General features: G+C 59.9%; 52 protein-coding genes and 1 pseudogene (1 of these 53 only partly in view). 21 read left to right on the forward strand and 32 right to left on the reverse strand.

Annotation, left to right across the window (positions count from 1 at the left end; all coding sequences use genetic code 11):
* A pseudogene (locus VNS12_RS11030) lies at positions 1 to 712 on the forward strand (hypothetical protein); the annotation flags it as partial.
* 72 nt (positions 713 to 784) lie between these two features.
* Here VNS12_RS11030 and VNS12_RS11035 read toward each other — a convergent pair.
* Entirely contained in the window at positions 785 to 1,927 is a 1,143-nt protein-coding gene (locus tag VNS12_RS11035; protein ID WP_325487888.1) for a pyridoxal phosphate-dependent aminotransferase, read from the reverse strand.
* Positions 1,928 to 2,130: 203 nt separating this feature from the next.
* Here VNS12_RS11035 and VNS12_RS11040 point away from each other — a divergent pair, with 203 nt between their 5' ends.
* From VNS12_RS11040 to aat, 5 genes are all read left to right on the forward strand, one after another.
* Positions 2,131 to 2,988: a DsbA family protein gene (locus VNS12_RS11040; protein ID WP_325487889.1), complete on the forward strand. Its 858-nt coding sequence runs from the start codon at positions 2,131 to 2,133 to the stop codon at positions 2,986 to 2,988.
* 175 nt (positions 2,989 to 3,163) lie between these two features.
* The gene (gene aroQ, locus VNS12_RS11045; protein ID WP_325487890.1) at positions 3,164 to 3,601 is read left to right on the forward strand and encodes a type II 3-dehydroquinate dehydratase; all 438 of its coding nucleotides are present in this window, start codon (positions 3,164 to 3,166) and stop codon (positions 3,599 to 3,601) included.
* Between the two features lie 38 nt (positions 3,602 to 3,639).
* Positions 3,640 to 4,128, forward strand: coding sequence for an acetyl-CoA carboxylase biotin carboxyl carrier protein (accB, locus tag VNS12_RS11050; protein ID WP_325487891.1), 489 nt, complete (start codon positions 3,640 to 3,642; stop codon positions 4,126 to 4,128).
* Positions 4,129 to 4,137: 9 nt separating this feature from the next.
* On the forward strand, positions 4,138 to 5,484 hold the full coding sequence (gene accC / locus VNS12_RS11055) for an acetyl-CoA carboxylase biotin carboxylase subunit (RefSeq protein WP_325487892.1): 1,347 nt from the start codon (positions 4,138 to 4,140) through the stop codon (positions 5,482 to 5,484).
* 39 nt (positions 5,485 to 5,523) lie between these two features.
* The gene (gene aat, locus VNS12_RS11060) at positions 5,524 to 6,156 is read left to right on the forward strand and encodes a leucyl/phenylalanyl-tRNA--protein transferase (protein WP_325487893.1); all 633 of its coding nucleotides are present in this window, start codon (positions 5,524 to 5,526) and stop codon (positions 6,154 to 6,156) included.
* Between the two features lie 21 nt (positions 6,157 to 6,177).
* Here aat and VNS12_RS11065 read toward each other — a convergent pair whose 3' ends face one another.
* Positions 6,178 to 6,597 (reverse strand): DUF2155 domain-containing protein, encoded by a 420-nt coding sequence (locus tag VNS12_RS11065; RefSeq protein WP_325487894.1) that lies wholly within the window; start codon positions 6,595 to 6,597, stop codon positions 6,178 to 6,180.
* 13 nt (positions 6,598 to 6,610) lie between these two features.
* A complete protein-coding gene (locus VNS12_RS11070) occupies positions 6,611 to 7,009 on the reverse strand; it encodes an NADH:ubiquinone oxidoreductase subunit NDUFA12 (RefSeq protein WP_325487895.1) in 399 nt (132 codons plus the stop codon).
* A gap of 615 nt (positions 7,010 to 7,624) precedes the next feature.
* On the opposite strand from VNS12_RS11070, the gene VNS12_RS11075 reads away from it, so the two are divergent.
* Positions 7,625 to 11,311: a vitamin B12-dependent ribonucleotide reductase gene (locus VNS12_RS11075; protein WP_325487896.1), complete on the forward strand. Its 3,687-nt coding sequence runs from the start codon at positions 7,625 to 7,627 to the stop codon at positions 11,309 to 11,311.
* Between the two features lie 51 nt (positions 11,312 to 11,362).
* On the opposite strand, the gene VNS12_RS11080 is transcribed toward VNS12_RS11075, so the two are convergent.
* The 10 genes from VNS12_RS11080 to VNS12_RS11125 all read right to left on the reverse strand — a co-directional run bounded on the left by VNS12_RS11080 (position 11,363) and on the right by VNS12_RS11125 (position 21,026).
* Complete coding sequence (locus tag VNS12_RS11080; RefSeq protein ID WP_325487897.1) at positions 11,363 to 12,199, reverse strand: MBL fold metallo-hydrolase; 837 nt, start codon at positions 12,197 to 12,199, stop codon at positions 11,363 to 11,365.
* The gene (locus VNS12_RS11085; protein ID WP_325487898.1) at positions 12,196 to 12,978 is read right to left on the reverse strand and encodes a TatD family hydrolase; all 783 of its coding nucleotides are present in this window, start codon (positions 12,976 to 12,978) and stop codon (positions 12,196 to 12,198) included. Before VNS12_RS11085 ends, VNS12_RS11080 begins: the two co-directional genes overlap by 4 nt.
* Positions 12,978 to 14,531, reverse strand: a complete 1,554-nt coding sequence (metG, locus tag VNS12_RS11090; protein ID WP_325487899.1) for a methionine--tRNA ligase — start codon at positions 14,529 to 14,531, stop codon at positions 12,978 to 12,980. Before metG ends, VNS12_RS11085 begins: the two co-directional genes overlap by 1 nt.
* 6 nt (positions 14,532 to 14,537) lie before the next feature.
* Complete coding sequence (locus tag VNS12_RS11095) at positions 14,538 to 15,566, reverse strand: AAA family ATPase (RefSeq protein ID WP_325487900.1); 1,029 nt, start codon at positions 15,564 to 15,566, stop codon at positions 14,538 to 14,540.
* Positions 15,563 to 16,246, reverse strand: coding sequence for a dTMP kinase (gene tmk / locus VNS12_RS11100; protein ID WP_325487901.1), 684 nt, complete (start codon positions 16,244 to 16,246; stop codon positions 15,563 to 15,565). The genes VNS12_RS11095 and tmk overlap by 4 nt, the downstream gene beginning before the upstream one ends.
* A gap of 119 nt (positions 16,247 to 16,365) precedes the next feature.
* The gene (locus tag VNS12_RS11105) at positions 16,366 to 17,505 is read right to left on the reverse strand and encodes a D-alanyl-D-alanine carboxypeptidase family protein (RefSeq protein ID WP_325487902.1); all 1,140 of its coding nucleotides are present in this window, start codon (positions 17,503 to 17,505) and stop codon (positions 16,366 to 16,368) included.
* A gap of 74 nt (positions 17,506 to 17,579) precedes the next feature.
* Complete coding sequence (locus VNS12_RS11110; protein WP_325487903.1) at positions 17,580 to 18,626, reverse strand: septal ring lytic transglycosylase RlpA family protein; 1,047 nt, start codon at positions 18,624 to 18,626, stop codon at positions 17,580 to 17,582.
* A gap of 116 nt (positions 18,627 to 18,742) precedes the next feature.
* Positions 18,743 to 19,465, reverse strand: coding sequence for a 5-oxoprolinase subunit PxpA (locus tag VNS12_RS11115; RefSeq protein ID WP_325487904.1), 723 nt, complete (start codon positions 19,463 to 19,465; stop codon positions 18,743 to 18,745).
* Positions 19,462 to 20,364: a 5-oxoprolinase subunit C family protein gene (locus VNS12_RS11120; RefSeq protein WP_325487905.1), complete on the reverse strand. Its 903-nt coding sequence runs from the start codon at positions 20,362 to 20,364 to the stop codon at positions 19,462 to 19,464. Before VNS12_RS11120 ends, VNS12_RS11115 begins: the two co-directional genes overlap by 4 nt.
* Positions 20,361 to 21,026 carry a 5-oxoprolinase subunit B family protein gene (locus VNS12_RS11125; RefSeq protein ID WP_325487906.1) on the reverse strand — a complete coding sequence of 222 codons (666 nt, stop codon included), beginning with the start codon at positions 21,024 to 21,026 and terminating at the stop codon, positions 20,361 to 20,363. The genes VNS12_RS11120 and VNS12_RS11125 overlap by 4 nt, the downstream gene beginning before the upstream one ends.
* Before the next feature lie 102 nt (positions 21,027 to 21,128).
* On the opposite strand from VNS12_RS11125, the gene VNS12_RS11130 reads away from it, so the two are divergent.
* The 3 genes from VNS12_RS11130 to VNS12_RS11140 all read left to right on the forward strand — a co-directional run bounded on the left by VNS12_RS11130 (position 21,129) and on the right by VNS12_RS11140 (position 21,982).
* Positions 21,129 to 21,332 (forward strand): hypothetical protein, encoded by a 204-nt coding sequence (locus VNS12_RS11130; RefSeq protein WP_325487907.1) that lies wholly within the window; start codon positions 21,129 to 21,131, stop codon positions 21,330 to 21,332.
* 24 nt (positions 21,333 to 21,356) lie between these two features.
* Positions 21,357 to 21,671 (forward strand): hypothetical protein, encoded by a 315-nt coding sequence (locus tag VNS12_RS11135; RefSeq protein ID WP_325487908.1) that lies wholly within the window; start codon positions 21,357 to 21,359, stop codon positions 21,669 to 21,671.
* A 71-nt stretch (positions 21,672 to 21,742) separates the two neighbouring features.
* On the forward strand, positions 21,743 to 21,982 hold the full coding sequence (locus VNS12_RS11140) for a hypothetical protein (protein ID WP_325487909.1): 240 nt from the start codon (positions 21,743 to 21,745) through the stop codon (positions 21,980 to 21,982).
* Positions 21,983 to 22,030: 48 nt separating this feature from the next.
* Here VNS12_RS11140 and VNS12_RS11145 read toward each other — a convergent pair whose 3' ends face one another.
* The 5 genes from VNS12_RS11145 to pobA all read right to left on the reverse strand — a co-directional run bounded on the left by VNS12_RS11145 (position 22,031) and on the right by pobA (position 27,603).
* On the reverse strand, positions 22,031 to 22,636 hold the full coding sequence (locus VNS12_RS11145; RefSeq protein ID WP_325487910.1) for an ABC-type transport auxiliary lipoprotein family protein: 606 nt from the start codon (positions 22,634 to 22,636) through the stop codon (positions 22,031 to 22,033).
* Between the two features lie 20 nt (positions 22,637 to 22,656).
* Positions 22,657 to 24,330, reverse strand: a complete 1,674-nt coding sequence (locus tag VNS12_RS11150) for an MlaD family protein (RefSeq protein ID WP_325487911.1) — start codon at positions 24,328 to 24,330, stop codon at positions 22,657 to 22,659.
* A gap of 3 nt (positions 24,331 to 24,333) precedes the next feature.
* Positions 24,334 to 25,113: an ABC transporter ATP-binding protein gene (locus VNS12_RS11155; protein WP_325487912.1), complete on the reverse strand. Its 780-nt coding sequence runs from the start codon at positions 25,111 to 25,113 to the stop codon at positions 24,334 to 24,336.
* A gap of 2 nt (positions 25,114 to 25,115) precedes the next feature.
* Positions 25,116 to 26,252, reverse strand: a complete 1,137-nt coding sequence (locus tag VNS12_RS11160; RefSeq protein ID WP_325487913.1) for an ABC transporter permease — start codon at positions 26,250 to 26,252, stop codon at positions 25,116 to 25,118.
* A 181-nt stretch (positions 26,253 to 26,433) separates the two neighbouring features.
* Positions 26,434 to 27,603 (reverse strand): 4-hydroxybenzoate 3-monooxygenase, encoded by a 1,170-nt coding sequence (pobA, locus tag VNS12_RS11165; RefSeq protein ID WP_325487914.1) that lies wholly within the window; start codon positions 27,601 to 27,603, stop codon positions 26,434 to 26,436.
* Between the two features lie 105 nt (positions 27,604 to 27,708).
* Here pobA and VNS12_RS11170 point away from each other — a divergent pair, with 105 nt between their 5' ends.
* Positions 27,709 to 28,587, forward strand: a complete 879-nt coding sequence (locus VNS12_RS11170; protein WP_325487915.1) for a helix-turn-helix domain-containing protein — start codon at positions 27,709 to 27,711, stop codon at positions 28,585 to 28,587.
* Here VNS12_RS11170 and VNS12_RS11175 read toward each other — a convergent pair.
* Positions 28,584 to 29,795 carry a TIGR03862 family flavoprotein gene (locus tag VNS12_RS11175; protein WP_325487916.1) on the reverse strand — a complete coding sequence of 404 codons (1,212 nt, stop codon included), beginning with the start codon at positions 29,793 to 29,795 and terminating at the stop codon, positions 28,584 to 28,586. The two genes, VNS12_RS11170 and VNS12_RS11175, sit on opposite strands and share 4 nt — an antisense overlap.
* Positions 29,796 to 29,907: 112 nt before the next feature.
* Here VNS12_RS11175 and VNS12_RS11180 point away from each other — a divergent pair, with 112 nt between their 5' ends.
* The 4 genes from VNS12_RS11180 (at position 29,908) to VNS12_RS11195 (ending at position 33,996) form a co-directional block, all read left to right on the forward strand.
* Positions 29,908 to 31,161 (forward strand): aminopeptidase, encoded by a 1,254-nt coding sequence (locus VNS12_RS11180; RefSeq protein WP_325487917.1) that lies wholly within the window; start codon positions 29,908 to 29,910, stop codon positions 31,159 to 31,161.
* A 53-nt stretch (positions 31,162 to 31,214) separates the two neighbouring features.
* Complete coding sequence (locus VNS12_RS11185) at positions 31,215 to 31,814, forward strand: DUF1176 domain-containing protein (RefSeq protein ID WP_325487918.1); 600 nt, start codon at positions 31,215 to 31,217, stop codon at positions 31,812 to 31,814.
* Positions 31,815 to 31,825: 11 nt separating this feature from the next.
* On the forward strand, positions 31,826 to 32,245 hold the full coding sequence (locus VNS12_RS11190) for a DUF1801 domain-containing protein (RefSeq protein WP_325487919.1): 420 nt from the start codon (positions 31,826 to 31,828) through the stop codon (positions 32,243 to 32,245).
* Positions 32,246 to 32,517: 272 nt separating this feature from the next.
* On the forward strand, positions 32,518 to 33,996 hold the full coding sequence (locus tag VNS12_RS11195; protein WP_325487920.1) for an AMP nucleosidase: 1,479 nt from the start codon (positions 32,518 to 32,520) through the stop codon (positions 33,994 to 33,996).
* Positions 33,997 to 34,038: 42 nt separating this feature from the next.
* Here the strand turns inward: VNS12_RS11195 and VNS12_RS11200 are convergent, their stop codons facing one another.
* The 3 genes from VNS12_RS11200 to aspS form a co-directional block, all read right to left on the reverse strand.
* Positions 34,039 to 36,324, reverse strand: a complete 2,286-nt coding sequence (locus VNS12_RS11200) for an NADP-dependent malic enzyme (RefSeq protein ID WP_325487921.1) — start codon at positions 36,322 to 36,324, stop codon at positions 34,039 to 34,041.
* 76 nt (positions 36,325 to 36,400) lie between these two features.
* Complete coding sequence (locus VNS12_RS11205; protein ID WP_325487922.1) at positions 36,401 to 37,990, reverse strand: EAL domain-containing protein; 1,590 nt, start codon at positions 37,988 to 37,990, stop codon at positions 36,401 to 36,403.
* 95 nt (positions 37,991 to 38,085) lie between these two features.
* Positions 38,086 to 39,870 carry an aspartate--tRNA ligase gene (gene aspS / locus VNS12_RS11210; protein ID WP_325487923.1) on the reverse strand — a complete coding sequence of 595 codons (1,785 nt, stop codon included), beginning with the start codon at positions 39,868 to 39,870 and terminating at the stop codon, positions 38,086 to 38,088.
* Between the two features lie 238 nt (positions 39,871 to 40,108).
* On the opposite strand from aspS, the gene rnd reads away from it, so the two are divergent.
* The gene (gene rnd, locus VNS12_RS11215) at positions 40,109 to 41,266 is read left to right on the forward strand and encodes a ribonuclease D (RefSeq protein WP_325487924.1); all 1,158 of its coding nucleotides are present in this window, start codon (positions 40,109 to 40,111) and stop codon (positions 41,264 to 41,266) included.
* Positions 41,267 to 41,273: 7 nt separating this feature from the next.
* Here the strand turns inward: rnd and VNS12_RS11220 are convergent, their stop codons facing one another.
* The 4 genes from VNS12_RS11220 to VNS12_RS11235 are packed head-to-tail and all read right to left on the reverse strand — an operon-like array spanning position 41,274 to position 46,816.
* A complete protein-coding gene (locus VNS12_RS11220; protein ID WP_325487925.1) occupies positions 41,274 to 42,815 on the reverse strand; it encodes a Ppx/GppA phosphatase family protein in 1,542 nt (513 codons plus the stop codon).
* On the reverse strand, positions 42,812 to 44,983 hold the full coding sequence (locus VNS12_RS11225) for an RNA degradosome polyphosphate kinase (protein WP_414693111.1): 2,172 nt from the start codon (positions 44,981 to 44,983) through the stop codon (positions 42,812 to 42,814). The genes VNS12_RS11220 and VNS12_RS11225 overlap by 4 nt, the downstream gene beginning before the upstream one ends.
* A 32-nt stretch (positions 44,984 to 45,015) precedes the next feature.
* Positions 45,016 to 45,723 (reverse strand): HdaA/DnaA family protein, encoded by a 708-nt coding sequence (locus VNS12_RS11230; protein ID WP_325487927.1) that lies wholly within the window; start codon positions 45,721 to 45,723, stop codon positions 45,016 to 45,018.
* On the reverse strand, positions 45,698 to 46,816 hold the full coding sequence (locus VNS12_RS11235) for an AI-2E family transporter (RefSeq protein ID WP_325487928.1): 1,119 nt from the start codon (positions 46,814 to 46,816) through the stop codon (positions 45,698 to 45,700). The genes VNS12_RS11230 and VNS12_RS11235 overlap by 26 nt, the downstream gene beginning before the upstream one ends.
* 137 nt (positions 46,817 to 46,953) lie before the next feature.
* On the opposite strand from VNS12_RS11235, the gene purM reads away from it, so the two are divergent.
* The 3 genes from purM to VNS12_RS11250 all read left to right on the forward strand — a co-directional run bounded on the left by purM (position 46,954) and on the right by VNS12_RS11250 (position 49,674).
* Positions 46,954 to 48,030, forward strand: coding sequence for a phosphoribosylformylglycinamidine cyclo-ligase (gene purM, locus VNS12_RS11240; protein WP_325487929.1), 1,077 nt, complete (start codon positions 46,954 to 46,956; stop codon positions 48,028 to 48,030).
* Positions 48,027 to 48,620: a phosphoribosylglycinamide formyltransferase gene (gene purN / locus VNS12_RS11245; protein WP_325487930.1), complete on the forward strand. Its 594-nt coding sequence runs from the start codon at positions 48,027 to 48,029 to the stop codon at positions 48,618 to 48,620. The genes purM and purN overlap by 4 nt, the downstream gene beginning before the upstream one ends.
* Before the next feature lie 151 nt (positions 48,621 to 48,771).
* On the forward strand, positions 48,772 to 49,674 hold the full coding sequence (locus VNS12_RS11250; RefSeq protein WP_325487931.1) for a DMT family transporter: 903 nt from the start codon (positions 48,772 to 48,774) through the stop codon (positions 49,672 to 49,674).
* A gap of 853 nt (positions 49,675 to 50,527) precedes the next feature.
* Here VNS12_RS11250 and VNS12_RS11255 read toward each other — a convergent pair.
* Positions 50,528 to 51,004 carry a nucleoside deaminase gene (locus VNS12_RS11255; protein ID WP_325487932.1) on the reverse strand — a complete coding sequence of 159 codons (477 nt, stop codon included), beginning with the start codon at positions 51,002 to 51,004 and terminating at the stop codon, positions 50,528 to 50,530.
* Positions 51,005 to 51,638: 634 nt separating this feature from the next.
* Here VNS12_RS11255 and VNS12_RS11260 point away from each other — a divergent pair.
* Together VNS12_RS11260 and VNS12_RS11265 are read left to right on the forward strand one after the other, a co-directional pair.
* A complete protein-coding gene (locus VNS12_RS11260) occupies positions 51,639 to 53,159 on the forward strand; it encodes a sodium:solute symporter family transporter (RefSeq protein WP_325487933.1) in 1,521 nt (506 codons plus the stop codon).
* An 18-nt stretch (positions 53,160 to 53,177) separates the two neighbouring features.
* Positions 53,178 to 53,309, forward strand: coding sequence for a putative transporter small subunit (locus VNS12_RS11265; RefSeq protein WP_325487934.1), 132 nt, complete (start codon positions 53,178 to 53,180; stop codon positions 53,307 to 53,309).
* Positions 53,310 to 53,377: 68 nt separating this feature from the next.
* Here the strand turns inward: VNS12_RS11265 and gatB are convergent, their stop codons facing one another.
* From gatB to VNS12_RS11290, 5 genes are all read right to left on the reverse strand, one after another.
* Positions 53,378 to 54,862, reverse strand: a complete 1,485-nt coding sequence (gene gatB, locus VNS12_RS11270; protein ID WP_325487935.1) for an Asp-tRNA(Asn)/Glu-tRNA(Gln) amidotransferase subunit GatB — start codon at positions 54,860 to 54,862, stop codon at positions 53,378 to 53,380.
* Positions 54,863 to 55,000: 138 nt separating this feature from the next.
* Complete coding sequence (locus tag VNS12_RS11275; protein WP_325487936.1) at positions 55,001 to 55,516, reverse strand: GNAT family N-acetyltransferase; 516 nt, start codon at positions 55,514 to 55,516, stop codon at positions 55,001 to 55,003.
* A 13-nt stretch (positions 55,517 to 55,529) separates the two neighbouring features.
* On the reverse strand, positions 55,530 to 55,844 hold the full coding sequence (locus VNS12_RS11280; protein WP_325487937.1) for a chorismate mutase: 315 nt from the start codon (positions 55,842 to 55,844) through the stop codon (positions 55,530 to 55,532).
* Between the two features lie 38 nt (positions 55,845 to 55,882).
* Positions 55,883 to 56,197 carry a hypothetical protein gene (locus VNS12_RS11285; RefSeq protein WP_325487938.1) on the reverse strand — a complete coding sequence of 105 codons (315 nt, stop codon included), beginning with the start codon at positions 56,195 to 56,197 and terminating at the stop codon, positions 55,883 to 55,885.
* An 82-nt stretch (positions 56,198 to 56,279) separates the two neighbouring features.
* Positions 56,280 to 56,625, reverse strand: the 3' end of a protein-coding gene (locus tag VNS12_RS11290) for a pentapeptide repeat-containing protein (protein ID WP_325487939.1). It continues 419 nt past the right edge of the window; 346 of the gene's 765 nt are visible here — the last part of the coding sequence; its start codon lies off the right edge, out of view; it ends in the stop codon at positions 56,280 to 56,282.

Below are 56,625 nucleotides of genomic sequence, written 5' to 3' on the forward strand. Positions count from 1 at the left end.
TGCCGGCTCTGACGATGATGAAGACGATCATCCCCGCAAGCGCCGCCGTCGTGGGCGTCGCGGAGGTCGCCGCAACCGGCGTTCGGCGGATGGTTCTTTCGGGCACCATGACGAGGAAGCAGCGCCTGGCGATGCCGAGGCGATGAGCGCGGTCGAAGACCGCGGCGGCGTCGAAGTCGAAGCTGCGCCTGCGTCCGATGCCGCCCCTGAGACGGTCGTGGCCAGCGAAGTGGAGGTGACGGAGCCGCAGGAAACGGTCGTCGCCGATGTGGCTCCCGAGGAAAAGCCGAGGCGCCCTCGCCGTACCCGCCGTCCGGCGAAGGCGGAAGAGACGCAGGCCGATTCCGTAGCCCAGAAGGCCATTGAGAGCGGATCGGACGACGTGCCGGTCGAGGAAACCGTTGCCGCGGAGGAAAAACCCGCCCGCAAGCCTCGCGCTCCGCGCCGTAAGAAGGTCGAGAGCGAGCCGGTAGAATCGGTCGAGCCCGCCGCCGCGGTCGAGGCGGAAGCTCCAGCTAGATCAGAAACAGTGGCTGAGCCTGCTCCGGTCGCCGAACCTGAGGCCGCTGTCGAGGCAGAGCCTACCCCTGCACAGCGCAGGAAGAAGGTCGTCCCGGCAGACGAGATTGTCGTTTCGTCCACAAGCGACGAGCAAGCCGACGATAAGCCGAAAAAGGCTGGCTGGTGGCAGCGCCGTCTGGGACTGGGCTGAGACCTCCTACGTTGAAAGATTGATAAAAAGGGCGGCCACAAGCCGCCCTTTTCTTTTTAAGAGAGTGTTGTGCTACCGCCGCAAAAACGGGCGCATGCGGTTGAGTGCCGTCTCAATGCTTTCAAGTGTGCCTGCGTAAGAAAAACGCACATATTTGTGCCCATCGGTGCGGTCAAAATCCAGGCCCGGCGTAGCGGCTACTCCGGTTTCGTCCAGCATACGGACGCAGAATTCCATGGTATCGTTGGTAAATGCCGACGCGTCCGCATAGGCATAGAACGCCCCGTCGGACGGATCCGCTAGCCCGAACCCCAACTCCTTTAAACCGTTTGCCAGCACCAATCGGTTTTGCGCGTAGCGATCACGCTTAAGATCGTATTCATCCCTTTCGTCCAGGGCCGCCAGAGCCGCGTGTTGCGCAATGCTGGAGGCTGAAATGAACAGGCTCTGCGCCATCATTTCCGCCCTGCGGATCAGATCTTCGGGCAACACAAGCCAGCCGATCCGCCAGCCTGTCATGCAGTAATATTTCGAAAAGCTGTTGACGATCACATGGCCCTGGCTGAACTCCAACGCGCTGATATCACCCCCAACGTAATTGAGGCCGTGATAGATTTCATCGGAGATGAATCGGACTCCCAGCCGGTCGCAACACACAATGATCGCCCCCAGTTCATCGCGATCAAGCACGGCGCCGGTCGGATTGGCCGGGCTGGCCACCAGCAATCCCTCGAAAGGCGAGCGCTTATAGGCAGCCTCGATATCCGCCGCCGTCAGCTTCCAGCCATTGGCCGGCGACACCGGTATCTCGACGGTTCCGATATTGAGCGACGTGAGGATATTGAGATAGGCGGGATAGCCGGGGCGGGTGACGGCGACCCGCTGTCCGGGTGCAAATGCGGCGAGAAATGTGAGGATGAACCCGCTGGAAGACCCCATGGTCACAACGATGCGCTCTGCGTTCACCTCCACCCCGTGCTGCTGCGCATAATAGTGGCTCAGGCGCTCACGAAGCGCCGGGAGTCCTTTGGCTGCGGTATAGCCCATGGGGCGTTCGAGACTGGTGTGCACCGCGTCAAGAACAGACTGGGCCGGACGGTCGCCAGGTTCACCGATTTCGAGATGACATACAGATCGCCCCTGCGCCTCCAGCGCTTGCGCCCGCGCCATGATTTCCATGACATAAAAAGGGCGAATCGGATTTTCATTGATCATTGTCAGGCCCGGAACAGGTTAGATTATGCTGCGACGGACTATAATTTGTATTCGCCGCAAAACAATGCGCACACAGTATTTCATCAAGTTCTCAAGTTGTTTCCGCTCGTCGCACGGCCTTGCCCACATCCGCTCTCCTCTTTGCCACTGGCCACCCAGCGGCCATTGCGCTACATCCGCCGCAACGCGACATGGAGTTCAACATGCAAAAAGCGATCAATATCGGCCTTGCCGCTGCCGTGGTGCTGCTCGGCGCTGGTCTTGTGGCCAGTGTTGCAACACGGCCCGAGCCGGGGATGAGCGCGGCCGAGGTCCAGAGCCTGTTGGCCAGCATGCAATCCCCGCTGCCGGCGGCTGAAACGGTGCCTGAGCAGACGGCGCTCGATACCGCTGCCATCGGCCCGGTGATCGAGGACTATCTTCTCGCCAACCCGCGCCTCCTCGAACGCATGTCGGTTGCGCTGGAAACCGAACTTCGTGCCGAAGAGGGCGAGCGCACTCTCCTGGCGCTAACCGCGCTGGAAGATGAAATTTATAACGACCCCGACAACATCATCCTCGGCAATCCCGATGGTGACGTCACTCTTGTCGAAATGTTCGACTACAATTGCGGCTATTGCCGTCAGGTCGTCGCTGATGTGATGTCCCTTGTCGATGAAGACCCCAATCTTCGCGTTATTCTCAAGGAATTCCCGATCCTGTCGCAAGGATCGATCGACGCCGCCCGTATCGGCATTCTCGTCAATCAGTCCGATGTCGACTATCGCGATTTCCACACCACTCTGTTTTCCACACGCGGTGCCATCGATACCGAAGCGGCCCTGCTGGCTGCCTCCCAGATCGGACTCGATCGGGTCCCCCTCGAACTGGATATGAGCGCCACGAAGATTTCCGACGCCATCCAGCGGACCTATGCCATTGCGCAGGCGCTCGGCGTTTCGGGCACGCCCACCTTCATCATCGGAAACGAGGTCATTCCAGGCGCGATTTCCAAGGCCGATCTCAGCCGACGGATCGACAATATGCGCGCTTGCGGCGCCACCGATTGCGCGGGCGCGTAGCAAGGGAGCGAACCGCCCGTTGTGGTCGGAAGCACCGGTTTTGCCGTTCTTCTTTGCCTTTTCAGTGCATTTCGTATAACGCGAGGTTGCACCGCCTGCCCCTCTGGCCCACAACCTAAAAAAAGGCGCGTTCCGCCTTCATTGCACAGGGTGGCCGCGACAACATGAAAGCATCATGGCAAAACGCATACTCATTCTGAACGGTCCGAACCTGAACCTGTTGGGAACAAGGGAAAAGGCCATCTATGGTGCCAGCACCCTTGCCGATATCGAGGCGATGTGCCGGACTGCGTGTGAGGCGCTCGATCTGAGCTGCGATTTCCGCCAATCCAACCACGAAGGCGAGTTGATCGACTGGATCCAGTCGGCCCGCAAGACGGCTGATGCGATCATCATCAATCCGGCCGGATACTCCCACACATCGATCGCTATCCCCGACGCCTTGCGTACGGTGGACAAGCCGATCGTGGAAGTTCACATCACCAATATTCACCAGCGCGAAGCCTTCCGCCACCACTCCTATATCTCTGCGGTGGCATCAGGGGTTATTTGCGGGCTGGGACCTAGAGGATATACCTTGGCCATTGAGGCCGTGGCCGAAATCCTGAATTGAAAAAGGGCCCTCAGGGGCCTGGTGGAGACACGATAACAATGGCAAAGATCTCACAGGTCGATCAGGACCTCATTCGCACCATCGCCGAACTGGTCAATGACGCCAATCTGGCTGAAATCGAACTGGAGCAGGATGACTTCCGCATCCGTGTGACCCGCACATTCGCCAAGGAAGTGGTGCAGGTTTCGGCTCCGGCCTATGCGCCGCAAGCTGCCGCGCCTGCTCCTGCCCCGGTCGCTCCAGCAGCGCATGCACCCGCGCCCGCCGCCACAGCCGAAGACCTCGCATCGAGCCCCAATACGCTGACGTCGCCCATGGTCGGCACCGCCTATCTCGCTTCCGAACCCGGCGCCAAGCCGTTCGTTGAAGTCGGGGCAAAAGTGTCCGAAGGCCAGACCGTGCTCATCGTCGAAGCCATGAAGACCATGAACCAGATTCCCGCCCACAAGTCCGGAACAGTGATCCGCATTCTGGTGGATGATGCGTCGCCGGTGGAATACGGCGAACCGCTCGTGGTCATCGAGTAAGGCGGCGCCATGTTTTCCAAGGTTCTCATAGCCAATCGCGGTGAGATTGCCCTGCGCATCCTTCGGGCGTGCAAGGAGCTGGGCATCCAGACCGTTGCGATCCATTCGCTGGCCGATGCCAACGCCATGCATGTCCGGCTTGCTGATGAAAGCGTCTGCGTTGGGCCAAATGCGGCGCGCGACAGCTATCTCAACATCCCGTCGATCCTGGCAGCGTGTGAAATCACCGGCGCCGAAGCCGTCCATCCGGGATATGGCTTTCTGGCTGAAAATGCGCGCTTTGCCCGCATTCTCGAAGAACACAAGATCACCTTCATTGGCCCTTCCGCCCACCATATCGAGATCATGGGCGACAAGATTCAGGCCAAAAAGACCGCCCTCGAACTTGGTATCCCCTGTGTGCCGGGCTCGGCTGGTGCCGTCCTCAATGAGGCCGAGGCCAGACAGGCCGCCGCCGAAATCGGGTACCCCGTGCTGATCAAGGCCGCCGCCGGTGGTGGTGGTCGGGGCATGAAGGTCGCCAAGGACGAATCCGAGCTTGCCGTTGCCTTCTCCACCGCGCGCACTGAAGCCAAGGCTTCGTTTGGCGACGATTCCGTCTATATGGAAAAGTATCTCGGACAGCCCCGGCATATCGAAGTGCAGATCATCGGCGATGGTCGCGGCAATGCGGTGCACCTGGGCAGCCGCGACTGTTCCTTGCAACGCCGCCACCAAAAGGTCTGGGAAGAGGCGCCCGCGCCCACCGTTCCGGAAGACCGGCAGAACGAAATCGGCGAAATCTGCGCTGCCGCCATGCGCAAGCTCAAATATTCCGGTGCCGGCACCATCGAGTTTCTCTACGAGAACGGTGAGTTCTATTTCATCGAAATGAACACCCGCCTGCAGGTCGAGCACCCCGTGACCGAGCGGATCACTAATTTTGATATCGTTTACGAGCAGATTCGCGTTGCCGCCGGCGAGCCTCTGTCGCTGCGGCAGGAAGATGTGAAGTTCTACGGCCACGCCATCGAAGTGCGCATCAATGCCGAAGATTCACAGACTTTTGCGCCCTCGCCTGGCCGGATCACCTATTATCACCCCGCCGGTGGCGTGGGGGTTCGGGTCGATTCCGCCGTCTATCAGGGCTACAATATTCCGCCCTATTACGACAGCCTGATTGGCAAGCTGATCGTGCATGGCCGTACCCGCTCCGAATGCCTCCAGCGGCTCAACCGGGCCCTTGATGAGTTTATCGTGGACGGGGTGAAGACGACCCTGCCGCTGTTCCGCCGGCTGATTCAGGAGCCTGATGTCCAGGCCGGAGAGTACGATATCCATTGGCTCGAAAAATATCTCGACGCCAACAAGCAATAAGAGGGAGCGGCCACACTGGCCGCTTTTTTGTTCCCGCCGATGACGCGCAAGAATGATCCGTTCGACCTCGAACTTACGCCTGATCTGATCCTGCGTGCCTATCGTGCCGGCATCTTTCCCATGTCGGAGAGTGCCGAGGATGCCGACATATTCTGGGTAAGTCCCCAATTGCGCGGCATCATCCCTCTCGACGAGTTCCGGATTTCTCGCAGTCTCGCCAAGACCCTCCGTACCCATCGCTTTTCGGTCGTTGTCGATCGCGATTTCGATGCTGTGATCGAGGGCTGCGCCACAGCGGGCAGCGACCGGGAGTCGACCTGGATCAACGCCACCATCCGCGATCTCTATGCCGAACTGTTCGCCATGGGATATTGCCACACGGTGGAAGTCTATGATGGCGAGACCCTTGTCGGGGGCCTTTATGGCCTCGCTATAGGCGGGGCGTTTTTTGGCGAATCCATGTTCCACCGACGCACCGATGCGTCCAAGATCGCCACGGCGCATCTGGTCGATCGACTCAATGCTGGCGGCTATGTCCTGCTCGACACCCAGTTTCTCACCGATCACCTCGCTTCGCTGGGGGCCATCGAGATTCCCCGCGCCCTCTACGAGCTCCGTCTGTCAGCGGCGTTGGAACTCGAAGGCGATTTTTTCGCCCTGGATCGTGCCTGATAACTCTATTTGGGGTTGCGGTCAGCGCTGCCTTGGCGGCGGCACGTCGGACGTCTGATTGCAATCGATCAGCCAGACGTCATAAACGGCGTTGTCGATGGCGCTGAGCGCCGGGGAGTCGGCAAACATCCAGCCTGAAAACACCCGCTTCATGGTTGCCTGCAACGACACTTCATCGACCTGCACGAACGCTGCCACACTTTGGGCTTCGGACGAGGGGCGCGAATAGCAGGCCTTGGGCGTCAGCTGGAGCGAGCCGAACTGCACGGTTTCGTCGATGTAGACGTCGAATACCGTAATCCGTCCGGTGATCTTGTCGAGTCCTGTGAATACCGCCACGGGATTGCCGATGGCTTGCGCATACGCCTGGGAACCGGCCGCAAATCCAGCGGCCAGCAAAACTGTGATGCACAGGCTCCGGCCAATGCTCTTGTAACGCATCGGGCAAGGCCGCCTATTTGGGAGACCAGGCGTCGTAATCACCGGTTACGCGGGGCCGCGTCTGATCGGAAAGAATCGATCCGTCAGGCCGGTATGCCAGCGCAGTGCCGGTCATATTCGGCGCATGCGGCTTTTCCCACTCATATGGCGTGTAATCGGATTGGGTGGGCGGAACATCGGTGCGGTAATGCATCCAGCCGTGCCAGCCCGGCGGAATGGCAGACGCTTCTGCATAGCCGTTATAGATGACCCAGCGTCGGCCATTTTTCCGGCCTTCGTAATAGACGTTGCCCAGTTCGTCCTCGCCTACCTTCACGCCCCGCAACGCGGTGAACAGGCGGGTTGAAAGGGTCTGCTTGTTCCACCAGCCGAAAATTTCGAAAATGAACTGCTTGAAGCCGCCGTTTGCCACGTCCGATACCTTCACGGGTCAGTCTGATGCGCTCGGCTTAGCATACAAGCCCCCGCGATCCTAGAGCCCCGTCGGCCTTGCGCCGATACTGTTTTCCCCTGCCCCCAACAGAGCCGCAAGAGAGCTCTCCCGCACCATCGTGTTTCTTGCTATGCTCTCCAAAAGGATCGCGCCTCGCCCTCTTCCTGCGTGGTATCGTTTCAAACACAAAAGCGCGATTGCCCGAGAAAAAATTGCCCTTGACACGGTTAAGGCAAGACTCAGCGTAACGACGCCAAGGCCAAGAGACGCAAGGTTCATCGGCACTTAACGGCGGATGCAGACAAACCGCTTGAGTGGTTCGCCTCTGGAATACGGCCCAAACGGGGCTTTTAGCCCCCTCCAGTGTTTTGCACGTTATCCTCGCTATTCCCAGTGAAAAGCACTACATTTAGGCATCGAAAAGCTTTGGAGCACTAGGGATAGTCTTTTTGCCGCGATTGACCTGTGACCAGAATCGCCGAAAAGTCGCCCTCAACAGGCCCTCGCCTGTCGCACCATGAATATTTGATGGGCCGGCCCTCTCTCAGCGCTTCACCGCCGAGGGGTTGGCATAGTTTGGGGATATAAGAGCCAATGAAGATCGAACGGCGATTTACCACGGCGGGTCAGTCTGCCTTTGACGGTATCGAGTTCCGCTCCGCCACGAGCGAAATCCGCAACCCTGACGGGTCTGTGGTGTTCCGGCTCGAAGACATCGCCGTGCCCGCTGCCTGGAGCCAGGTCGCTGCCGACATCATTGCGCAGAAATATTTCCGCAAGGCCGGCGTCGCCCGCGCCCTGCGCAAGGTCGAAGAGAACGACGTTCCGTCTTGGCTGTGGCGCTCGGTCCCCGATGAAAAGGCGCTGGCCAAACTCCCCGAAGACCAGCGCTACGGCCCTGAAATGGATTCGCGCCAGGTGTTCAACCGGCTCGCCGGCACCTGGACCTATTGGGGCTGGAAGGGCAAGTATTTCACCACCGAGGACGACGCCCGCACCTTCTACGATGAGCTGTGCTACATGCTCGCGACCCAGCGTGTCGCCCCCAACTCGCCGCAATGGTTCAACACCGGTCTGCACTGGGCATACGGCATCGACGGGCCCGGCCAGGGCCATTTCTATGTCGATCCCTTCACAAACAAGCTCGTACAGTCCAGTTCCGCTTATGAGCACCCTCAGCCCCATGCCTGCTTCATCCAGTCCGTCGATGACGATCTGGTCAATGAGAACGGCATCATGGACCTTTGGGTGCGCGAGGCGCGCCTGTTCAAATATGGTTCGGGCACCGGCACCAATTTCTCCGCCCTGCGTGGCTCGGGCGAAAGCCTTTCGGGCGGCGGCAAGTCGTCCGGCCTGATGAGCTTCCTCAAGATCGGTGACCGGGCCGCTGGCGCCATCAAGTCAGGCGGCACCACCCGCCGAGCCGCCAAGATGGTGGTGATCGATATCGACCACCCCGATATCGAGGAATACATTAACTGGAAGGTCAAGGAGGAGCAGAAGGTCGCCGCCCTTGTCACCGGCTCCAAGACCGTTTCCCGCCATCTCAAGCTGATCATGAAGGCCGCCGTCAATTGTGAAGGCAATGGCGACGATTGCTTCGATCCCAAGAAGAACCCCGCGCTCAAGCGCGAGGTGAAGGCCGCAAAAAAGGCATTGGTGCCGGAAAACTACATCTTCCGCGTCATCCAGTTCGCGCGGCAGGGCTACACCGACATCGACTTCCCCATTTACGATACTGATTGGGATTCTGAAGCCTATCTCACCGTTTCGGGCCAGAACTCGAACAACTCCGTTCGCGTCACTGACGATTTCCTGCGTTCCGTTGAAGACGATGGCGAGTGGAACCTGACTGCCCGTCAGACCGGCGCGATCACCAAAACCCTCAAAGCCCGCGATTTGTGGGAGCAGGTCGGCTATGCCGCCTGGGCCTCCGCCGATCCCGGCATCCAGTACCACACCACCATCAACGAGTGGCACACCTCGCCCGAAGCCGGCCCGATCAATGCGTCGAACCCGTGTTCGGAATACATGTTCCTTGACGATACGGCGTGTAACCTCGCGTCGGTCAACCTCCTGCCCTATCGCGGCAAGGACGGCGTCTTCAACACCGGTGACTATGAGCACACCGTCCGCCTCTGGACGCTGGTTCTCGAAGTCTCGGTGATGATGGCCCAGTTCCCCTCGCGCGCCATCGCCGAGCGCAGCTTTGAATACCGCACGCTGGGTCTGGGCTATGCCAATATCGGCGGCCTGTTGATGACTTCGGGCATCCCCTATGATTCCGATGAAGGTCGCGCCATCGCTGGTGCGCTGACGGCCATCCTGACCGGCGTTTCCTACGCAACATCGGCTGAGATCGCGTCAGAGCTGGGTGCGTTCAAGGATTATAAGCGCAACGCCAAGCACATGCTTCGTGTCATCCGCAATCACCGCAATGCCGCCTATGGCAAGGCCGATGGCTACGAGGGGCTTTCGATCACTCCGGTGCCACTCGATCACGCCTCCTGTGCGGACAAGAACCTCATCGCCCGCGCTACGGCGGCCTGGGACAAGGCGCTAGAGCTGGGTGAAAAGCACGGCTATCGCAACGCCCAGGTTTCGGTCATCGCCCCCACCGGCACCATCGGGCTGGTGATGGACTGCGATACCACCGGCATCGAGCCCGATTTTGCCCTGGTCAAGTTCAAGAAGCTGGCCGGAGGCGGTTACTTCAAGATCATCAACCGCGCCGTGCCCGAGGCGCTGCGCACCCTTGGTTACGCCGAAGATCAGATCGCCGAGATCGAGGCCTATGCCGTGGGGCATGGCAACATGAACCAGGCGCCGGGCGTCAATGCCGCTACCCTTGCGGCCAGGGGCTTCCCCGCCGACAAGATCGACGCTCTCAATACGGCCATGAAGTCGGCCTTCGACATCAAGTTTGTCTTTAACCAATGGACGCTGGGTGCTGATTTCCTTAAGGAACTCGGTGTCACCGACGAACAGCTTTCCGACCCAGCTTTCGAGCTGCTGCCCTTCCTGGGCTTTAGCCGGAAAGAGATCGAAGCCGCCAACATCCATGTCTGCGGTGCGATGACGCTGGAAGGCGCGCCGTTCCTGAAGGACGAACATCTGCCCGTGTTCGATTGCGCCACCCCCTGTGGCAAGATCGGCAAGCGTTACCTCTCGGTCGAATCCCACATCCGCATGATGGCTGCGGCCCAGCCCTTCATCACGGGTGCGATTTCCAAGACCATCAACATGCCGAACGACGCGACCGTCGAGGACGCCAAGGAAGCGTACATGCTCTCCTGGAAGCTGGCCCTCAAGGCCAACGCCCTCTACCGCGATGGTTCAAAGCTGTCGCAGCCGCTCAACTCCTCGTTGCTCGCTGATGGGGACGATGACGAGGATGATGTGGACGATCTCGCCGCAGCGTCGCTCGCCGAGCGGGTGCCTGCCGTGGCCGAAAAGATCGTCGAGCGCGTGATCGAACGCGTCCGCGAGCGTGAGCGCATGCCGGACCGCCGCAAGGGCTACACCCAGAAGGCGATCGTTGGCGGCCATAAGGTCTATCTGCACACCGGCGAATACGGGGACGGCAGACTGGGTGAAATTTTCATCGACATGCACAAGGAAGGCGCTGCCTTCCGGGCGATGATGAACAATTTCGCCATCTCCATCTCGATTGGCTTGCAGTATGGCGTGCCGCTCGACGAATTCGTCGAGGCCTTCACCTTCACCCGCTTCGAGCCGGCTGGTCTCGTGATGGGCAATGACCACATCAAGAACGCGACCTCGATCCTCGACTATGTGTTCCGTGAACTGGCGATTTCCTACCTCGATCGCACGGATCTGGCCCATGTTACGCCCGATGCCGGCGCAACGTCGATCGGCAAGGGGGTGTCCGAGGACAATGCGGTCAAGGAGCGTGTTGCCCCTGCCCCACTTCCCGCTGACAATTTCGTATCGCGCGGGATGACCCGTGGCCGGGTGAAGGACAAGACCCTGATGCTGGTCGCCTCGACGGACTACGTGGCCCCCACGCCCGTGCAGTCCATCCAGGCCAACACCGTAACGGCGCTCAAGCAGGGTACGGCTCTGAAGGCCGAGGCCGAGGTGCAGACGGCAAAGCTGGTGGACGAAGTCCAGGCCAAGGACACCACGACCCTGCGGCTGGAAGCCCAGATGAAGGGGTATGTCGGCGAATCCTGCTCCGAGTGCCAGAACTTCACGCTGGTCCGTAACGGCACCTGCCTGAAATGCGACACCTGTGGCTCGACCACTGGTTGCAGCTAAACGAAAGAATGGCCGGCGTCCCCGCCGGCCAGCACATTCAGGGCGGGTGCGCTATGCGTGCCCGCCGTCCTTGATGATGATATCCATTCCATCAAAGGCTGGAACGACGTTTTCCGGCACCTGCGCCGCTACCATCGCATAGTCCATGTCGACGTGCAGATTGGTCAGCACCGCACGTTTGGGACGATGTTCGGCCACCAGCGCCAGCGCTTCATCGAAGCTCAGATGACTGGGATGCGGCGCATAGCGCAGCGCATCGAGCACCCACACATCGAGATTGTCCAGCGCCCACAGCGATCCTTCGGGAATTCCCGAGAGGTCGCACGAATAGGCAAAGCCGCCCACCCGGAACCCCAGCGAAGTGATCGAGCCATGCTGCTGCTCGAACGCAGCAATTTCGATTGAACCGCCAGCGCCTTCCACGGTAATCCGCTCGCCATCGGCGATGGAAAGAGCATTGAGGATCGGCGGATACGGGCTATGCTCGGGAGCCGTGAAGCAATAGCCAAACGCTTCGCGTAAGCGCACCTCGGTAGCGATCGACATATAGGCGTTCACCCGCCGCCGCGCGTTGAGGGCCAGCACCCGCAGGTCGTCGATGCCATGGGTGTGGTCCGCATGCTCGTGGGTAAACAGCACGCCATCGATTTCCGGCACGTCCGCCGCCAGCATCTGCTCGCGCAGATCGGGCCCCGCGTCGATCAGAACCCGGGTCACCCCGTCACGGTCATCGCGCGATCCGGTGATCAGCAGCGAACAGCGCGTCCGGCGGTTTTTCGGATTTTCGGGATCACACGCACCCCAGATATTGCCGATACGCGGCACACCCCCCGACGATCCGCATCCCAGGATTTTTGCCGTTATGCGCGTCGCCGGTTCCGTACTCATATATCGAGCTTCGCCTTTGCAAAGAGCCGCGCAAAATTGCGCGTCGATTGTTCCGCGATGGTCTCCAGCGGCACATCGCGCAACTGGCCCAATTTTTCGGCCGTGTGCCGCACAAAGGCCGGTTCATTGCTGCTCCCCCGATGGGGAACCGGCGCGAGGTAGGGCGCGTCGGTCTCGACCAGGAACCGGTCCTGGGGCACAAATCGGGCCACGTCCTGGATGTCCGCAGCGTTCTTGAAGGTCACGATCCCGGAAAAGGAAATATATCCCCCAAGCGCCAGCCCCCGCCGGGCCAGTTCCGCCCCGGAGGTGAAACAATGGAGCACGAAGGGGAAAGCTCCCACTTCCGTTTCCTCTTCGAGGATGCCGATCATGTCATCGTCGGCAGAGCGTGCATGGATAATCAGAGGGAGACCCGTTTGCCGCGAAGCCGCTATGTGATTGCGAAATCCCGCTGCCTGCGCCTCACGGGGCGATGAATCATAGTGATAGTCGAGCCCCGCTTCGCCAATGGCGACGCATTTTGGATGCTGCGACAGGGCGACGATTTCCTCGACGCTTACGTCGAGTTCCTCATGGGCATTATGAGGATGGGTGCCTACCGAACAAAAGACGTTCGCATGGCCCTCGGCAATCGCCACAAGAGTATCGAATTTACGGATACGCGTCGAAACGGTCACGCAATGGCTGACGCCATTGGCTTTCGCGCGCGCCAGCACGCCGTCGATATCTTCGGCCAGCACATCGAAATCGAGATGGCAATGGCTGTCGATCAGCATCAGTTCGCGCCTTCGTCCTTTTCCACATAGCGCGGAAAAACGCCCTGGGGCGCCGGCAGGGGCGCGTCGGCCACGAGACGTCCCGAAACGCCCAGCGCTTCGAAAGTCCGTGCAACTTCCGCCACGCCAAGCTGGTCGAGCAGGCTTGCGCTCGATTCCGGCATCACCGGCTGGGCGAGGATTGCGACCTGGCGCACGACCTCGATGGTGACATAGAGCACCGTCGCCATTCGGGCCGGGTCCGTCTTGCGTAGAGCCCAGGGCTCTTGACCGGCAAAATAGCGGTTGGCATCCGCCACCACCTGCCAAACGGCGTTGAGCATCTGGTGGATTGCCTGATCGTCCATTGCCTTGTGCGCCTGGTCGAGCAGCCCATCGGCGGCGGCGAGGATCGCCTTGTCCTCGGCGGTAAATTCGCCCGGCGTCGGCACGCGGCCATCGCAATTCTTGGCGACCATCGACAGCGACCGCTGGGCGAGATTGCCCAGATCATTGGCCAGATCAGCGTTGATGCGATTGACGATGGCATCGTGATTATACGAGCCGTCCTGCCCGAACGAGACCTCGCGCAGGAAATAATAGCGCATGGCATCAAGGCCGTATTTATCGACAAGCTCGAACGGATCGACAACGTTGCCAACCGATTTTGACATCTTCTCGCCGCGGTTGAACAGGAACCCGTGGGCAAACACCCGGCGCGGCAATCCGATCCCCGCGCTCATCAGAAACGCTGGCCAATAGACCGCATGGAAGCGAACGATATCCTTGCCGATCATGTGGATGTCGGCGGGCCAGTATTTCCAGCGCGGATCGCTTTCATCCGGATATCCGGCAGCGGTCAGATAATTGGTCAGGGCATCGACCCAGACATACATGATGTGATCGGGATCGTTGGGCACCGGAATGCCCCAGTTGAAGGTCGTGCGCGAGATCGAAAGATCCCGCAATCCCGATTTGACAAAACTGGCCACCTCATTGCGCCGCTCCGCGGGCATGATGAAGCCGGGGTTGTTTTCGTAGTGCGCGAGCAATTTGTCGCCATACGCGGACAGCCGGAAAAAGTAGCTTTTTTCATCGACCCATTCGACCGGCGATCCCAGTGGCTCACGGCGCACGCCGTCCTCGCCGAGGGTGGTTTCCTTTTCGTCGAAGAAGGCTTCCTGACGCACCGAATACCAGCCGGAATAGGAATCGAGATAGATATCGCCATTCTCGACCATCCGCTCCCAGATCGCCTGCGAAGCCGCATGATGGCGCGGTTCGGTCGTGCGGATATAGTCGTCATAGGAAATGTTGAGCCGCTCCCACAGCTCCCGGAACACCTGCGAATTCCGCGTGGCGAGCTCCAGCGGCGCAATGCCTTCATTCTCGGCCGTCTGCTGCATTTTCTGGCCGTGTTCGTCGGTTCCGGTCAGGAAAAACACGTCCTTGCCATCCAGCCGGTGAAACCGGGCGATGACGTCGCTGGCGATGGCTGTGTAGGCATGGCCGATATGGGGAACACCATTGGGATAGAAAATCGGCGTGGTGATGTAAAAGGTCGGACGGCTCATGGAAATTCAGCTCACGGGGATGGTTTTGCGCACATGGTCGCGAATGAGGTCGAAGACCGCGACAAGGGTCTGCCGCCGATCGAGATTGTAGATGTCCGCATCCGCGATCAGGGCGTTGGACTTCTCCCATAGTGCATTGGCTGAGGCAAGGCGGAAACGTGCCGGTGCGCCGCTTCGCGCCGCGGCCTCTGCTTCATGCCGTAGCCAGTCGCGGATCATGTCCTGAGCAAAGCCCAGTTCAGCGCCCTTGGAGGCGGCAAGCCCATCGGCAATCGTAAGGTGCGCCTGGGTCGGATGGGCGGACGGCGTCGCCAGCCATGTCTGGAGGGCGTCGAGCACATCCCCCTCTTCGAGCATCAGGGTTTCGAACGCTCTGCGTGGCCGTCCGGCGGCGTAAGCCACCGCCCGCGCCATCTGGTCAGGCGCCAGGTCGGGCCGGATACCGGTCAAAACGCTTTCCACTCCGACATCGGCCAGTGGCCTGAGCCCAAAACTCTGGCACCGCGAACGGATGGTGGCGAGCAGCCCTCCCGGGCGGTGCGAGATGACGATGAACATCGTTTCCGCAGGCGGTTCTTCGAGCGTCTTGAGCAGAGCATTGGCCGAATTGACGTTGCAATCGTCCACACTATCGACGATCGCCACGCGATAGCCCGCCCTGCCCCGGGTCTGGTGCAGGGACTCGCGCATGGCGCGCACATCATCGACCCGGATGGCCGAATAGAACTTTTCGGCATTGGCAGGGTCGGAGGTGCGGCGCAGCAGGAACAAATTGGGGTGGGAAAGCGCGGAAACCTGTGCCGAAATGCGCTCTTCGGATTCGTCGGATGTTCGGGTCAGCACCATACGCGCTACCGCAAAGGCAAAAGTGGCCTTGCCGATGCCACGCGGCCCATGCAGCAGGATTGCACTGGGCAGCCGACCGCGCTCCAGCGCATCGGAAAGCGCGTGCAGCGGTTTGTCGTGTCCCACTAAAGTTCCGAATTCGGGTGCGGGTACGCCCTCGATCTGGTCGGCTTCGCGGCGTTCGGTCACCCCGTCAGCCCTTCCTGCCCGAGATCGGGGAAGTGGTCGGCAACCGCACGCCACACCGCTTCGGCCAACACGTCCTCGTCGGTATCCGCCGACAGCACCACGCACCGTCCAGGATTAGCGATCGCGATTGCCAGGAAGTTGTCCCGAAGGCGACGGTGGAAGCCAAGGTCTTCCTTTTCAAATCGGTCGCCAATCGCAGGAATGCCCTCTTCGAGCTCGCGCTGGCGCACCCTTTCGAATGCGATATCGGGGTCCATGTCCAGAATGACGGTCAGATCGGGCGTATTGCCATTGAGCGCCAGATGTTCGAGGGCGTCGATCAGCTTGTCGTCCACGCCGCCCGTCAACCCCTGATAAGCGCGTGTCGAATCCGCGAACCGGTCGCAGATCACCCATTTTCCTGCCGTCAGCGAGGGAGCTATCAGCGCGTTGACGTGATCGAGACGGGCAGCGGCAAACAGTACTGCCTCCGCACCGACACCCCAGCTTTCGGGCTTTCCCTGCAAGATAAAGGAGCGGATCGCTTCCGCCTTGGGGGTGCCTCCCGGCTCGCGGGTGCGCACCACCGGAATGCCGTGCGTGTTGAGCCGGTTGGCCAGTCGGCGCACCTGTGTGGACTTGCCGACACCTTCTCCACCTTCGAAAGTTATGAAGCGGGGCCTGATCGATCCAGTCGCCATCGTGTCCGTGCCAGTTCCTGGTAGCCGTTTGGAGCACTCAATCGGATTGAACCCGATCGGGTGCGCCAGGTCATTGTTTTATCGCGCTTCTGAACTGGAAATGCTCCGGGGAGCGCAGGTCAGAACCAGCCAAAGGCCAACTCCCACAGGGCATCACTCGCCTTGCGCACGATGTCCCCGTCACCCACGGGTTCAGCCGCGTAAAGAGGCGCTGTCTGAATGAGCTGGTCATTGCAGAGTATGTTGAGTTGCGCAAGCCTGTCGCCCTGCCGTACCGGCGGCAGGATCGGTGCCGTGTAGGAAATATGCGCCGAAAGGCACCGCCGGTTGCCGCGCGGCAGGTAGATGTCGATGCTGCCTTCCCCCACCAGCCCGACCTGCGCCTGGTCGCCGCCATAAACGCTGGCCTGTCCCACCACCACGCCCTCGCCATACGCCGGGATGCGCTCGAAACTGCGCGAACCCCAGGTGATCAGCTTGCGGGCTTCCTCATTGCGTTCGGCAACGCTCTGCATGCCATGGAGCACCCCAACAAGCCGCCTGCCCCCCTCTGCGGTCGATACCACAATGCCATATCCGGCCGAATCGGTGTGACCGGTCTTGAGCCCGTCTACCCCGATCCCCAGATTCAAAAGTCCGTTGCGGTTGAGCTGTCTGATGCCGTTCCAGGTAAACTCTTCCTCGGCGAATACCGGATAATACTCCGGAAACTCCCGCACGATGTAACGCCCAAGATCGGCCAGATCGCGGGCGGTGACCAGCATGTCGGGGTCCGGCAACCCGCTCGCATTGGTGAAATGGGATTCGGTCAGCCCGATATCGAGCGCGAACTCGTTCATGATGGCGGCAAATGCCGCCTCGCTGCCGGCAATCCCCTCCGCCAGAGCGATGGCCGCGTCATTGCCCGATTGCACGATCACCGAATGCAGCAAATCATCGACGCTGACTTGCGAGCCGAGTTCGGCAAACATCGTCGATCCGCCCGAAGGCGCGCCGCCGGTGCGCCACGCATGTTCGGAAATGAAAAACTGGTCGGTAAGCTCCAGTGCGCCGCGCTTTATCATGTCGAGAACGACAGCCAGCGTCATCAGCTTGGCCATGCTGGCCGGTTCGATCAGCGCGTCCGCTTCCTTCTGGAACAGCACTGTCCCCGATTCATGATCGACAAGGATCGCATAAGGGGCCCGTGTGTCGAAATCGAGTTGTGCCAAAACGCTGGTGGCTGAAACGGCCAACCCACCCATTGTCAGCAGAACCATGCGACAGGCGCGTTTCACCCAAGTCATCTGAACCAGCGGCGTCGGTGTGACGCTCCCGAGTTAACCCTTGAACATTAATACAAAATCGTTGGCGACAAGCCAAGCGATGAGGCCATATCGAGGGCATCATTCTCAGTCACGCCTTCGCGAAGATGGGTCAGCATCAAATGGGTCACCACCTGCTCGCCCCGCGCGATGGTGTTGACGTCGATTGCGCCCAGCATCGCCAACTGAGTGGCGATCTCCTGGCTGCGCGCTTCATCATCGAATGTTCCCAACGCCATGCGGATCGGTGTCCCCGAAGGCTCAGGCAGGCTGTCGAGGGCAGGATCGGCATAGAGCAGAACCTGGAACGGAATATTCTGGGGCACAGGAGCAACGTTGGCCACGGCCGCTGCAGCCGTTTCAGGCCGCGCAACGGGCACAGGTGCAGCCGTCGGCACGGGCGCTGCCTGGGCGACCTGCATTTCCTGATAGGCCATGCGGGAATTGTTCTGGATTTCGTAGGGCGTCAGTTGATTGATCGAGGCGGTCAGGAACCTGCCATCGTCGCCATTGAGCGGCGCAGGGCCGACATATTGCACCCGCACATCCGTCTTGCCCTGGTCGATAAATCCGAGCACTTCGGCGGTCCGGCGCGAAAGGTCGATCACCCGGTCATGGGAGAACGGCCCGCGATCATTGATCCGCACGATGGTCGAGGCGCCATTGGAAACATTGGTCACCCGCACATAGGACGGCAGCGGCAAGGTCGGATGGGCGCCGGAGAGATGATACTGGTCGAACACCTCGCCATTGGCGGTCATCCGGCCATGGAAGGCCGGCCCATACCACGAGGCTTGTCCGGTCACGTCGAGATTGGGCTGCTCCCTCGGCACGAAGGTACGCCCGGCAACCGTATAGGGCTGGCCAACCTGATAGCGCCCGCCGCCCTTGGGCACGTTGCGGGATGTCGTCACCCGAGGCGACGCTTTCACGCCCATCGATGATTCCGAGAAAAATTCCTTGCCCGCGAACAAATCCGCGCCCGCACACCCGGAAAGGGCGACGGCAATGGCAGTCACGACGCCGAGTGTGGCGACATGGGGGCGGCGGCGCACCGCTGCATTTTTCAAGCTCATACAATCCGACCCGATACAAACAAGATTGTCGATGCGCTTGCGCGTCGAGCCTCTGAACAACCATAGCTTTGTGTAGGTTTTGTTAATATGCGGGAAAGAGTTTGCCGGTCGGCGGGCTACAATGCTCCTGTTTTCGCAAGCGCAGCGTGCACCGCGCGCGCCAGATCGAGCGCTCCTGGCGTGTCCCCATGCAGGCAGATCGAGCGGGCTTCGCTCTTGAATATCGTGCCATCGATGGCAACGATCTCCCCGGTTTCGGCCAGCCGCAGGCAGCGGTCGATCACAAGCTGTTCATCGGTGATCACGCTCCCGCGATGCGCGCGCGACACCAGCTGCCCGTCCGCGGTATAGGCCCGGTCCGCATAGGCCTCCAGAATAACATCCAGGCCAAGATCGCGCGCCGCCCATTCCTGCTCGGACGCTGCCAGCGCCAGAACCGACAGGCCGGGAAATGCTGCGTCCACCGCTGCAAACAGCGTTTTGGCCAGCGCCCTGTCCTCAGCTGCCATATTGGCCAGTGCTCCATGCAGCTTGAGGTAAGTGATTGCCGCGCCTTCGGCTTGGGCAATATCGTGCAATTGAGCAACCTGCGCCACGATCTGCGCAGAGAGCCGATCAGCCGGAATGTCCAGACGCCTCCGTCCGAAATGGTGTGGATCGACAAAGCCGGGATGTGCTCCGATCCGAACACCATTGTGCAATGCTCCGCGCACTGCCCGGCGCATGGAGTGCGCATCTCCCGCATGGCCGCCACAGGCGATCGAGGCGCTGGTGACGATTTCCAGCATCGCGAGATCGTCTCCCATTCCTTCGCCCAGATCCGCATTGAGATCGATCATGGCCGCCACCCCGCCAATCGATGGGCATGCTCGACGCTCACCGGCGTGAACCGTACGGATTTTCCCGGACGCATTTGCGCGAAGCGGTCCAGATCAACATCGATCACCGTCCCGATGCGCGGATATCCCCCGGTCGGCTGATGATCGCGCATCAGCACAATGGGCGACCCGTTGCCCAGAATCTGGATATCCCCCGCCACGACTGCATCCGATACGAGCCCCAGGCTCCGCGTTTCAGCAAAGACCCCATTTCCATCGTCGAGCCAGACCCCCATGCGATCCATACGTGGCAGGATGCGGAAGCCGGCCTCAATGAACTCCGCCCGTACCTCCGGGCTGAATTGGTCCGCATGTATGCCCCAGATAAAGCGGATGGCATCGTTTTCCGCGCCGTTGCTCCATCCCGGGGCTTCAGACACGACGTCTGCAAGCGGTAAAAGGCCAATGCGGTCCCCTCCCCGCAGCCCGCGCCCTTCCAGCCCGCCCAACCCGACGGTTGCGTTTGTGGCGCGGCTCCCCAAAACCGGAGCGACATCGATCTGTGCGCCAAAGCGGAGGTAAGCATAATTGCCGCGCGTCCCCGTACCGATCGAGACCGCCATTCCATCGGTCAGATCGATCTGCGCTGGCCAGGGGCCCTGCTGCCCATCAAGAGTCAGGCGGAACTCGCCACCGGCCAAACCGGCCCTCATCGGCGCGCCGGAATAGATGAAATCCATGCCTTGGGGGCCGATTTCGATGGCTGCGCCGCACGTACAACCGGCCATCACCGCCGCGCCGGCATAAGCCCTCCTGTCCATCGGGCCGGACGCTCCAATGCCGTGAGACAGCAGTCCGGGCCGTCCCTCGTCCTGGATGGTGGTAATGGGGCTCGCCCTTGTCACAAGGATATGGCTCATTGGGCCACCTCGAATGTGACATCGTCGCCAGCAATTGCGTGGGTGGGCGGCATGGTCTCAGGATCGAAATTGAGAAAGCGCGTCCGCCCGATGATCGACCAGCCGGTGGAAACCGGCGTCGCAGTGATTGCAGTCTGGCGCGCGGCAAACAACACGCTGCCCGGTGGCACCGAGGGCACGACCTCTTCCCTTCGCGGTAGCAGCAGGTCGGGTCCATGCATCCCGCAATAGAGAAAGCCCGGAGCAAACCCCACCGACAGGACGCGCAACGCCTCCGCCCGGTGCGCCGCGACAAATCTCTCTACGGTAAGCCCGAGCGTTGCGGCGACCGCCTCAAGATGCGGCCCGCCAGCGCCCCCGTACACGACCTCAATCCTATGTGTGCGACCGCCGCTTCGGTTCGGGCCTGTTTCGGACCCGATCAGCCGGATTTCACCGGCCAGCGCCGCAAATGTGGTCCGCGCTGGATCATACCGCACAAGCACCGATACAAGGTTCGGGGCCACTTCCAGAACGCCCACGGGCGGTTGGTCTTTCAGCCGTTGCGCGAAATCGATGGCCAACGCGTTGGCACCAACATCGAGCCGGTCGGAAAACCGCACCAGAATGGCATGGTCACCCAGCGGCATCAGGGTTGGAATGTGCGGGCTTTCGGATGCCACGGGATGCGTCCTCACCGTATTCTCGGAGCTGCCGGGGTAGCCCTGCCTGCTTGCATTGGCAAGTCAAACGCGACACCATGACGGCAGCCATGTGGAGGGGACATGCGGATTTTTCTTATCGCGGCCGGTCTTGTCATCGTTGTTCTGGCCCTGCTCGGATTGGGCCTGTCGGCGGCCGAATTCGGCATCGTGATGCTCGGCGGCGCGCTGGTGGTCGCCATCATCATGTTCTTTATCACACGCCGCCGCTATCAGCGCATGAGCGATACCGAAAAAGACGACCGCACCCCGCCCGGATTGCCGTAAGATTAATCCATCGATAGCACGCGTTTGATTCAATTTGGCCACCGGCTGTTTGCTGCCGCTTTGCGGCTCGCAGCGTTTAGTCGCCCGATGACTCACTCTGCTCCCGAAAAATTGCAGCAACGCGCGGTATGCGGACAGGCTCATGCCATCCTGGAAAGCCTCGCCCGATCGCACAGCCTGCCCCTCTCCCTTTGCCTCTCCATCGAAGAACTTCTCGAAGGCGCATGGGAAATCGCTTACAGCTCATCCTGCGTCGGCTCGGACAGCAATGTCATTGTCGTGCCGCACTGGATGTTCAACCATAATCCGCTGGGACACGCCGCAATGGCGCAGCGCTGACGAAAAGCTGGAATATTGGGCCGCATGCGGGCATACCAGACAACGACGCCACGAGATGGATTCCCGCTGAGATGAAAACCGCCCTTCCGCTTTTCGCTTTGCTTGTGCTTTCCGGATGTGCCTCGACATCGGGTGGCGCGCCCGAGCCGCAATTGCATCATACCACCAGCGTCAAATGCGTCGCCAGCAACGTCAAGCAAAGCGGCTGCAAGACGGAATACGAGTTGGCGATTGCCGTGCTGCTCGGCACGGGCACCGTGCCCAGCGCCGATGATTTGCGGGTCCCTGACGCTGGAAAGTCCGAATTCTGAGAAAGACGGCAGCACAACAGGGGCGTTGCCGCTGTTTCTCACCGCCGCTTATACAACACTGGCGGTCCAGCCAACGATTTGGTTCAGCAGTGCGTCGAGTGCGGCATTGAGCGCCGCCACCACGGCGGGCTGCTGCAATGAGGCTGAAGGGACATCGGCGGAGAACGTCTGGCTGGCAACGACGGTTCTGCTACGATCATTGACCAATTGGATCGCCAGCGCCACTCGTGCCAGCGGTGCGCCGCTGCTGGTATCGAGTTCGAAGGCACGGATATCGGTCGACAGGATCACATCAAGGGCAATGGGGTCGGTGGGCTTGCCGATATTGGTAATCCCGGCATCGCGGAACGCATGCAGCATACGGGTCTGCACCAGCAGCGGCAGCGTGTCCGACCATTGGGATTCACTGAGATAACTCAATACTCCGCCCGGCTGGCGCACCACGATGCGCTGGCTGTCATAAGTTGCGATGGTCGAGGGCTCTCGCACCACAATGGTGCGCCCGCTGCGGCGCGGCACCGGCGCGGGAGCGCCCGGGGTCAAGTCATACGTCACCGGGGCTGTTGCCCCCAGCCCAAGACATCCCGTCAGCACGGATGTGAGGCCGATGGCCGTCGCAGACAGAAACACGCGGCGTCCGATTTTTGCTGACATCTGGTTCATCCCTTCTGGGGTCAAGGAGCAAAGTCGCGAACGGTTTCCCCGCCGAAGACCAGCGACTGCGGATTGCGTTCGATCTGCTGGAGAACGCGGTTGAACAAATTAAGGCTCCGCACCGCCTCGTTGGCAAGCGTTTGATAAGCGCCCAGCCCGTTATTGGTGAAGCCGATAATGCCCGCCGAAATTGCCTGCGTCCGTTCGTCGAGCGCACCGGCAAGGCTTTCTACGGAGTTGGCAGCAGCCCCGATATTGGCGATCAGCGCCCGGCCTTCTTCCGAGCTGGCCATGGCGTTCAGCCGGTCCGACAGTTCGCGGATCGAATTGGCTGCCGCGCTGAAATCGGCGAACAGCGTCTGGCCGTCGTCCGATGCGACCATGGAATCGACGCGTTCGATCAACTGGCGCAACGAAGTCGCGGTTGCTCCCACTTCGTTGAACAATGTCTGTCCATCTTCGGTGGTGATCATCTCGTCGATGCGCGCGATGATCGTGTTGGCCCGGTCGGCAGCACTGCCCAGCGTTGTGGTGATTTCGCGCGTGTTGACGATGATCTCGTCAATGTTGGACGAATTGTTGCCAAGAGCGGTCGAAAAGGCGTCGATGTTCTCCATTGCGCTGGCAATGATGTCCGGATCGATCGCAGCCGAGGCCCGATCCATCACCTCCAGCGCGCCCTCCAGACCTTCCGAGACGTCAGACAGATTGCTGGCCAAAGCGCGGGCATCGGCAAACAACCCCTCGATATTGTCGGTATTATTCGACAGCGCCTGAGCAAAACTACCGATATCGGCAACGATCATCTGCACGTCCTCCGCCGGAATGGCAGCAACGATCTCTCGCACTTGATTAGTCAACCCGCGCAACTCGTCCGCCAGTGGCCCGACCCGCTCGCTGGTTTCGGTCATCGACGCCAGGAACCCGTCGATCGAATCCGAATTGGAGGCAAGTGCCGTCGAAAACACTTCCGCATTGGCAATCGTCGTCGAGATGCTGTCGCGGTTGTCAGAAACCAGCAGTTCAAGTTCCGAGAAGGTGCCTGACACGCTTTCCAGCGTATTGGTCAGATTGGAGACCACGGCGTTGAAATCGAAATCCCCGGCCGCGCCGGCGCCGCTCACCAATTCGGCAAGACTGCCGGAAAGCTGATCGATGTTTGCCAAAGTCGAGGCAAGATTGGCCTCATTATCGGCAAAGAACCGGTCAATTCTTCCAAAGGTTGCCTCCGCATTGGCGACGATATCGCGCGCACCTTCCATGATCAGCTGAAAATCCGACGCCTGTCCGTGCATGGTGGCGATGGTTTCACCCGATGGAGGTTCCAGCGGTCCGGCGTCCAGTGTGCCGCCCAGAAGCTGGATATTGGCCATGCCAGTCAGCCCCTGCACTTCGAGCACGGCCCGCGTATCGTTCATCACCGGCGTGCCCGCCTCAATGCCGATCCGCGCGACCACCTGCGCCGGGTTCTCGGGGTTGATGGCGACCATCTCGACAGTACCCACCGGCAGGCCGTTGAATAACACATTGGTGCCCGCATTCAGCCCCGTCACAGCCCCATCGAACACAATGCGATAAGCAGTTCTCTCGCGCACCGCATCGGCGACCGAGAACCAGTAAATGAAGACCATGAACCCAGCCAATACAAGGGTTACAAAGGCTCCGACGATGGCGTAATTGGCTTTATTTTCCATCGTTTACGTGTGCTCCAGGTGGTGCTCGGCGCGTGGGCCATGAAAATATTCGATCAGCCACGGGTCGTCGGCATTCTGCAACTGGGCGAGCGGGCCGACCTCAATCAGCCTGCCCTGGCCCAGCGCCGCGATACGGTCGCAGACCGTGACGAGACTGTCGAGATCGTGCGTCACCATATAGACGGTGAGCCCCAGCGCGTTCTTCAGATTGAGAACGAGTTCATCGAAACGCGCCGCCCCGATCGGGTCCAGTCCGGCGGTGGGTTCGTCCAGAAAGACAATGTCGGGATCAAGCGCCAGCGCCCGCGCCAGTGCCGCGCGCTTGATCATGCCGCCGGACAGCTCGGAAGGATAAAGTCCTTCCGCCTCCGGTCCAAGGCCGACCATATCGATCTTGAACCTTGCGATTTCCCTGCGTAGCTTTCGTGGAATATCCAGATGCTCCCGCATTGGAAATTCCACGTTCTCAAGAACGGTGAGCGACGAAAACAGCGCGCCTTGCTGGAACAGAACGCCCCAGCGGCGCTCGATCGCGATGCGCTCCCGATACGGCAAGGTAGAATAATCCACGCCCAGAACTTCGATGGTTCCGGACATTTTGGGCAACAACCCCACGATGGTGCGCAACGTTACCGATTTTCCCGATCCCGATGGCCCGATCACCCCCAGTACCTCGCCCCGGCGCACGTCAAGGCTGAAGCCGTCGATGACCTTGCGGTCGCCAAAGCCAACGACGAGATCCTTTACGGAGATGATGGGATCGGGAACCGACATGTCCACCATGGCTAGACCCCGATCGCCGCGAAAAACATGGCAAACAAGCCGTCGGCCACAATAACGAGGAATATCGCCCTCACCACGGATGCGGTCGTGTGGCGTCCGAGGGATTCAGAACTTCCCGCCACCTTGAATCCTTCATTCGCAGCCACCAGACCGATGATTAGAGCCATCACCGGGGCCTTGATCAATCCCACCATCAGCGTGCGCATGTTGAGCGCATCCTGAAGCCGGTCCAGAAAGACATCGATCGGAATTCCACCGTAAATCAGCGCCACGACTGCCGCGCCGGCAAGGCCGGACAATGCGCCGATAAATGCCAGAAACGGCAACCCGATCAATAGCGCGAACATGCGCGGCAGGATCAGTACCTGATAGGGATCGACGCCGATCACCGAAAGGGCATCGAGCTCCTCGCGCATCCGCATCGACCCCAGTTCAGCGGTGATCGCCGAGCCTGATCGCCCCGCAACCATGATGGCGGCAAGCAGCAGGCCCACTTCACGCAGCATCAAAATGGCTGCCAGATCAACCACATAGATCGCAACGCCAAAATTGTTGAGTTGAAGGATCGATTGCTGAGTGATGATTGCACCGACAACAATCGAAATGAGCATGACTATGGGAACGGCACGCAGGGCAATCAGGTCGAACTGATTGACCACTGCGGCAAACCGGAACGGTGCGCGCAGCGCCAGCGTGGAACCGGCTGCCGCCAGCGTCCGACCCAGCACCGCGTGAATCGAAACCACGTCCCCCAGCGCGCCGACTGTCATGCGGCCCAGCCGGTCGAATGGCCGTAACAGCCGCGGCAATCTCTGCTTTTGTACTGGCTGATGCGGCTCTACCGCGTTGACATGCTCCAAAAGCGTTGCATGAGCAGCACTGGCCCCGGCAATGGCCACGTCCCTGCCCGTTTCGCCTGCGGAACGACGGCGCGCCAGCAGCCAGGCTCCGACAGTGTCGAGTGCGGAAACGCCACTGAGATCGAACTCGATCCGCCCCTTCTTGCTGGCCGCAAATGTCTTGTCGATCAGAGCGTCGAGCTGTGCTGCATGATGAGTCGTCCACGGGCCAGACAGGCGGGCAACGACTCCACCGTCGCCCTCCGCAATCTCAACCTGTGGCTCGCGCTGCTGCACCATTCCCTGAAGCGAATCTCCCGCCAGCAGCCACCGGGGCCGCTCGTTACAAAGCGGTTAACATAGCGAAGGAGCGTTGTCACAGTCCGATCGGACCCGATGGGAGACACACGACCACACTTGGCGCAGTGTGATGCAAGAATGCAATGGCAGGTTTGTGCCGAAGAGGTACCTTCAGGTCACCTTATCCGATGCGAAATCCGGTGTAGTTTTCCGCCAACGATTGCTGGGCAGCGCGGGAGGCTGCCAGATAATCGAATTCAGCGCGCTGGATACGCCGCCCGAATTCCCCCTCCTCGCTGAATGTATGCAGTAACGTGGTCATCCACCATGAGAAGCGCTCGGTACGCCAGGTGTTTTCCACGATGACCCGCGAATAGGCGTCAATGCCCGCATGACTGCGTTCATGGTAAAACTCCACCAATGCATCGGCCAGGACCTCTACATCATGGAGCGCCATGTTGAGGCCTTTCGCTCCGGTCGGCGGTACGATATGAGCAGCGTCTCCAGCGAGGAAAAGATTTCCAAATCTTACCGGCTCGACGACGAAGCTGCGCAGCGGCGCGATCGACTTTTCAATCGAGGCGCCGGTTTTAAGTGTCTCGGCCAGGTCGGGTTTGATACGAGCGCGCAATTCGTCCCAGAACCGATCGTCCGACCAGTCGCTGACCCGTTCCTGCGCCCCTACCTGCACGTAATACCGGCTGCGCGTGTGCGAGCGCATTGAACACAGCGCGAATCCGCGCTCATGATGGGCATAGATCAGTTCGTCGGCGACTGGCGGCTGATCAACCAACACACCGAGCCAACCGAACGGATAGGTGCGCTCAAAGGTCTTGAAAGCGGATGATGGGACACTGGCCCGGCTCACGCCATGATAGCCATCGCAGCCAGCGACGAAATCGGCAATGATGTCCAGCCTTTGCCCGTCTTTGGTGTAGCTGACGGTCGCTGTACCCTCATTTTGGACGATTTCGACATCTTCGGCCTCATAGACGATCTGGCCTCCCGATTGCGCACGGGCATCCATCAGGTCGCGAACCACCTCTGTCTGGCCGTAAACGACCACATGGCGTTCGATCAAATCCTCAAAGTCGATCCTGAGCATGTCGCCATCGAACGACAGCTCGCAGCCGGTATGGACGATCCCTTCACGTTCGAGCCGTTCTCCCACGCCAATCCGCCTGAGCAGATCGGCTGAACTCTGCTCCAGAACCCCCGCGCGGATGCGCCCCAGAACGTAGTCGGCGCTGCGCCGTTCGAGAATGATGGCGTCGATCCCGGAGCGCTCCAGCAACCGTCCCAACGCCAGCCCCGCGGGTCCCGCTCCGATAATGGCAACCTGTGTGCGCATGCTGTCCTGCCCCTCTGCCCGCGACGTTGCAAATGATGTCCAGCTTTCCCGCACTCCGGATTCCGCGCAATGGACAGAGCCAACAAAGGCTTGCATTATACGAACATGTCATCCATTCCCTCCTACGCCCTGTACGGCGAAAGCATTGCCCCCGCAGACACCTGGATGCATTGGGAAACCATCACTTCCCGCTCAAGCCTGCATGGCTTCCGCATTGCGCCGCACCGCCACGAGCAGCTTACGCAATTGCTGTTTGTCGCCAATGGCACGGCGGAAGTGACCTTTGACGATCAGGTCACCCCTGTCAGCGGCCCTACCCTTTTGATTATTCCGCCGGTCATCGTTCACGGCTTTCGCTTTTCCGACGATGTTCTGGGCCATGTCCTGACCCTCGTCTCGCGCGATCTTATGGAATTGCTGGCGGACGCCCCGCAGATCGCCGCGCTGTGCCAAAGACCTTCCATTCTCGATCTGACCGGCCTCGGTGGCTCTGGCGCGGCCGTGGCCGATGCTTTTGTCGATTTGATTGCCGAAGGGGACCGGCTGGAGCCGGGGCAGAGGCTGGCCCTCAAGGCGCGCGCCGCGCTGCTGCTGGTCCAGATTCACCGCACCGCTCTGCTTGCTGAACGGCAAACCGACGTGAAAGGGACGAGAGCCGAGATGCTAGCGCGCTCGTTTCAGGCCCTTGTGGACGACCGGTACGGCAAATCCCGCACTATCGGGGATTATGCCGCCGCGCTGGGTATCAGTTCGACGCACCTCAATCGCGTCTGCAATCACGTGTTCGGCACGTCGGCGCTCAATGTCATCGAGCGGCGTATCGTGCTGGAAGCCCAGCGCTATCTGCAATTCAGCGTCCTGAGCATCAAGGAAATCGCCTTCCTTTTGGGCTATCAGGACGCGGCCTATTTCAGCCGGTTCTTTCGCCGTCGGGTAGGAACTTCCCCACAGGACTATCGCAACAGGGCATCGGTAACCGGCTAGATAGCCGCCTGCGTCACATAGGCGTGCGCCGCCTGTGCGGCGGCGCGTCCGGTTGCGAGGCAGGCATTCAGCAAATAGCCGCCGGTCGGCGCTTCCCAGTCAATCATTTCACCGGCGACGAATACTCCTGGAGCGTTCTTGAGCATGAAATGCTCGGTGATCGCTTCCCATGTCACCCCGCCCGCCACCGAAATTGCCTCGTCAATCGGACGCGGCCGCAACAGTGGTATGGGGAGCGCCTTGATGGCCCGGGCGAGCTCCGAAGCGTTGCTGCGCTGCACGTCGTCGGTCAGCTCTCGTGCCAGCGCTGATTTAACCGCATCCAGCCCTGCCCCCTTGCGCAGCCGGTTGGAGAAACTGGCCTTCGCCGGTTGCCTTAAAAGGTCCCGCTCCAGCCGTTCGAAGGATCTTTCGGGCGATAGATCGAGCAACAGGGATGCGGGTCCCTCTTCCAGCGCATCCCGCAGCGCGGCGGAGTGAGCATAAGCCAGACTGCCTTCAATACCGTGTTGGGAAATGACGAATTCCCCCCGACTGGTCCCTGCCCCCGACTTTGCCGCCACCGATTTGACCGGCGCTCCCGCAAACCGCTCGATAAAGTGCGTGCTCCACCCCACGTCAAATCCGCAATTGGCCGGTCTGAAGGGCACGATCCCCACGCCCTCGGCCTCCAGCCAGGGCACCCATGCCGCGTCGGACCCAAGCCGTTTCCAACTGGCGCCACCCAGCGCCAGGATGGTCGCATCGAACCTTTCGCTATATCGGCGATCCGTCGTTTCGAACCTCAGGGCGTCACCCTCAAACCCGATCCAGCGGTGGCGGGTGAGGATGGTGACGTTCTGAGCTTCCAGCCGCTTCAGCCACGCCCGCAACAACGGTGATGCCTTCATCGCCACCGGAAACACCCGCCCCGAGGAGCCGACAAAGGTTTCGGTTCCCAGACCCCCGGCCCATTTGCGCATGGCGGCATTGTCGAAGTCCCTCAATGCCGGTTCCAGACGCAGTCGCGCTGCCCCAAACCTGGTCATGAACTCATCCATCGGCTCGGCATGGGTGAGGTTCAGCCCCGATTTTCCGGCCATCAGCAGCTTTCGCCCTACCGTCGGCATCGCTTCAAAAACGGTTACGGCGTGCCCCGCTGCCGAAAGCGTTTCTGCTGCCATCAGCCCTGCCGGTCCGCCACCGATGATTGCAATCCGCTTGTTCATATCGTTCGATTCCACCGCCATCCAACCGGGCAGAACACCCTTTTCCCCCGCCTGTCAAACCGTTAGGCTCGCCGTTCATTCTGAGTCATCTCATAGAGCAAAGAGCCCCATCATGTCCGAGTCACGCGCCGACGCGCCCGTTAGTCCCGAAAAGCTCGAAAAGCTGGCCCAGGTTGCGGTTCACACCGGCCTTGGACTGGAAGCGGGGCAGAACCTTCTGATCACCGCGCCGCTGTCTGCCCTGCCTCTGGTGCGCAGGATCACCGAACATGCCTACAAGGCCGGCGCCGGTCTCGTTACCACCATCTATTCCGACGAGGAAACCACTCTCGCCCGCTATCGCTATGCCAGTGATGAAGCCTTCGACCAGGCGGCGGACTGGCTTTATGAGGGCATGGCAAAGGCTTTCGGATCGAACACCGCCCGACTCGCCATCGCTGGCGATAATCCCATGATGCTGGCCAGTGAGGATCCGGAAAAGGTTGCCCGGGCCAATCGCGCCAATTCGATCGCCTACAAGCCCGCAATCAAGAAGATCACCGGTTTCGAGATCAACTGGAACATTGTCTCCTATCCCAATCCGAAATGGGCAAAGCTGGTGTTTCCCGATCTGGGCGAAGACGAAGCCGTGGCCAGGCTGGCCGACGCGATCTTTGCAGCCTCGCGTGTCGATCAGGACGATCCGGTCTCTGCCTGGAAAGCCCATAATGCCGATCTTCATGCCCGGCGCGACTGGCTCAACCAGATGCGTTTCCGTGACCTGCATTTCCGCGCTCCCGGCACCGATCTCGTGGTCGGGCTCGCTGACGATCACGAATGGGCCGGCGGTGCATCGCTGGCCAAGAACGGCATCACCTGCAACCCCAACATTCCCACCGAGGAAGTGTTCACGACGCCCCATGCCCGCCGCGTAAACGGTCATGTTCGCTCGACAAAGCCTCTCTCCCATAACGGAACCCTGATCGAGGACATCGAAATGGTCTTCAAGGATGGGGTGGCGGTCGAGGTTCGCGCCTCGCGCGGTGAAGCGGTCTGGAACAAGGTCCTCGATACCGACGAAGGCGGTCGCCGCCTCGGAGAAGTCGCTCTCGTTCCCCATTCCTCGCCCATCTCGCAATCAGGCGTCTTGTTCTACAACACCTTGTTCGATGAAAACGCCGCGTGCCACATCGCCATGGGCCAGTGCTACACTGAATGCTTTGTGGATGGTGACAAGCTGACCGAGCAGCAAGTGGCCGACAAGGGCGGCAATTCCAGCCTCATCCATATCGATTGGATGATTGGTTCAGGCGAAATGGATATCGACGGCATCACCCAGGACGGCGAGCCTGTTCCCGTTTTCCGCAAGGGTGAATGGGCCAACTGACTTGGCGGGGGGCCGAAACCGGCCCTCCCTCAGCCGGCATCATGGAGCGTAGTATGCACAGAAATGGTTTTCTGACTGCCCTCTTCATCGCCTTGCCAAGCCTTGTGATCGCGCAGGACAAAGCCATCGAATCCAGCGCGGCCTACAGCCATTTCAAACAGGGCTTTACCCAACTCTGCTTTCTCGATGGCGACACTGCGGCGCGGGACTATTACCCTTCGCAAAGCTGGGAGCTAAGCTGGCAATACGAGCATTCCGACGAGATCGAGACCGCCACGCTTTACAAATTCTTTTGTGGATCAGGCGCTTATAACGCCAATCACGTCTATTATCTCGATACCGAATTCGATGGGCCTCAACCGATCGGTTTTGCCATGCCGCATTTCGATGTGATCTATGAAAACGACGACTTTGACGGCGCAGTACTGGATATCCCACTGACTGGCTATGAAAGCACCTCCGTTCTCACCAACTCTGAATTCGATCCCGAAACCGGTACAATCACGAGCCATGCGTTGTGGCGAGGTATTGGTGATGCCTTTTCGAGCGGCACATGGCGCTTCATCAAGGGCAGCTTCGTCCTCAAGTCTTTTGACGTCGATGCCCAATATGATGGCAAACAGCGTCCCAAGCGGCTGGTAAACTTCGAATAGGCAATTGCCGGATGGCCGAACGGAAAACCCGCCCCACCGATCGCGATGTCCATGAGTTCCTCACCTCCGTCGAGCCCGTGCAAAAACGTGAGGATTGCAAGACTCTGATCGCTATCATGCAAAACGTTACCGGCTCGGATCCGGTGATGTGGGGACCTGCAATCGTGGGGTTCGGCGCTTACACCGTTCAATCGGCAAAAAAGCCGTATGATTGGCCGCTAGTCGGCTTTTCACCCCGCAAGGCCAATCTGAACCTTTATATCACGCCCGGTTTTTCCCGGTACGATGAACTGCTGGCAAAACTGGGCACGCACACCCTCGGCAAATCATGCCTGTACATCAGGGCTTTGGCCGATATTGATCTGGCGGTTCTGGAAGAACTGATCGCAGATGCGGTCCGTTATATGCGGGCCACGTATCCCACAAAATGAAGAGACCGCAGCGCCGGGCGGACTGCTGCGGTCTCCGTATATGCTTCCGCCGCGCTGTTGAGGGCTTGGGGGACTACAGCGGAAGCCTGGGTCCGCCGGTGCATGGGCTCGTTTGCCAGTCCAGCAGACGCATCTAATATCGTGCGCCAATGCGGCGACAAAAGGCCGGATCACCGAAGTGTGATGTTTGTCTGCCCTCATGAGCGCCCATTGCACGGCGACCGGGAAACTGCCATGGCTGGAGCAAATAAGAGCAAGAATAGGATATGGGCATGAAACTCGTCACTCCCCCACCGTTGCCGCTGAAATCGTTCTCAGATCCGGTCAAGGCCTGGGAATACGTTTGCGAAATCTATGATCGCAATACCAGCTTCATCCGCGACCACCTGTTCAATCTGATGCAAGGCAAGGTCCCGCCGGGCAAGGTGCGGGCCTTTTATCCCAAGGCCCAGGTGCTTTCGACCAGTTTCCAGCAATACGCCAATTCCCGCCTGGCCTATGGCTTCCTTCACAGCCCCGGGGTCTATCAAACCACGCTCACCCAGCCCGAGCTGTTTCACAAATACCTGATCGAAAACTTCTCGCTGATCCTCAAGAACCATGGCGGAGAGATTGAGATCGGGGAATCCGATACGCCCATTCCGCTGCATTTTGCCGTCGATCCCAAGGAGCGCGTAGAGGGTGAAACGCTCGATGAAGTCGGCGCCCCGTTGAGGGATCTGTTCGATGTGCCCGATCTTGCCCATATGGACGACGAGATCGCCAATGGCACCTTCATCCCCCCTGCGGGCGGCCCCTACCCTCTGGCTGCCTTCACCGGCCCACGGGTCGATTATTCGCTGCACCGCTTGCATCACTATATGGCCACGACGCCGGACCATTTCCAAAACTTCGTGATCTTCACCAATTATCAGTTCTACATTGAGGAATTTACCCGCCTCGCCCACCAGTGGATGAGCGAGGGGCACGAATTTTACGAAAGCTTCGTTGAGCCCGGCAACGTCATCACCATGAATACCCGCCTGGGTGGTGGCACCGTCGGCACCCCGCCCGCACGCCAGTCACAGATGCCGGCCTACCATCTGACCGCCTCCAATGGTCGCGGCATCACGATGATCAATATCGGCGTCGGCCCGTCCAACGCCAAGACCGCAACCGACCATGTCGCCGTGCTGCGGCCCCACGCCTGGCTGATGCTGGGGCACTGCGCCGGGTTGCGCAATTCCCAGTCCCTGGGCGATTACGTGCTGGCGCATGCCTATGTGCGCGAAGATCACGTCCTTGATGACGACCTTCCTGTCACCGTTCCCATCCCGGCGCTTGCTGAAATTCAGGTCGCCCTTCAGGACGCGGTAGCTGAAATCACGGATCTCGAAGGCCTTGAAGCCAAGGCGATCATGCGCACCGGTACGGTGTTCACCATCGACAACCGCAATTGGGAACTGCGCGATCAGAACGAGATTGTGCGCCGTCTGTCCCAGTCCCGGGCCATCGCACTGGATATGGAAAGCGCCACGATCGCAGCCAACGGGTTCAGGTTCCGGGTGCCCTATGGCACGCTTTTGTGCGTTTCCGACAAGCCGCTGCATGGCGAATTGAAGCTGCCCGGAATGGCGTCCGATTTTTATCGTACGCAGGTCAACCGACACTTGCTGATTGGTCTCAAGGCGATGGAAATCTTGCGCAACGAGCCTATTGCCCGGCTCCATTCGCGCAAACTGCGCTCCTTCGCCGAAACTGCCTTCCAATAGAAAAAAAGGCGCCTCTGGAGAGTTTCCGGAGGCGCCTCTTGTTTACCGGTCCTTGAGAGCCAGGCTTTCGCTGACCGTCACCGCCGCCATATTGACGATCCCCCGGCTGGTGACCGAAGGCGCAAGGATATGCGCCGGGCTTTTGGTTCCCATCAGGATCGGCCCAACCGGAAGCGCATTGTTCATTTCCTTGAGCAAGGTCATGGAAAGGTTGGCGCTTTCCAGATTGGGGAAGACCAGGAGATTGGCTTCACCCTTGAGAACCGAGTCTGGAATATAGCGCTCGCGCAGCGTTTCATTGAGGGCGAGATCGCCCTGCAATTCGCCCTCGACAATCAGATCGGGGGCCACCTGCTTCAGCTTTTCATAGGCGCTTTTCATTTTCAGCGCCGTGGTTCCGGTTCGCGATCCGAAATTGGAATAGCTCAACAGCGCTGCCTTGGCCTCGATGTTGAAGCGGCGCAGATGGTCGCGCGCCTGCAACGTGATCGAGACGATTTCGTCTTCGGTCGGGTCCATATTCACATAGGTGTCCGCTAGGCAGAACACCCCGCGCGACATGATGAGCATCGACAGCGCCGATACGTCCTGCACGCCCTCGGCGAGGCCGATCACCGACTTGATGTCGCGCACATGCTTGATGTAGCGCCCTTCCAGCCCGCAGATCAGCCCGTCCGCCTCGCCCCGCTTGACCGCCAGCGCCCCGATCACCGTCGTGTTGGTGCGCACGATCGTTCGAGCCGTATCCGGCGTGACCCCGGACCGCCCCACCAGCGAATGGAACAGCGATACATATTCCTTGTAGCGCGGGTCATCCTCGGGGTTGATGATCTCGAAATCCCGGCCCGGCTTGAGTTGAAGCCCCAGCCGCTCGATCCTTTGGTCGATCACGTAGGGCCGCCCGATCAGGATCGGCTGCGCGATTTCCTCGTCGAGGATCACTTGCGTGGCGCGCAGCACCCGTTCGTCCTCGCCATCGGCGAAAGCCACCCGCTGCCCGGCCCCCTTGGCGCGCTCGATCATCGGCTTCATCACCATCCCCGAGCGGAACACGAAGCGATTGAGGCTGTCCTTATAGGCCGCAAAATCCTCGATCGGACGCTGGGCCACACCGGTGTCCATTGCCGCCTTGGCCACGGCAGGGGCGATGCGCATAATCAGGCGCTGATCGAACGGATTGGGAATCAGATAGTCGCGCCCGAAGGTCGAGGGTGTTCCCGGCGCCGCTTCAAGAACCGGCTCATGGGCCAACCTGGCGATCGCATGGGCCGCCGCGGCCTTCATTTCCTCGTTGATGGTCGTCGCTCCGACGTCGAGCGCGCCACGGAAGATGAACGGGAAACACAGAACGTTGTTGACCTGGTTCGGGTAGTCCGACCGGCCCGTGCAGATCATCGCATCAGGACGTTCTTCCTGCGCGATTTCCGGCATGATTTCCGGAACAGGGTTGGATAGCGCCAGGATCAGCGGATCGGGCGCCATCTCGCGCAGCATTTCCCGCTTCAGCGCTCCGGCGGCCGAAAGTCCAAGGAAGATATCAGCGCCTTCCATTACCTCGGCCAGCGAGGTCTTGTCGGTGTCCTGGGCAAACGAACCGCGCCAGCGGTCGACGGTATTGTCACGCTTGGTGGTCACCAGCCCTTCGCGATCCGCCACCCAGATGTTTTCGCGCTTCGCGCCCACGGCAATCAGCATATTGAGGCAGGCAATCGCGGCGGCGCCTGCGCCGGACGTGCAGATCTTGACCTTGGAGATATCCTTGCCGGCAATCTGCAACCCGTTGAGGATTGCGGCGGCGACAATGATAGCCGTGCCATGCTGATCGTCATGGAACACCGGAATGGGCATGCGCTCTCGCAGCGCTTCCTCGATCTCGAAACAATCGGGTGCCTTGATGTCTTCGAGATTGATCCCGCCGAAACTCGGCCACATCGGAGCGACGGTTTCGATGAATTTCTTGGGATCTTCTTCGTCGATCTCGATATCGATCGAATCGATGCCGGCGAACTTCTTGAACAGAACCGCCTTGCCTTCCATGACCGGTTTGGAGGCCAGGGCGCCGATATTGCCAAGACCCAGAACCGCAGTGCCATTGGAAATCACCGCAACGAGGTTGCCTCGCGCTGTGTATTTCGCCGCCGCCTGCGGATCGCGCGCAATCTCTTCACACGGCGCAGCCACTCCGGGCGAATACGCCAACGCCAGATCGCGCTGATTGGCCAACGGCTTGGTCGCTGCAATCTCGATCTTGCCGGGCTTGGGATACTGGTGGAAATGCAGCGCAGCTTCTTGGAGCGCCTTCTGCGGATCGCGCGGTTCGTCGGTCATTCCCTCTCCTTGAATTGATGGCTGATACCTGCCACCAATCATAGATAATTGGAAGCTGGCGCGCTGATCTTTTCCGCTATGCGGCCAATCTGCGGGACAAATTGGTGTTCTTCGTGCTGGGTTTTAGCGCGTCGGCCAGGACGAGGAAAGAAGCGAGCTTGAGGGGCGGTGAAAACAGATACCCCTGAGCGAACGCCACGTTCTTTGAACGCAGGTACAACGCCTGCGCCTGCGTTTCGACGCCCTCGCCGACGATTTCGATACCCAGTTCCCGCCCCATGGAAATCAGCCCGTCCACCACCGGCACCGGCACATTGGGATCCTTGATCATCTCGACAAAGATCTTGTCGATCTTGACGATATCGATGCCGAGGGTCTGAAGATCGGCCAGGTTGGAATGCCCGGTTCCCGCGTCGTCCATGGCGATCCGCACACCCAGCTTGTGCATGGCGGTGATAACCCTGTTGGCAGCGTTGCGGTCATCCAGTGGGCGGCGTTCGGTGATCTCAAAGACAAGCTGGCGGTAGGAAATTCCGCTCCCCTCGAATATCGACTGGATATCGTCGACGATCGACCCGTCGCGGAAATGCCCTTCGAAAAGATTGATCGAAATCTTGAAGTCGGGAATTTCGCGGCAAAGGTCTTCAAGGTCGTAGCGGACTTGCTCCATCAGGCTCAGCGTCATCGGAATCGCCAGCCCGGACATTTCCGCATAGTCAATAAAGACCGCTGGCGGAACGATCTCCCCGTTTTTCCTGACCCACCGGATCAGGACTTCGCAGCCGCTGATCTTTCCGGTCCTGAGATTGATCACCGGCTGGTAATAGGGTTTCATCTCACCGGCTACGATGGCCCGCTCCAGGTCGAACGCGACAACATCGGCCTTGCGCACATACTGGATGGCGAGGATCAGCACCAGGATGCCCATAAAGCACGCCGCAATCGTGAAGCCGACATCGAGTTGCGCGTAATCGGCGCGCACTTGCGAAAAGGAGATGCGCGCCTCCACTTTCACCGGAATGTCTCCGGCAAAGGACCGTGCGGCAAGATAGTCTTCGCTGCGCCCCCCGCCCGGTCCAGCGGATTGGTCGCCCCGTAACAGGATCGGGGCGCCATCGGTCAGGGACACTTGCAAATAGCCGATGTCGCTCAGGAGCGGCACGGCTTGGCGCATCAACATCGGTGAGGCCAGCACCAGCGCAGACACTGTGCGCTCTCGCCCGAAACGCTGGGTGATCTTGAGCAACGGCGTGTCGCCGTCCATGGTGACGACGCTGAGGGTTTCGGTCGATCCCGGGATCGTCAGTTCCCCGGAAAGGACACGGTAAGCGGCTGCATGCTCGTACGCAGCGCAATAGCGCACTCCGTCGCTATTTTCGACGAGGACTTGCCGCAAAAACGGATTGCCCGCCAGTTCATGCTCGACATTGTCGAGAAAGGTGGCTGCGCACAGCGAGGGACTGCTGGCCAGAATGCGGCGCAACGACTGGATGCCGTCATGCACCGTTGCCTGAGAATCATGGGTGATGGCGTCGACTGTCGCCTGCAGGTTGGCGGTCTCGCGCACCGTCACATATCGATCCAGCAGATGATCGACAGCGACCACCGGCAGAAATGCCAGCAGCGCAACCACCAGCCAAATCAATTGCGAAAAGCGCGACCGCAAGACCCTGCCCGCTAAAACCGACCCCAGAGGGCGATAGTAGCGGGCAAGGCTTTAACTGCCCATTAAGAGAGCGTCACGCTCCTGGGCCCGCAGCGTTAGCTGGATTTCTTTTCCGCAGGCAGATTGAGGCGGAGATGCAGCTCGCGTAATTGCTGGGTCGATGCTTCGCTGGGCGCTCCCATCAGCAAGTCTTCCGCCTGCTGGTTCATGGGGAACAGCGTGATTTCACGCAGGTTCTGCACGCCACACAACAGCATCACAACCCGGTCCACACCAGCCGCCATGCCGCCATGCGGCGGTGCGCCATACTGGAACGCCCGATAGAGCCCCCCGAAACGCTCTTCCACATCGCTGCGCGACAAGCCGACCTTTTCGAAGGCTGCAACCATGGTCTCGGGCTGCTGGTTACGAATGGACCCGGATGCGATTTCAAAACCATTGCACACAGCGTCGAACTGGTAGGCCTTGATCGACAACGGGTCCTCACCGTCCAGGGCAGCCTTTCCACCCTGAGGCATCGAGAACGGATTGTGCGCGAATTCGAGCTTTTTCTGCTCTTCGTCCCACTCATAGAAGGGGAAATCGACGATCCAGCACAGAGCGAAACTGTCGAGATCGATCAGGTCCAGATCCTGTCCGATCTTCGTGCGCGCCGCGCCGGCAAAACTGTGAAACTTGGACGGAATGCCGCAAACGAAGAATACCGCGTCACCGTCTTCAAGGCCAAGCTGCGTGCGGATCGCTTCCGCCCGTTCTTCGCCGATATTCTTGGCGATCGGGCCAGAACCGGCGCCGTCCTTGAAGAAGATATAGCCCAGCCCCGGCTGTCCTTCGCCCTGGGCCCAGGCATTCATGCGATCGCAGAAGGCACGGCTGCCGCCCGTTGGTGCAGGAATAGCCCAGACTTCAACCTTCGGGTCTCCCGCGATCTGACCGGCAAACACCTTGAAGCCGGAATCGCGGAAATGATCCGTCACATCCTGCATCTCGATCGGATTTCTCAGGTCCGGCTTGTCGGTCCCGTATTTTCTGATCGCCACGTCGTAGGGAATACGCGGGAACTGCTGAGTGACCTTCTTGCCCTCGGCGAACTCTTCGAACACGCCACGCAGCACAGGCTCCATTGTGTCCCAGATTTCCTCCTGGGTCACAAAACTCATTTCCAGATCGAGCTGGTAGAACTCCCCCGGGAGGCGGTCAGCTCGCGGGTCCTCGTCGCGGAAACAAGGCGCGATCTGGAAGTAGCGGTCAAACCCGGCAACCATAAGTAGCTGCTTATACTGCTGGGGGGCCTGTGGCAGCGCGAAGAACTTGCCCGGATGGATGCGGCTGGGCACCAGAAAGTCCCGCGCCCCTTCCGGCGACGAGGCCGTCAGGATCGGTGTTGAATACTCGCCGAATCCGATGTCAGTCATGCGGTTGCGCATCGACGCGATGATCTTGGTGCGCTTGACGATATTGGCGTGCAGTGTTTCGCGGCGCAGATCGAGGAACCGATAGCGCAGGCGGATATCTTCAGGATAATCGGGCTCGCCGAAAACCGGCAGCGGCAATTCGGCTGATTGCCCCAGCACTTCGATTTCGCGGATGAACAGTTCGACTTCACCCGTCGGCAGGTTCTTGTTGGTCGTTTCCGGGGTGCGTGCCTTGATCTCCCCATCCACGCGCACCACCCATTCGGCGCGCAAGGTCTCGGCCAGTTTGAAGGCCGGAGAGTCCGGATCGACCACACACTGGGTCAGCCCGTAGTGATCACGCAGGTCAATGAACAACAGGCCGCCGTGATCGCGGATCCTGTGCACCCACCCCGAGAGGCGGGCCGTAGTGCCGACATCCGCCTTTGTGAGCTGGGCGCAGGTGTGCGAACGATAGCGATGCATCACATGAAGTCTTTCGAAAAACGGAGTGGGAATTTTGCCCGGAAAAGCGCATGTGGCACCCAAAATGTCAAGCGCGATCAGCCAACCTGCCGTTTCCGCTCTTACATTCGAGGTGCGTTCTGGACGTCGATTGACCCGGCTGCATCCCCGTGCGTCCAGTAAACGCATTCCTTTCTTTGCGACGCTGCGTCATTGCTGCTAGGACACCGGCAATCATTGTTAACTGGATAGCGATTCAATGCAGGTCATTACAACAACGCAGGCGCTTGAGGCGTTCTGCAAGGACGCTGCAACCCACGATTTCGTCACTGTCGATACGGAATTCTTGCGCGAAACAACCTACTGGCCGAAGCTTTGCCTGCTTCAGGCCGCTACCCCCGATCAGGCCGTGATCATCGACCCGCTGGCCAATGGGCTCGATCTTGCGCCCTTTGCGGCGCTCCTGGTCAATCCCGACGTCACCAAGGTCTTCCACGCCGCTCGGCAGGATATCGAGATATTCGTGAAAATGTTCGGTATCGTTCCCCAGCCGCTCTTTGATACGCAGGTGGCGGCCAGCGTTTGCGGGCATGGCGATTCGGTGTCCTATGACAATCTGGTGCGCGCCATCGTTGGCGAACAGATCGACAAGAGCTCGCGCTTCACCGACTGGTCGCACCGTCCGCTGACTGAAAAGCAGCTCACTTACGCGCTCGCCGACGTCACGCATCTGCGCAACATTTACGTGCAGTTGCGTACGGAAATCGAAAAGGCCAAGCGTGGAGCCTGGGTCGCCGACGAAATGGCGATCCTTGAAAATGTCGACACCTATGTGGTCCGCCCCGAAGATGCGTGGAAGCGAATCAAGGCCCGCGTCAACCGGCCGCTCGATCTGGCTGCCCTGCAAGCCATCGCCGCATGGCGTGAGCGCCGGGCGCAGCAGAACGACCAGCCCCGCGGGCGCATCCTCAAGGATGACGCCGTAGCGGAACTGGCTGTTCAGCGTCCCACCTCACCCGACGCTTTTGAAAAGCTTCGCGCCGTTCCGCGCGGCTATGGCCGATCTTCGGCAGCGGCCGAACTGATCGAAACCATTAAATCCGTCGAGAAGCTGGACAAGGCCTCGCTACCCAAATTGCCCGAGAGGCCGCGTGGCCCCTCGCCCAAGGGGGCGGTCGGCGACTTGTTGCGGGTGCTGTTGAAGTCGGTCGCTGATGCCAATGGCGTTGCGACGCGCATCATCGCCAGTTCCGACGATATCGATGCCATCGTGCTCGATGACGATGCCGATGTCGAAGCCCTGAAGGGCTGGCGCCGTAAGCTGTTTGGCGAGAAAGCATTAGCGGTTAAGCATGGCCGCCTCGCCTTGGCCGCGACCCGCAAGGGCGTTGTGGAAGTTCCCGTCGAGATCGGCTGAGGCTTACTCAGTCGACCTCGATCGTCCCATCGTCCAGCCCGGCCTCGATGGCCAATTGGTTCTGCCGTCCTCGCATCCGATCGCCATCGAGGAACGCCAGGTCGGATGGCAAGTGCAGGACCAGCGTCTTGCCCTCAAGCGAAAAATGCGTACGCGGCAGGATGCCCGGCATGGCTGCTGCCAGCGGGTACGCAACCCGAAAATAGGCAGCCAGTTGCCGCGATCGCTTTTCCATCGTGGGCCCCGTCAGTTCCAGCAGTTGTGAGCTTTCGCTCTTTTGCTTGAACCCCATGTACCGGAACGCCAACGTACGAGCGAGAAAAGCCCGTCCCGCATGGCTGACGCCGACGATATCGGAAAATGCCACCATCTGGATGCTTTGTTCGCCCCGATAATCGGGATGCGTCCGCCAGCCGATGTCGGACATGTAGCAGGCCGCTTTGCGCAATCGTTGCTCGTCGCCGGTCTCTGTGATGCCAATCAGCTTAAACAGTTGATTGCTGCCCTCGATCAGTTCGCCGCAAAACTCCGGCGCCCGCGACCGGAGCAGCGAGATTTCCTCAGCTGCCTGCAACAGTGGATCAAGCGCCCGGTCTTCAGCGCTCAGCCGGTCATAAAGATAGCCTTCGCGTACGCCGAGGGCAGAAAAAACAACCTCGTCGAACTGTCCGGCTTGCAAGACTTCCGCCAGAACGGCTGCCCCGTATGGCAACAGGTCCTTTCGCGAACCCGATACGGTTTCAATGCCCTTGAGCAGCCGCTTATCCCCATTGCCTGCGATCAGGGCGTTGCAGAGCGGCAGGATATCCTTGGTGGCTACCGTATAGTCCTGCACCATGTGCAGGGGATACTTCTGCTGTGTCTGATGCAGTTTGGCCAGCGCACGCCACGTGCCGCCGACAGCAGCGAAAGACTTATAGCGCCCTGCCCCCAACAGTTCGGAGCCGGCCAGCCGCTCGCGGATGATCGCGGCTGCGGCCGGCACCTCCATCTGACTGTCGTCCTGCAGACGGATCACACCCAGTTCGTGGGTTTCCACCTGGGTATCTTTGCCTTCGTGGACCTTGGCGAGTTCAAGGCTGCCGCCGCCCAGGTCACCGATAATACCCTTGAAATCAGGCATGCCTGACATGACGCCCAGCGCCGCGAAATGAGCTTCCTCGGGACCGCTGAGCACCCTCACCGGCACGCCGATCACGTCTTCAACTTTCCTGGCGAAGTCCTGCCCGTTGCTGGCATCGCGCGTTGCCGATGTCGCAATCGCGAACACCTCGCCCACTTCCATCAATTTACAAACCAGAGCAAACCTGCGGATGGCTTTGAGGGCACTGGCCATGGAGGTATCGGCAAGGCGACCCGTCGCCGCCACGCCGCGTCCGAGCGTGCTTGATGATTTCTCGTTGTAAAGCACCGTGAGCGAGCGGGCATGCCGTTCATAAACGACAAGCCGCACCGAGTTTGAGCCGATATCGAGAACGGCGACAGGTCTCGCTCCGGAAAGGCGTCCCTGCCCTGCCGGATCGGATTCGAGGCTCCAGAATCGAATCAAGGGTTAGTGTCCTCATCCTCATTGTCCCCGTGCAGCGCGCTGCCGCGGCCGGACAGGGAGGGATTGGTCATGAAATATTCATGGGCATTGAAGGGTTCTTCCTCATGGCCAGGCACGACCCTTTGGGCAGTGCCATCGGGAAGCACTTCCCAACTCTGCTGGTTGTCACGAAGATTGGCTACCATGATGCGGTCGAGTATCTGCCTGTGAACCGTTCGATTCTTTATGGGCACCAATGTCTCCACCCGCCAGTCCAGATTGCGCGGCATAAGGTCCGCCGACGAGATGTAAACGGCGGCATCACGGGACGGCATTTCGCCTCCGTTGCCGAAGCAATAGATGCGTGAGTGCTCCAGAAACCGTCCAACAATCGATTTCACCCGGATGTTGTCGGAAAATCCGGGAATGCCCGGTCGCAGGCAGCATATGCCCCGCACCACCAGTTCAACCTTCACCCCCGCCTGGCTGGCCTCATACAGCGCATCGATGATTTGTGGGTCGACCAGCGCGTTGCATTTGAACCAGATCGCCGCCGGCTCGCCGCGCCGCGCCAGTTCAATCTCGGCCGCAATGTGATCCATCAGGGTCCCGCGCAGCGAAAATGGCGAGATTGAAATGGCTTCCAGTTCGCTCGGCCTTGCATAGCCGGTGATAAAGTTGAACACCCGCGCCACGTCCCGCGTAATCACCGGATCGGCGGTGAAATAGCTCAGGTCGGTGTAAATCTTGGCCGTGACCGGATGATAATTGCCCGTTCCCACATGGCAGTATGAAACCAGCTTGCCTTTCTCTCGGCGCACAACCTGGCTGAGCTTGGCGTGGGTCTTGAGCTCGATGAACCCGAATACCACCTGCACACCGGCCCGTTCCAGGTCGCGCGCCCAGCGGATATTGGCCTCCTCGTCAAAGCGCGCCTTGAGCTCGACCAGTGCCGTCACCGATTTGCCGACCTCAGCGGCTGCGATCAGCGCCTTGACGATCGGGGAGTCCTTTGACGTTCGGTAGAGCGTTTGCTTGATCGCTACCACTTCGGGATCACGCGCCGCCTGCGCAATGAACTGGGCCACCACATCGAAGCTTTCATAGGGGTGGTGGACGACGATGTCTTTTTCCTGGATTGCGGCGAAACAATCCCCGTGATGGTCCCGGATTCTTTCCGGAAAGCGCGCGTGATAGCGCGGAAATTTCAGCTCCGGGCGGTCCAGATCACAGAGCTTCCCGGCATCGGCGAGCGCCATGAACCCATCAACTGCAAATGTATCTTCGGCCGAAATGCCCAGTTCTTCCGCAATCAACCGCTTGAGTGATCGGGGCATGGAGCGTTCGATTTCAAGCCGGATGACTTGTCCCCGCCGCCGCTGCCGCAACGCGGATTCAAATTCGACCACGAGGTCCGCTGCCTCGTCGTCAATTTCGATTTCGCTGTCGCGCACAATGCGGAAAGAGCCGTATCCGACAATGCTATAGCCGGGAAAGATCTTGTGGAAGAACAGTTTGACCATCGTTTCGACGGTCACCATCTCCACCTGCCGGTCGGAAATAGCTGAAGTCGGCAGCTTGATGAAACGGTCGAGATTGGTCGGAATGCGCACCAGTGCGGTCAGCCGGGAATTGTCCGTCACCCTGTCGAGCTGGAACGCCAGGGCAAATCCCAGATTGGGAATGAACGGAAAGGGGTGCGCGGGGTCGATGGCAATCGGGGTGAGAACAGGAAATACGTCCTCGCGGAAAATCTTTTGCAGGAAGTCGATCTGGTCTTCCATGAGGTCTTCTGCCTCATGGATCACGATGTTCTGCTCGTAGAGCTCCTCGCGGATGGACTGCCAGCGATCCTGCTGTTCAAGGTGCAGGTGCTGGGCCAGCGTCGTGATCTCCTCGATCTGCTCGGAAGGCGTCATACCGTCAGCGCTTTCGCGCGGCAATCCGGCCCGCAACTGTCCCTTGAGCCCGGCCACCCGGACCATGAAGAACTCATCGAGATTGCTGGCTGAAATCGACACGAACCGCAGGCGTTCGAGCAGCGGATGGTTGGGATTGGCCGCTTCCTCCAGCACCCGCATGTTGAACTGCAACCAGCTAACCTCGCGGTTTACAAAGCGCGCCGGGCTTGCTCTGAGGGCCTCGATATCGGGGGCCGCTTCGTCGCCGAGAGGATGCTCTTGTGCCATGTCGTCCATTTTTGCCTTCCCGTTGGCCCGTATCAGCGTCGTTCGCGGATGCCTAGCGCTTCAGCCGCGATCACGCGGGTAATCGCGCGACCCCGCGATAGTGACAGTCTGTCGAGCAGGTCGACCAGCGCGACCACTTCCTCCGATGAGCGTTCCATTCGGCCTACCAGATAGGAAATGACTTTTGGATCGACTGACAACTGTCTGTCTGCGAACAGTTTTACGAACATCTGCGACAAGAGGATGTCATCGGGCGCCGTCAGCGAAAAATGTGCGGCAAGGCGCGCTCGCGATTTGACGTCGTTGGTGCGGTAAGGCCAATCGACCACCGGATCACGCGCAGTGATAAGAACGGGTCGTTCATCGCGCATCGACTGGTTGAGCAGGTGAAACAGTCCGGTCTCGTCATATCCGGCGCGATCCGCATCCTCGATCAGCACTGCCCGCTTCCCGCCGGCTGCCGCCAGGGCCTCTACTCCATGAGGTCGCGCTATCACAGCGTCGGCCCGCGCAGCCCAGATTCCTGCCAGGTGCGATTTGCCCGATTTGGGCGCGCCGACCAGCAAGGTCAGCGGCGCCGCCCAATGGGGAAACGCCATGATGTGATCGAAGGCCATCTGATTGCCGTCGCACACCATGAAATCGCTTTCGCTCTGCGCCTCGGTATGGCCCAGTTCGAGAACGAGTTGTTCCCTGCCCGGCATGTTGTCGGCCCTATCGTTCTTTAAGTGCACGTTCATCGGCGGACGTCTCATGAACGGTGATCACAAGGGAGTCCTTCGCGTCGTATAGCGGGCTGTTCTTGTATTTGATCACGGCCCAGCGCACCAGAACCCCGCTGATCGCCGCCAGCGGAACGGCGATGATCACCCCCACCGCGCCAAACAACACGGCAAAGGCAAACAGCGAGAACATCAGCCAGACCGGGTGCACCCCGATGCTTGACCCAACCAGTTTGGGGTAAAGGATGTTGCCCTCCAGAAACTGGCCAAACAGATAAATGGCAAGGATCAGCGAAATCATGATCCAGTCGGGCCAGAACTGAACCAGCGCCACGCCGATCGAAAGCACAAATCCGATCAGCGCCCCCACATAGGGAACAAAGCTGAACAATCCGGCGATCAGCCCGATGGCCAAACCGAAGCTTAACCCGGCCAGAGACAGCGTGGCGGCGTAATAAATGGCCAGAATTCCCACCACCGCGCCCTGCCCGCGCACGAATCCGGCCAGCGCCCGATCCATATCCTTGAACAACGCCCGCATTTCAGCCCGATGGGCCGGCGGGAACAGGTTATCCACGCTTTCCACCATCCTGTCCCAGTCGAGCAGGAGATAGAAGGCCACAACGGGCGTCACGATCATGATGCTGATGGTGCTGATGATGCTCATCGATTGCTGCATCACCTGTCCGGTTATCCCGGTCAGCAGCCCGATTCCATCGGCGAACATCTGCTCCAGCCCACGTTCGAGCTCCAGCATGCGGTCCGGGCCCAGCCATTGTTCGAGACGCGGGATGAGATTTTCGACAAAACCCTGCAATTGCTCGACATAGCCGGGAATATTCCGAGCCAGGCCAAAGGCCTGCTGCAACAGCAGCGGCACAATCAGCAAAAAGGCGGTGATAAGCAGCAATACTGCGACCAGCATGACCACCAGCGTCGCGAATCCGCGGTGAACCCGGCGCCTTTGCAGCCAGTCGACGAAGGGATTGAGCAGATAGGCGAGCGTGATGCCCAGAACGAAGGGCAGCAGAATCCCGCGGAACATCCACAAAAGCAGGCCGAAAATCCCAAGCAGGACAACCCAGGCCGTAATCTGGTTCTTTAGCGACATGGCAGTCCTTGCGCGAAACGTTGTGAGCCGGTAATCCAGCCTTTCCGACATACCGGGCCCTTAAGGGCCGATCAACGTCAAACTTGGTGCCTGGGACTATGGCTCCGGCACCCTACCAAGGATAACGTTCCAAGCCCATGTCCGACGACGCAAACCTGCCATCAAACGGCCTTTCCTACAAGCAGGCCGGCGTCGACATCGATGCCGGCAACGCACTGGTCGAGGCCATCAAGCCTGCGGTCCGATCAACCCGACGTCCCGGTGCGGATGGCGAGATTGGCGGCTTTGGCGGCGTATTCGACCTCAAGGCCGCCGGTTTTTCCGATCCCGTTCTGGTGGCCGCCAATGACGGGGTCGGCACCAAGCTGCGCATCGCCATTGACGCCGGCATCCACGATACGGTCGGCATTGATCTGGTCGCGATGTGCGTCAACGACATCGTGGTGCAGGGCGCCGAGCCCCTGTTCTTTCTCGATTATTTCGCCACCGGCGCACTCGATGTCGAGCAAGGCACGGCCATCGTCAATGGCATCGCCGAGGGCTGCCGACAGGCTGGGTGCGCGTTGATCGGCGGCGAAACCGCTGAAATGCCCGGCATGTACATGAACGGCGATTATGATCTCGCCGGCTTTGCCGTCGGGGCCGCCGAGCGCGGCACGCTCCTGCCTCGCGCCGATATCGCCGCTGGCGACAAGCTCGTCGCCATCGCGTCTTCCGGCGTCCATTCCAACGGCTTTTCACTGGTCCGCAAGATCGTGTCCGTATCGGGACTGTCCTGGTCCGATCCGGCGCCTTTCGCGCCAGAGTCCAGCCTGGGCGAAGCTCTTCTCACCCCCACCCGCATCTACGTCAAACCCATCCTTGATGCGCTGCGCTCCGGGCTGGGCATCAAGGCTCTCGCCCACATCACCGGTGGGGGATTTCAAGAGAACATTCCGCGCGTGCTGCCACAAACCCTTGCGGCCCGCGTCGATCTTGGCGCAATTGCAACGCCAAAAGTGTTTGGTTGGCTGGCCCAGCAGGGCAAAATTGCCGAGCGCGAAATGCTGCGCACCTTCAATTGCGGGGTCGGCATGCTCGCGGCGGTCTCAGCGGCGGATGCCGAGGCGCTGGTTGAAAAACTCGCCGAACATGGCGAAACCGCCAGCATAATCGGCGAACTGGTCGAGCGAACCGGCAATCCGGTGGAATTTTCGGGCTCCCTCCCCCTATGAGCCTGAAAAAGCGCGTCGCCATCCTGATCTCCGGGCGCGGTTCGAACATGGGCGCGCTGATCGAGGCAGCACGAGCCCCCGACTACCCCGCTCAGATCGTTGGCGTATTCTCCAATCGCGCCGCTGCACCCGGCCTCGATGTGGCGCGGTCCGAGGGTATTGCAACGGCTAGCCTGGCCCAAAGCCGCTTTGAAACCCGCCAGGCATTCGATGATGCTCTCACCGCCGTGCTGGAAGAATGGGATGTCGATTTCATCTGCCTTGCCGGCTTCATGCGCATTCTCACGCCGTCGTTCACCAATCACTGGCTGGGCCGGGCCATCAATATTCATCCCTCGCTGCTCCCGGCCTATAAGGGCCTCGATACCCACGCCCGTGCCCTCGCCGATCAAGTCAGCGAAGCGGGCTGCACCGTTCATTTCGTGACGCCGGGGCTCGACGAGGGCCCGTCAATCGCTCAGGCGCGCGTTCCGGTGCTGTCCGATGACACGCCCGACACTCTGGCGGCACGGGTTCTGGAACAGGAACACCTGCTTTATCCCGAGGCTTTGCGTCTCCTTTGCGCTGGAGATGTCACCTACCGGCGATGATGTGATTTCCGGGTCGTGTGCATCACCGATTTTGATGCAGGGTATCGTCACAACTGTTTCGACAACGGGCCAACAGGGGACTAGGCTTCGGCCGCGATACAACAAGGATTGGGAGCGGTTCACCGGCGACCGGCTCCAAAGTGGCAGGCACATGACGACACGTGATTGGTTCCTGATTGGCCTGCTCGGCACCATCTGGGGATTTTCCTTCATTTTCAATGCAATTCTGATACGCGAGATCGGCCCGCTCTGGGTGTCCGGCTTGCGGGTCAGCATCGGCGCGCTGGGCTGCTGGGTTGCGGTGCTGGCGCTGCGGCGCCCGGTGCCGCGCGATCCCGTGCTCTGGGTCAAGCTGGGCCTGCTTGGCGTTCTTGCCTATGCGCTGCCGTTCGCGCTCTTTCCTCTGGCCCAGTCGCATGTCGCCAGTGGCGTGGCCGCTATCGTCAACGCCCTGACCCCTATCGTCACGGTCATCGTGTCCCATTTTTGGCGCGATGGCGAAAAAGCGACCCGGTACAAGTTGATCGGTGTTGCCGCCGGCTTTTCCGGCGCGGCCTTTCTTGCGCTGCCCTCGCTGGCCGGTGGCGGAGCCTCGCAACTGTGGGCCATCGGTGCATGCCTTTCAGCAACCCTTTGCTATGCGCTGTCGCTCAATATCACCCGTAGCTTCAGGGATGTTGAACCTACAGTTTTCGCCGCCATCGCTTTGACCGGTTCGGCGGTCGCTGTCGTCCCGGTTGCCTTGGCCGCCGAGGGCATACCCGTCATCACCCATGCTGAAACCTGGGGTGCCGCGCTTGCGCTCGGGCTGATTGCCACAGCTTTCACTTTCCAGATCATGTACCGAATCCTCCCAAGGGTTGGCGCGACAAACTTCTCCGCCACAACCTTTATCGCCCCTGCGTCGGCCATCATCTTTGGCTTTCTGCTGCTGGGCGAGATCATTCGCCCTACCCATATTCTTGGCCTGCTGGCCATCTTTGTCGGGCTGTTGATGATCGATGGCCGCCTGCCCCGCTGGGCCAGTGCGCGAAAACGGGCACGCGCCAGCTGATCAGCTCCGTGTCGGCTGGATCGGGTCGCCAGGATGCGGCGGGATTTCCGGCTCGGGCGGATGCGGCAACGGATCGCTCGGATTGGGGATTGGGCTGTCTGGTCGGGGCGGAATTGGCTCCGGACGCGGATTTGGAATGGGGGGAATTGGGTCCGGATTGGGTACGTCCGGGCCGGGGTTGTCGGGCTGGGGATCGGTCATTGATCGTCTCCTTTGGACGTCAACGCAGCGTTCGTATCCGCCGTTCCCTGCCTGCTGAACGCATCGCGGACCGAGCCCCGCGATCCCGCCCGAAGCAGCCTACAACCGCTTATCCTTTGATAACGCCTTATAACAGTATCCCTGGCGTCGTCACCCATCCCCCGGTCAAGTTTGATTGCCCGTCCAGTGGCTTGCCTTGCCTGCGCGTGCATTCGGCTCGGCAGAGAACCCCATATTGCGGAACGAAACCCTGCTGTGTCCATTCCCCGTCGGAGTGCAGTTGCCGATCGGTGGCCGCCCCCACTGGTGGGCCCAAAGACGGGAGGGTCTTGGGTCCCTGCACTTGCTCTGGCCCCACGGGTTCTCCCTCCGGCATAGGGTCTTCACCCGGGCCAAACCGATCCTGCGCAAGGCCACCGCAGGGGAAAGCAGAGGAAGGGCGAAACAGGTCCAGCCCTTCCTCTTGCCTTCCAGCCCTTGTTCGGCCCAATCGAATCTCAATGTCCTTAAAAAAACGGGCCGGACGCTTCCAATGGGGGCATTTGAAGCAGTCCGACCCTGCCCCGAGCGGGGAGGTCCGCCGCAACCGAGGTCCGGATTTCGTGACTAGAAAATGCGGCTTTGATGGGGCACGTTCCCAAGCGATGAAACCCTATGGTGCATAAAACTTCTCATGCAATTGGCGGATCGGTCCGGCGAACTCCTCTACCGGCCCCATTACATCGGCGTCCTGCAGAACATCACGGATCGACAGCGGACGCACCGGCGACGCTGGAGCATTGAGTTCGACCAACCACTCTCCCAACTGCTGGACTGAAGACGCATACACGATGCGGCCCAACCCCACCCATCCGTGCGCGGCGGCGCACATGGGACAGTGTTCTCCGGACGTATAGACCGTAGCCCTGGCCCTCTCGTCGGGCGCGAGATGTTCCGCCGCCCACCGCGCGATGGCGAACTCCGGGTGCCGCGTCCGGTCGCCGCCGGAAACCCGGTTCCGGTCTTCGAACAGAACCTGGCCACTGCTTGAAACCAGCACCGATCCGAACGGTTGATCCCCGTGCTCCAGCGCTTCCGTCGCCAGTTCGACGCAGCGCTGCAAATGCTTACGGTCCACTTCACTGATCATCGTGTTTCCCTTTCCAATTCGCATCTGATCGGCATTTTAGCCGCCCCGTCGCGCGTCCGCCACAAGAGGCCAATTCGATATCTGGGGTGATGATGGCGAGCATATGTCGCACCCCAAGCAGTTCCATCCCGACGACTTCCAGGAACGTTTCCGAATTCGCTCGATACGGTTCATTACCTCTCAGTAAACCCCTTGTTTGTCTGACATTTCCTGACCCCAGATAATCACGAGGTTGCTTTGAAAAATCCTGCGCATCCTCTAGGTCCTACAAGATTATCCATCGATTATTCAGGCGATCTGGCACTGAAACTTGCAAAATCGCCCCGATAGGGTACAAACGTTGCGCTGCCGCAGCAGCTTCACCGGGCTTGCGTCGCCCAGACGCTCTTTGACCATCCTGGTTCGCCCCTATCGGCCCTTGGCCGGACAACGTTCGTGCAATTGCATGCGCCATGGCGTCCTTCGCCAGGGTTGGCTCTGCTTTTTTGCAATTTGCATGACTAGCAACGTAGGACATATGCAACTCCAACAATTGGGGACTCCCCTCACACTTTTTCTTCTCTTTGCCTTCTTCGGAATCACCTTCCTCATATCGCTGTCGATTGGACGAAAACGGGAGAACGCCGATAACTATATGACCGCCGGAAACAGGGTCGGGTTCGGTGTCTCCGCCGCATCGATGACAGCGACGTGGATCTGGGCGTCTTCCCTCTACGCCTCGGCCACCTCCGGTTATACGTACGGCGTTTCCGGCCCCATCCATTACGGCCTTTGGGGTGCGCTGATGATCCTATTCATCTACCCCTTCGGCAAACGCATCCGTTCACTGGCCCCTGAGGCCCATACCCTGGCCGAAATCCTCTATGCCCGCCACGGGCGCTCCAGCCAGTTGATCCTCGCCGGCTCCAACATTTTAGGCAGCCTGCTCAGCCTAACGTCCAATTTCATCGCTGGCGGCGCGCTGATCGCCATGCTGTCGCCGCTGTCGTTTTCGACCGGCATCCTCATTATCGCCAGCGGCATTCTGCTCTACACGTTGTGGTCGGGCCTCAGAGCGTCCATTCTCACCGACTTCATCCAGGTGTGCGGCATGCTTGGCGCGGTCGCTATCATCGTACCCGCAGTCTATTTCCTCGCCGGCGGCCAAGCGATTTTCGAACAGGGTGCGGTCAATCTCACCGCCGAACAGCAGAGCTTTTTTTCCTCGGACGCCTTCTTCAATCAGGGCGCCCCGTATATCGCCGCCGTTCTGGCCTATGCCATCGGCAACCAGACCATCGCTCAAAGGCTCTTTGCGGTTCGCGAAGACATGATCAAGCCGACATTCATCACCGCCACCATCGGATATGGGGCCACGGTGATCGGTGTCGGCATGCTGGGCGTTCTGGCACTGTATATCGGTATTGAACCGCTCGATGGCGACGTCAACAACCTCGTGCCGCAATTGGCCGCCTCCTATCTCGGCGTCGGCTTGCTGTGTGTGTTCTTCGTGATGATCATTGGTTCGCTGGCCTCGACCGCGGACTCGGACCTTTCGGCCCTGTCCTCGATCATGATGGCTGACATCTATGGCCGCAACGTCGCCAAGGGCAAAGCAAACCCCAAGCTGATGCTCCTGATCGGGCGAATGACGATGATCATCGCAACCGGTATTGCCCTGTTCTTTGCCAGCAATCAGTTCAATATCCTTGAACTTCTGGTGCTGGTTGGCGCGATCTGGGGAGCCCTCGTCTTCCCCGTCATCGCCAGTTTCTACTGGAACAAGGTCACCAATGCCGCCTTTACCATTTCGGTACTGAGTGGGCTCGCCGTATTCTTCGCTGTTCGATTTGAGTTCGTTCAGCTCCAGGGTGCGCTGGCCATCGGCAGTGATGTTCTGGCGTCGGCTGGCGTTGGCGTTATCGCCGGACTGATGGCGTTCGGATTTTTCGGACGCAAGGTCGGCCTTACGCTGGGGGTGGTGGCCGCCATTGCCGTGCTGCCATTCGGCATCGGCTTTCTCCACACCTATCCGGTGCTGACGGCCTCTCTGCTCGCCTATGCGGTCAGTGCCATCGTTTGTGTCGGCCTTTCGCTTGGCAACGCAGACCTGTTCGACTTTTCAACCATCAAGAAAAGGACCGGCAACTTCGACAAGACCGAAGTTGCGGCCTGAACCAGAAAGGAAAACTACATGTCTCCCTCGTTTATGAGCTTTTATGTCCTGATGTGGCCGGCCGCGGTTGCGGCAATCCTGTTCGTTCTCGTGCGCGCCTTTGGCGGTGAATGGAAAAAGGCCCGCCGCCTGGGGCGCTCCCTCGTCTGACCAGACATAAAAATTGGGCCCCGAAATCGGGGCCCGTTTTTTATGTGCGGCGTATGGAGATAAAAGCGTTATTCGAGTTCGAGCTTCGCCTTGAGGATCTCGTTGACCGCCTGCGGATTGGCCTTGCCGCCTGTCTGCTTCATCACCTGCCCCACAAACCATCCCAGCAGCCCTGGCTTGGACTTGACCGCTTCCACCTGCCCCGGATTGCCGGCGATGATCTCATCGACGATCTTCTCGATCGCCCCGGTATCCGAAACCTGCTTCATGCCACGAGTTTCGACGATTTCCGCCGGATCGCCACCTTCCGCCCAGACGATCTCGAACAGGTCCTTGGCAATCTTGCCTGAGATTTCGCCCTTCCCGATCAGATCGATGATGCCGCCAAGCTGATCCGCGCTAACGGGGCTGGTGGTCACGTCGATGCCTTCCTTGTTGAGGCGGCCGAACAACTCGTTGATCACCCAGTTCGCAGCCAGCTTCCCGTCGCGGCCTGCAGCCACCTGTTCAAAGAAGTCTGCCGATGCCCGGTCAGACACGAGCACACTCGCGTCGTAATGGGAAATTCCATAGCTCTCGATGAAACGAACGCTTTTTTCATCCGGCAGTTCGGGAAGATGCTTGGCCAATTCCGCGATGAAGGCATCGTCGAATTCGAGCGGCAGCAGGTCGGGATCGGGGAAATAGCGATAGTCGTGCGCTTCTTCCTTGGTCCGCATCGAACGGGTTTCGCCGCTCTTGGGATCGTAAAGCCGGGTTTCCTGTTCGATGCTCCCGCCATCTTCCAAAATGCCGATCTGTCGCCGCGCTTCATATTCGATCGCCTGACCGGCAAACCGCACCGAGTTCACGTTCTTGATCTCACACCGCGTGCCGAATTCGCCGCCGGGACGGCGGACGGAAACGTTGACATCGGCCCGCATGGAGCCTTGCTCCATATTACCGTCGCAGGTTCCCAGATATCGCAGGATCGTGCGCAGTTTGGACAGATACGCCCGCGCTTCATCCGACGAACGCAGATCGGGCTTGGAAACAATTTCCATCAGCGCCACGCCCGAACGGTTGAAGTCGACAAAGCTCATGGAGGGATGCTGATCGTGAATCGACTTGCCCGCATCCTGCTCAAGATGCAGCCGCTCGATGCCGATCTCGACCTCACCATCCTCGCCCATGTCGAGCAACACCTTGCCCTCACCGACGATGGGGTCCTTGAACTGGGAAATCTGGTAGCCTTGCGGCAAGTCGGGATAGAAATAGTTCTTGCGGTCGAACACCGAGCGCTTGTTAATCGCTGCTTTCAGGCCCAACCCGGTGCGAACGGCCTGCCGCACGCATTCCTCGTTGATCACCGGCAGCATGCCGGGCATGGCCGCATCGACAAAGCTCACATTCGCGTTTGGCGCATTGCCGAACTGTGTGGACGACCCGGAGAACAGCTTGGATTCGGAGGTTACCTGAGCATGAACCTCCATCCCGATGACGATCTCCCAATCGCCAGTGGCGCCGGAAATGAAATATTTGGGGTTGGGTGTGCGTGTGTCGACAATGGTCATGCGATAGCGGTCCTGATCCCGAAGTCTCCGGATCAGTGGCGACCCGGCTGAATATGTGAAATGGGGATAAAACAAATGCCCCATAGAGGCTAGGGGCTGCCCTCAAAAAGTACGCTCAACACTTGTCGAATGACGGTTTCAGTGCGCCTCGACGACGAGTTGCTTTTCCATGCGGACTTTTTCGATTCTCTGGCCCAACAAGCGTGAAAATTTGATTCCCCGCCAGACGATCGCATACCCCTCCCGCGCGTAAAAGCGGATGGCTCCGCCATTCTGCGCATGGGTTTCAAGGACGCTAACATCATGGCCCGCCCGGAAGATATCCTGCTCGACAGCATACAGCAACGCGCGGCCCACGCCCTGGCGTTGATAGTCCGGCGCCACCCACAGGTCGGAGATGTAGTCGCTCATCTGGTCGCGAGCGCCCCAGCCCATCAGGACGCCATCCCCTTCAGCCACGGTGATCGCCGGCCCGGCATTGATGCAGAACAGTTGGAACGACAACTCCAGCGCGGCTCGCTCGGCATCCTGCGCTTCCTCGCTTTCCGCGTTGAGGATGTGGCGCATGCTCGAATCCCACGACGCAAACGCCAGCCTGCCGAGCTTGTCAGCTTCGGCGATGGAGGCTCGACGGAGGAGAAGGTGGTCGAGCATCGTCTGCAGCGCCCTACTTGTTCCTGTTCCGGGCGATGATGATGCCCTTTTCGTAGTTGATGTTCCAGTCAATTAATGTGCGCCAGATCAGTTCGGCCTGATCTTCATCCAGATCGACCTGTTGCGCCTGCTGCCGGCGCTTGGCGACAACGGCCTCGATGCGCACAGGATCATTGGCCTCGTGCGGGTCGGTCTTGATCTCTGCCATGCGCGTCACATAGCCGTGCCGTTCAGCAAAAAGCTCGACAAGCGCACTGTCGATCCGGTCGATCTCAGCGCGAACATCTTCCTTGGTTGCACATTCGGCAGGTCGTTTTCTGGCAGACATCAGCATGGTCCCTGTTTCTATGGCGGCGGTGAGAGGGTTTAGTGCCGCGGCGCATCCGTGAGCACCATGGCCATATGCTCCCATTCCTGGGAAACCGATGGCGCGGTGCGGCGCTTGCCCGATCGGCGATACCAGTAATCGGCATTGCCCATATCGGCCTCGATCCAATGCAGCAGGGCATGCACCCAGTCAAAGGACTGGACGCCCTCCATCTGCTGCACGATCCTGTGCGCCTCCTCCCATTCCGGGCCCATGCGGAATTCGCCCTTCCTCACCCACCACAGCGCCTGAAGCGGCAGGCTGAGATCCTTGGGCGGAGCTGACCAGTCGAGAGTAGTAAAAATATCGGACATGTCGGAAAGCAAGAAACCTGTTTGCTGGCGAGAGAATAGCGGTTCAGTTAGTCACTTGTGAGCACAAGTGCAACATGGCGGATCACCGGCTCCGGGGAAAGGGCCGTATCCCGAGCGGACGCACGAGATCGCCAAGCTGATCTTCGGAGACCTTCATCCCGGCAAATGATGCGAGCCGCGTTACATCAAGGCCAAGCAGAGTGCCATCGCGCAGATCAGCATTATCGAGGATCGCGCCATTGAGATTGGCTTCGCTGAGGTCTGATCCGCGCAGGTCGGCTCCCGAAAGCGAAACCTGCCGCAAATCGGCCTGGCGCAGGCTGCATTCGGCAAAGGTGCAGTCGTCGAGTTTGGTGGCGCGAAATCCTGCCATATCGAGCATGGTGGAAACGAAAGTCACTCGGGCAACCGACGTCCTGCTCGATACC

Source organism: Pelagibacterium sp. (assembly GCF_035555455.1).
Taxonomy (GTDB): domain Bacteria; phylum Pseudomonadota; class Alphaproteobacteria; order Rhizobiales; family Devosiaceae; genus Pelagibacterium.

Bases quoted from the DNA above. Each gene is read 5' to 3' on its own strand.
- VNS12_RS11035 (WP_325487888.1), bottom strand. From the start codon at position 1,927: ATGATCAATGAAAATCCGATTCGCCCTTTTTATGTCATGGAAATCATG.
- VNS12_RS11040 (WP_325487889.1), top strand. From the start codon at position 2,131: ATGCAAAAAGCGATCAATATCGGCCTTGCCGCTGCCGTGGTGCTGCTC.
- aroQ (WP_325487890.1), top strand. From the start codon at position 3,164: ATGGCAAAACGCATACTCATTCTGAACGGTCCGAACCTGAACCTGTTG.
- accB (WP_325487891.1), top strand. From the start codon at position 3,640: ATGGCAAAGATCTCACAGGTCGATCAGGACCTCATTCGCACCATCGCC.
- accC (WP_325487892.1), top strand. From the start codon at position 4,138: ATGTTTTCCAAGGTTCTCATAGCCAATCGCGGTGAGATTGCCCTGCGC.
- aat (WP_325487893.1), top strand. From the start codon at position 5,524: ATGACGCGCAAGAATGATCCGTTCGACCTCGAACTTACGCCTGATCTG.
- VNS12_RS11065 (WP_325487894.1), bottom strand. From the start codon at position 6,597: ATGCGTTACAAGAGCATTGGCCGGAGCCTGTGCATCACAGTTTTGCTG.
- VNS12_RS11075 (WP_325487896.1), top strand. From the start codon at position 7,625: ATGAAGATCGAACGGCGATTTACCACGGCGGGTCAGTCTGCCTTTGAC.
- VNS12_RS11080 (WP_325487897.1), bottom strand. From the start codon at position 12,199: ATGAGTACGGAACCGGCGACGCGCATAACGGCAAAAATCCTGGGATGC.
- VNS12_RS11085 (WP_325487898.1), bottom strand. From the start codon at position 12,978: ATGCTGATCGACAGCCATTGCCATCTCGATTTCGATGTGCTGGCCGAA.
- metG (WP_325487899.1), bottom strand. From the start codon at position 14,531: ATGAGCCGTCCGACCTTTTACATCACCACGCCGATTTTCTATCCCAAT.
- tmk (WP_325487901.1), bottom strand. From the start codon at position 16,246: ATGGCGACTGGATCGATCAGGCCCCGCTTCATAACTTTCGAAGGTGGA.
- VNS12_RS11105 (WP_325487902.1), bottom strand. From the start codon at position 17,505: ATGGTTCTGCTGACAATGGGTGGGTTGGCCGTTTCAGCCACCAGCGTT.
- VNS12_RS11110 (WP_325487903.1), bottom strand. From the start codon at position 18,626: ATGAGCTTGAAAAATGCAGCGGTGCGCCGCCGCCCCCATGTCGCCACA.
- VNS12_RS11115 (WP_325487904.1), bottom strand. From the start codon at position 19,465: ATGATCGATCTCAATGCGGATCTGGGCGAAGGAATGGGAGACGATCTC.
- VNS12_RS11120 (WP_325487905.1), bottom strand. From the start codon at position 20,364: ATGAGCCATATCCTTGTGACAAGGGCGAGCCCCATTACCACCATCCAG.
- VNS12_RS11130 (WP_325487907.1), top strand. From the start codon at position 21,129: ATGCGGATTTTTCTTATCGCGGCCGGTCTTGTCATCGTTGTTCTGGCC.
- VNS12_RS11140 (WP_325487909.1), top strand. From the start codon at position 21,743: ATGAAAACCGCCCTTCCGCTTTTCGCTTTGCTTGTGCTTTCCGGATGT.
- VNS12_RS11145 (WP_325487910.1), bottom strand. From the start codon at position 22,636: ATGTCAGCAAAAATCGGACGCCGCGTGTTTCTGTCTGCGACGGCCATC.
- VNS12_RS11150 (WP_325487911.1), bottom strand. From the start codon at position 24,330: ATGGAAAATAAAGCCAATTACGCCATCGTCGGAGCCTTTGTAACCCTT.
- VNS12_RS11155 (WP_325487912.1), bottom strand. From the start codon at position 25,113: ATGGTGGACATGTCGGTTCCCGATCCCATCATCTCCGTAAAGGATCTC.
- VNS12_RS11160 (WP_325487913.1), bottom strand. From the start codon at position 26,252: ATGGTGCAGCAGCGCGAGCCACAGGTTGAGATTGCGGAGGGCGACGGT.
- pobA (WP_325487914.1), bottom strand. From the start codon at position 27,603: ATGCGCACACAGGTTGCCATTATCGGAGCGGGACCCGCGGGGCTGGCG.
- VNS12_RS11170 (WP_325487915.1), top strand. From the start codon at position 27,709: ATGTCATCCATTCCCTCCTACGCCCTGTACGGCGAAAGCATTGCCCCC.
- VNS12_RS11175 (WP_325487916.1), bottom strand. From the start codon at position 29,795: ATGAACAAGCGGATTGCAATCATCGGTGGCGGACCGGCAGGGCTGATG.
- VNS12_RS11180 (WP_325487917.1), top strand. From the start codon at position 29,908: ATGTCCGAGTCACGCGCCGACGCGCCCGTTAGTCCCGAAAAGCTCGAA.
- VNS12_RS11185 (WP_325487918.1), top strand. From the start codon at position 31,215: ATGCACAGAAATGGTTTTCTGACTGCCCTCTTCATCGCCTTGCCAAGC.
- VNS12_RS11190 (WP_325487919.1), top strand. From the start codon at position 31,826: ATGGCCGAACGGAAAACCCGCCCCACCGATCGCGATGTCCATGAGTTC.
- VNS12_RS11195 (WP_325487920.1), top strand. From the start codon at position 32,518: ATGAAACTCGTCACTCCCCCACCGTTGCCGCTGAAATCGTTCTCAGAT.
- VNS12_RS11200 (WP_325487921.1), bottom strand. From the start codon at position 36,324: ATGACCGACGAACCGCGCGATCCGCAGAAGGCGCTCCAAGAAGCTGCG.
- aspS (WP_325487923.1), bottom strand. From the start codon at position 39,870: ATGCATCGCTATCGTTCGCACACCTGCGCCCAGCTCACAAAGGCGGAT.
- rnd (WP_325487924.1), top strand. From the start codon at position 40,109: ATGCAGGTCATTACAACAACGCAGGCGCTTGAGGCGTTCTGCAAGGAC.
- VNS12_RS11225 (WP_414693111.1), bottom strand. From the start codon at position 44,983: ATGGCACAAGAGCATCCTCTCGGCGACGAAGCGGCCCCCGATATCGAG.
- VNS12_RS11230 (WP_325487927.1), bottom strand. From the start codon at position 45,723: ATGAACGTGCACTTAAAGAACGATAGGGCCGACAACATGCCGGGCAGG.
- VNS12_RS11235 (WP_325487928.1), bottom strand. From the start codon at position 46,816: ATGTCGCTAAAGAACCAGATTACGGCCTGGGTTGTCCTGCTTGGGATT.
- purM (WP_325487929.1), top strand. From the start codon at position 46,954: ATGTCCGACGACGCAAACCTGCCATCAAACGGCCTTTCCTACAAGCAG.
- purN (WP_325487930.1), top strand. From the start codon at position 48,027: ATGAGCCTGAAAAAGCGCGTCGCCATCCTGATCTCCGGGCGCGGTTCG.
- VNS12_RS11250 (WP_325487931.1), top strand. From the start codon at position 48,772: ATGACGACACGTGATTGGTTCCTGATTGGCCTGCTCGGCACCATCTGG.
- VNS12_RS11255 (WP_325487932.1), bottom strand. From the start codon at position 51,004: ATGATCAGTGAAGTGGACCGTAAGCATTTGCAGCGCTGCGTCGAACTG.
- VNS12_RS11260 (WP_325487933.1), top strand. From the start codon at position 51,639: ATGACCGCCGGAAACAGGGTCGGGTTCGGTGTCTCCGCCGCATCGATG.
- VNS12_RS11265 (WP_325487934.1), top strand. From the start codon at position 53,178: ATGTCTCCCTCGTTTATGAGCTTTTATGTCCTGATGTGGCCGGCCGCG.
- gatB (WP_325487935.1), bottom strand. From the start codon at position 54,862: ATGACCATTGTCGACACACGCACACCCAACCCCAAATATTTCATTTCC.
- VNS12_RS11275 (WP_325487936.1), bottom strand. From the start codon at position 55,516: ATGCTCGACCACCTTCTCCTCCGTCGAGCCTCCATCGCCGAAGCTGAC.
- VNS12_RS11280 (WP_325487937.1), bottom strand. From the start codon at position 55,844: ATGTCTGCCAGAAAACGACCTGCCGAATGTGCAACCAAGGAAGATGTT.
- VNS12_RS11285 (WP_325487938.1), bottom strand. From the start codon at position 56,197: ATGTCCGATATTTTTACTACTCTCGACTGGTCAGCTCCGCCCAAGGAT.